The 46,081-nt window shown below is 71.4% G+C and carries 43 protein-coding genes and 3 pseudogenes (1 of these 46 only partly in view); 32 read left to right on the top strand and 14 right to left on the bottom strand.

Annotation, left to right across the window (positions count from 1 at the left end; all coding sequences use genetic code 11):
- Positions 1-16: 16 nt before the first annotated feature.
- A complete protein-coding gene (locus FVS66_RS12205; protein WP_149181103.1) occupies positions 17-1,240 on the bottom strand; it encodes an ISAs1 family transposase in 1,224 nt (407 codons plus the stop codon).
- A gap of 134 nt (positions 1,241-1,374) precedes the next feature.
- Here FVS66_RS12205 and FVS66_RS12200 point away from each other — a divergent pair, with 134 nt between their 5' ends.
- Entirely contained in the window at positions 1,375-1,542 is a 168-nt protein-coding gene (locus FVS66_RS12200; RefSeq protein WP_262386941.1) for a hypothetical protein, read from the top strand.
- A 9-nt stretch (positions 1,543-1,551) separates the two neighbouring features.
- Here FVS66_RS12200 and FVS66_RS12195 read toward each other — a convergent pair.
- A pseudogene (locus FVS66_RS12195) lies at positions 1,552-2,082 on the bottom strand (transposase).
- A 14-nt stretch (positions 2,083-2,096) separates the two neighbouring features.
- A complete protein-coding gene (locus FVS66_RS12190) occupies positions 2,097-2,948 on the bottom strand; it encodes a methyltransferase domain-containing protein (RefSeq protein ID WP_187645492.1) in 852 nt (283 codons plus the stop codon).
- 1,179 nt (positions 2,949-4,127) lie between these two features.
- Between FVS66_RS12190 and FVS66_RS35865 the strand changes: the two genes are divergently transcribed.
- Both FVS66_RS35865 and FVS66_RS12180 read left to right on the top strand, forming a co-directional pair.
- Positions 4,128-4,256 carry a hypothetical protein gene (locus FVS66_RS35865; protein ID WP_262386940.1) on the top strand — a complete coding sequence of 43 codons (129 nt, stop codon included), beginning with the start codon at positions 4,128-4,130 and terminating at the stop codon, positions 4,254-4,256.
- Positions 4,257-4,266: 10 nt separating this feature from the next.
- Positions 4,267-5,448 (top strand): methyltransferase domain-containing protein, encoded by a 1,182-nt coding sequence (locus tag FVS66_RS12180; RefSeq protein WP_149181101.1) that lies wholly within the window; start codon positions 4,267-4,269, stop codon positions 5,446-5,448.
- 514 nt (positions 5,449-5,962) lie between these two features.
- Here FVS66_RS12180 and FVS66_RS12175 read toward each other — a convergent pair.
- From FVS66_RS12175 to FVS66_RS12160, 4 genes and pseudogenes are all read right to left on the bottom strand, one after another.
- A pseudogene (locus FVS66_RS12175) lies at positions 5,963-6,280 on the bottom strand (IS3 family transposase); the annotation flags it as partial.
- A 175-nt stretch (positions 6,281-6,455) separates the two neighbouring features.
- Complete coding sequence (locus FVS66_RS12170; RefSeq protein ID WP_149181099.1) at positions 6,456-7,406, bottom strand: Yip1 family protein; 951 nt, start codon at positions 7,404-7,406, stop codon at positions 6,456-6,458.
- Between the two features lie 172 nt (positions 7,407-7,578).
- Positions 7,579-9,894 carry a (Fe-S)-binding protein gene (locus FVS66_RS12165; RefSeq protein ID WP_149181098.1) on the bottom strand — a complete coding sequence of 772 codons (2,316 nt, stop codon included), beginning with the start codon at positions 9,892-9,894 and terminating at the stop codon, positions 7,579-7,581.
- A 95-nt stretch (positions 9,895-9,989) separates the two neighbouring features.
- Complete coding sequence (locus FVS66_RS12160; protein ID WP_149181097.1) at positions 9,990-10,538, bottom strand: sugar transferase; 549 nt, start codon at positions 10,536-10,538, stop codon at positions 9,990-9,992.
- 323 nt (positions 10,539-10,861) lie between these two features.
- Here FVS66_RS12160 and dnaK point away from each other — a divergent pair, with 323 nt between their 5' ends.
- The 5 genes from dnaK (at position 10,862) to FVS66_RS12135 (ending at position 15,869) form a co-directional block, all read left to right on the top strand.
- Positions 10,862-12,727 (top strand): molecular chaperone DnaK, encoded by a 1,866-nt coding sequence (gene dnaK / locus FVS66_RS12155; protein ID WP_149181095.1) that lies wholly within the window; start codon positions 10,862-10,864, stop codon positions 12,725-12,727.
- Positions 12,724-13,374 (top strand): nucleotide exchange factor GrpE, encoded by a 651-nt coding sequence (gene grpE, locus FVS66_RS12150; RefSeq protein WP_149181093.1) that lies wholly within the window; start codon positions 12,724-12,726, stop codon positions 13,372-13,374. The genes dnaK and grpE overlap by 4 nt, the downstream gene beginning before the upstream one ends.
- 75 nt (positions 13,375-13,449) lie before the next feature.
- The gene (dnaJ, locus tag FVS66_RS12145; protein ID WP_149181091.1) at positions 13,450-14,643 is read left to right on the top strand and encodes a molecular chaperone DnaJ; all 1,194 of its coding nucleotides are present in this window, start codon (positions 13,450-13,452) and stop codon (positions 14,641-14,643) included.
- 4 nt (positions 14,644-14,647) lie between these two features.
- The gene (locus FVS66_RS12140) at positions 14,648-15,103 is read left to right on the top strand and encodes a heat shock protein transcriptional repressor HspR (protein WP_149181089.1); all 456 of its coding nucleotides are present in this window, start codon (positions 14,648-14,650) and stop codon (positions 15,101-15,103) included.
- A 262-nt stretch (positions 15,104-15,365) separates the two neighbouring features.
- Positions 15,366-15,869 carry a DUF4232 domain-containing protein gene (locus FVS66_RS12135; protein WP_187645490.1) on the top strand — a complete coding sequence of 168 codons (504 nt, stop codon included), beginning with the start codon at positions 15,366-15,368 and terminating at the stop codon, positions 15,867-15,869.
- Between the two features lie 25 nt (positions 15,870-15,894).
- Here the strand turns inward: FVS66_RS12135 and FVS66_RS12130 are convergent, their stop codons facing one another.
- The gene (locus FVS66_RS12130) at positions 15,895-16,941 is read right to left on the bottom strand and encodes a helix-turn-helix transcriptional regulator (protein ID WP_149181085.1); all 1,047 of its coding nucleotides are present in this window, start codon (positions 16,939-16,941) and stop codon (positions 15,895-15,897) included.
- A 367-nt stretch (positions 16,942-17,308) separates the two neighbouring features.
- On the opposite strand from FVS66_RS12130, the gene FVS66_RS12125 reads away from it, so the two are divergent.
- Positions 17,309-17,656, top strand: a complete 348-nt coding sequence (locus FVS66_RS12125; protein WP_399225380.1) for a (2Fe-2S)-binding protein — start codon at positions 17,309-17,311, stop codon at positions 17,654-17,656.
- A 110-nt stretch (positions 17,657-17,766) separates the two neighbouring features.
- Here FVS66_RS12125 and FVS66_RS12120 read toward each other — a convergent pair whose 3' ends face one another.
- Positions 17,767-18,180 carry a TIGR03618 family F420-dependent PPOX class oxidoreductase gene (locus tag FVS66_RS12120; RefSeq protein ID WP_149181080.1) on the bottom strand — a complete coding sequence of 138 codons (414 nt, stop codon included), beginning with the start codon at positions 18,178-18,180 and terminating at the stop codon, positions 17,767-17,769.
- 172 nt (positions 18,181-18,352) lie between these two features.
- Here FVS66_RS12120 and clpB point away from each other — a divergent pair, with 172 nt between their 5' ends.
- The gene (gene clpB, locus FVS66_RS12115) at positions 18,353-20,938 is read left to right on the top strand and encodes an ATP-dependent chaperone ClpB (protein WP_149181078.1); all 2,586 of its coding nucleotides are present in this window, start codon (positions 18,353-18,355) and stop codon (positions 20,936-20,938) included.
- Between the two features lie 255 nt (positions 20,939-21,193).
- Entirely contained in the window at positions 21,194-21,739 is a 546-nt protein-coding gene (locus FVS66_RS12110) for a YbjN domain-containing protein (protein ID WP_149181076.1), read from the top strand.
- 74 nt (positions 21,740-21,813) lie between these two features.
- Here FVS66_RS12110 and FVS66_RS12105 read toward each other — a convergent pair whose 3' ends face one another.
- Positions 21,814-22,989: a pyridoxal phosphate-dependent aminotransferase gene (locus tag FVS66_RS12105; RefSeq protein ID WP_149181074.1), complete on the bottom strand. Its 1,176-nt coding sequence runs from the start codon at positions 22,987-22,989 to the stop codon at positions 21,814-21,816.
- A 159-nt stretch (positions 22,990-23,148) separates the two neighbouring features.
- Between FVS66_RS12105 and FVS66_RS12100 the strand changes: the two genes are divergently transcribed.
- From FVS66_RS12100 to FVS66_RS12020, 18 genes and pseudogenes are all read left to right on the top strand, one after another.
- Positions 23,149-23,412: a hypothetical protein gene (locus tag FVS66_RS12100; RefSeq protein WP_149181072.1), complete on the top strand. Its 264-nt coding sequence runs from the start codon at positions 23,149-23,151 to the stop codon at positions 23,410-23,412.
- Positions 23,396-23,518, top strand: coding sequence for a hypothetical protein (locus FVS66_RS35860; protein WP_262386939.1), 123 nt, complete (start codon positions 23,396-23,398; stop codon positions 23,516-23,518). Before FVS66_RS12100 ends, FVS66_RS35860 begins: the two co-directional genes overlap by 17 nt.
- Before the next feature lie 108 nt (positions 23,519-23,626).
- Positions 23,627-23,845 (top strand): hypothetical protein, encoded by a 219-nt coding sequence (locus FVS66_RS12095; protein ID WP_187645489.1) that lies wholly within the window; start codon positions 23,627-23,629, stop codon positions 23,843-23,845.
- A gap of 322 nt (positions 23,846-24,167) precedes the next feature.
- Positions 24,168-24,737: a DUF2617 family protein gene (locus tag FVS66_RS12090; protein ID WP_149181070.1), complete on the top strand. Its 570-nt coding sequence runs from the start codon at positions 24,168-24,170 to the stop codon at positions 24,735-24,737.
- A gap of 50 nt (positions 24,738-24,787) precedes the next feature.
- Positions 24,788-26,432 (top strand): annotated as a pseudogene (locus tag FVS66_RS12085) (polyamine aminopropyltransferase).
- Positions 26,433-26,537: 105 nt separating this feature from the next.
- Entirely contained in the window at positions 26,538-27,491 is a 954-nt protein-coding gene (locus FVS66_RS12080) for an SRPBCC domain-containing protein (protein ID WP_149181068.1), read from the top strand.
- Between the two features lie 32 nt (positions 27,492-27,523).
- Positions 27,524-28,363: an aldose 1-epimerase gene (locus FVS66_RS12075; RefSeq protein ID WP_149181152.1), complete on the top strand. Its 840-nt coding sequence runs from the start codon at positions 27,524-27,526 to the stop codon at positions 28,361-28,363.
- A gap of 36 nt (positions 28,364-28,399) precedes the next feature.
- Positions 28,400-28,948 carry an orotate phosphoribosyltransferase gene (gene pyrE / locus FVS66_RS12070; RefSeq protein WP_149181066.1) on the top strand — a complete coding sequence of 183 codons (549 nt, stop codon included), beginning with the start codon at positions 28,400-28,402 and terminating at the stop codon, positions 28,946-28,948.
- Positions 28,949-29,169: 221 nt separating this feature from the next.
- Positions 29,170-30,210, top strand: coding sequence for a class II fructose-bisphosphate aldolase (gene fbaA, locus FVS66_RS12065; RefSeq protein WP_262386950.1), 1,041 nt, complete (start codon positions 29,170-29,172; stop codon positions 30,208-30,210).
- A 72-nt stretch (positions 30,211-30,282) separates the two neighbouring features.
- Positions 30,283-31,440: a MalY/PatB family protein gene (locus FVS66_RS12060; protein ID WP_149181062.1), complete on the top strand. Its 1,158-nt coding sequence runs from the start codon at positions 30,283-30,285 to the stop codon at positions 31,438-31,440.
- Positions 31,441-31,466: 26 nt separating this feature from the next.
- Entirely contained in the window at positions 31,467-31,880 is a 414-nt protein-coding gene (locus tag FVS66_RS12055) for a DUF3151 domain-containing protein (RefSeq protein ID WP_149181060.1), read from the top strand.
- Between the two features lie 266 nt (positions 31,881-32,146).
- Positions 32,147-32,935, top strand: coding sequence for a DUF3152 domain-containing protein (locus FVS66_RS12050; RefSeq protein ID WP_149181058.1), 789 nt, complete (start codon positions 32,147-32,149; stop codon positions 32,933-32,935).
- A gap of 115 nt (positions 32,936-33,050) precedes the next feature.
- Positions 33,051-33,902 (top strand): tryptophan 2,3-dioxygenase family protein, encoded by an 852-nt coding sequence (locus FVS66_RS12045; protein WP_149181056.1) that lies wholly within the window; start codon positions 33,051-33,053, stop codon positions 33,900-33,902.
- Positions 33,895-35,118, top strand: a complete 1,224-nt coding sequence (kynU, locus tag FVS66_RS12040) for a kynureninase (RefSeq protein WP_149181054.1) — start codon at positions 33,895-33,897, stop codon at positions 35,116-35,118. The genes FVS66_RS12045 and kynU overlap by 8 nt, the downstream gene beginning before the upstream one ends.
- Positions 35,119-35,213: 95 nt before the next feature.
- Complete coding sequence (locus tag FVS66_RS12035) at positions 35,214-36,083, top strand: alpha/beta hydrolase (protein WP_149181052.1); 870 nt, start codon at positions 35,214-35,216, stop codon at positions 36,081-36,083.
- A 254-nt stretch (positions 36,084-36,337) separates the two neighbouring features.
- Positions 36,338-37,651, top strand: a complete 1,314-nt coding sequence (locus FVS66_RS12030) for a histidine kinase (protein WP_262386938.1) — start codon at positions 36,338-36,340, stop codon at positions 37,649-37,651.
- Positions 37,648-38,307: a response regulator transcription factor gene (locus FVS66_RS12025; protein WP_149181050.1), complete on the top strand. Its 660-nt coding sequence runs from the start codon at positions 37,648-37,650 to the stop codon at positions 38,305-38,307. Before FVS66_RS12030 ends, FVS66_RS12025 begins: the two co-directional genes overlap by 4 nt.
- A 122-nt stretch (positions 38,308-38,429) precedes the next feature.
- The gene (locus tag FVS66_RS12020; protein WP_149181048.1) at positions 38,430-39,635 is read left to right on the top strand and encodes a cytochrome P450; all 1,206 of its coding nucleotides are present in this window, start codon (positions 38,430-38,432) and stop codon (positions 39,633-39,635) included.
- 31 nt (positions 39,636-39,666) lie between these two features.
- On the opposite strand, the gene FVS66_RS12015 is transcribed toward FVS66_RS12020, so the two are convergent.
- Positions 39,667-41,178, bottom strand: a complete 1,512-nt coding sequence (locus tag FVS66_RS12015; protein ID WP_262386949.1) for an ABC transporter permease — start codon at positions 41,176-41,178, stop codon at positions 39,667-39,669.
- A 101-nt stretch (positions 41,179-41,279) separates the two neighbouring features.
- Complete coding sequence (locus FVS66_RS12010; RefSeq protein ID WP_149181044.1) at positions 41,280-42,221, bottom strand: ABC transporter ATP-binding protein; 942 nt, start codon at positions 42,219-42,221, stop codon at positions 41,280-41,282.
- 92 nt (positions 42,222-42,313) lie between these two features.
- Here FVS66_RS12010 and FVS66_RS12005 point away from each other — a divergent pair, with 92 nt between their 5' ends.
- Together FVS66_RS12005 and FVS66_RS12000 are read left to right on the top strand one after the other, a co-directional pair.
- Positions 42,314-42,808 carry a MarR family transcriptional regulator gene (locus tag FVS66_RS12005; RefSeq protein ID WP_149181042.1) on the top strand — a complete coding sequence of 165 codons (495 nt, stop codon included), beginning with the start codon at positions 42,314-42,316 and terminating at the stop codon, positions 42,806-42,808.
- Between the two features lie 43 nt (positions 42,809-42,851).
- A complete protein-coding gene (locus FVS66_RS12000; protein WP_149181040.1) occupies positions 42,852-43,076 on the top strand; it encodes a hypothetical protein in 225 nt (74 codons plus the stop codon).
- 45 nt (positions 43,077-43,121) lie between these two features.
- Here the strand turns inward: FVS66_RS12000 and FVS66_RS11995 are convergent, their stop codons facing one another.
- Complete coding sequence (locus FVS66_RS11995) at positions 43,122-43,976, bottom strand: diacylglycerol kinase (RefSeq protein WP_149181039.1); 855 nt, start codon at positions 43,974-43,976, stop codon at positions 43,122-43,124.
- Between the two features lie 173 nt (positions 43,977-44,149).
- Between FVS66_RS11995 and FVS66_RS11990 the strand changes: the two genes are divergently transcribed.
- Positions 44,150-45,433: an adenylosuccinate synthase gene (locus FVS66_RS11990; RefSeq protein WP_149181038.1), complete on the top strand. Its 1,284-nt coding sequence runs from the start codon at positions 44,150-44,152 to the stop codon at positions 45,431-45,433.
- A gap of 48 nt (positions 45,434-45,481) precedes the next feature.
- Here the strand turns inward: FVS66_RS11990 and FVS66_RS11985 are convergent, their stop codons facing one another.
- A protein-coding gene (locus FVS66_RS11985) for a helix-turn-helix domain-containing protein (protein ID WP_262386937.1) crosses the window boundary here: on the bottom strand, positions 45,482-46,081 show its 3' portion. Its footprint extends 291 nt past the window's final position; the window shows 600 of its 891 coding nt (coding positions 292-891); its start codon lies beyond the right edge, outside the window; the stop codon is at positions 45,482-45,484.

Here is a 46,081-nt window from a genome sequence, read left to right as displayed (position 1 = left end):
CAGGTGTGATGCGTGCTCAGCCCGTGAGACCGAGTTCGCGTAGAGCGTCGGCCGGGTGGTTGCGGTAGTGGTCGTGTGCGGCGGCGTTGTTCTTCCATCCGGCGAGGTGGGCGAGGCTGATCGCCAGGCTGCGGAAGGTGGCGAGGGCTCGGGGCAGACTGCCGGTGCGGGCCCGACAGGCGTCCTCTCCGAAGGTCACGTCTCTGATGAAGTGCTGGGATTCGATGGCCCATTGGTCTCTCACGCAGCGGGCGAGGATGGCCGCGTCGGCGGTCTGGACAGGTGCGGTGGTGATGCCGAGTTCGGCGTCCGCGTGGGTCTTTCCGTCGCCCCGGCCGGTGGTGTACCGCTCCACCAGCAGGGCATGGGTGGCGTGCGGGAAGTTGACCTGGCCGTCTTCCAGTGCCTGGACGCGGACGATGCGGGTCTCGTGGCGGCCGCTGTTGGTCTCCTCGGTACGGACCATGCTGATCTGCGGGTTCGTGGTCTCGTCCCAGTCGAGCGCGTCGAGCCGGGCGAACAGGGCGGCGCGGTTCTCCTTGACCGGGAAGAGTCCGAAGGCGCCGCGTCGGTGCAGGTAGCGGGCGTGATCGGCCACCGTGTGCAGGGCGTCGGCGGTCACGATCGCCCCGGTGATGTCGGCGATCAGGTCGAGGGCGGCGGTGAAGTGCACGGTCTCGTGGGGCTTGTGGCGCATCTCGCGCTGGGCGAGCATCACGCCGGGATCGACCTGGTAGACGCCGAGCAGGTGAAGCTGCAGGCCGTCGGCGTCGCGGGCGCCGCGAACCGTCTTGCCGTCCGCGGCCAGCTGCAGCAGGGGCGGATCTCCCGCGATTCCGGCCAGCGGGTCGGCGGCGTGGGTCTGTACGAAGGTGCCGACGGCCGCATCGAGTGCGTCGGCGTCGATCCGGGCAAGGGTGCGGGTGAGCGTGGTGGCCACCGGCAACTGCGCCGGATCACCGTCGGGGACTTCGAGTGCGGCCAGGATGCCGGCGCCCTGACCGTTCGCCCAGCGGATCACACCGCGCACCGAGCGCGCCCCGCACAGCAGGGCGCAGGCCACCAGGCCGAGCAGCATCGGGAGGGGGTGCGTGACCAGGTGCACAGAACGCGGGTCGGGCACGGCGTCGACCGCCTCCAGGAGCGAGGGGAGTTTCGCGGGCGTGCACAACTCCCCGACCCCGACGCCGAGTTGATCGGCGAGTTGACGAGAGGTGGGCAGGGTCGGGCAGGATGGCATACGGGCGCGGCCTTCACGATCTTGCGAGTGGAATCACATGATCATGACGGGCCGCGCCCTTCGACGTTCCCCTGCCCCCGTCCAAGATCCGAGCACGCATCACGCCTGTGGACGTAGCACGGGCGTATAGAGAGGTGGGTAGGACTGATGATGCCGCCGACCACCTGAAACGCGCCTACCAAAGAGCTCCTGAGCAGATCCGGGCGCACGAGTTCGCCCGGGACCTGGCGCGTCGTCTCCACAAGAGGAGCAAGCGGCGCGACGTCCGCGAACTGGCCCTGAACCTGGGCGCTCTGAGTTAGTCGTATCTCTCAACTCCGTAACCAGGCGATGACCGCCGCCAGCACGGCTGCGGAGCGGTAGACGATCGCGAGTTTGTCGTAACGGGTGGCCCAGGCCCCGCCACTGCTTGAGCAGGCTGAACGACCGTTCCACGACGTTCCTGCGCTTGTAGGTCTCGGTGTCCAGAGTTCGGGGCCGTCCTCCGCTGCGGCCCCTCCTCTTGCGGTTGGCCTGTTGATCGGCGCGCTCGGGGATCACTGTGCGGATGCCACGAACCATGAGGTCTGTCCGGACCTGCTTGGAGGAGTACGCCTTGTCTGCGAGCAGCGCGTCCGGTGTGGTGCATGGCCTGCCACGGCCGAGTCGCGGGACTCGGATACCGTCTGCCAAGGACCGAATGTTTCGCGGGGCAGATCTCTCCATGGGATGCCGGTGCGGTACCGGTAGATGATCCCTTCGATGATGCGACGGTGGTCGGCGAACGGACGCCCTGCCCTCCCCGCGCTGCGGGGAAGGCAGGGTGCCAGGCGTGCCCACTGCTCGTCGGTCAGCAGGCGCATGCGCCCGCTCGTGGTCACCGAGGCCGGTAGGCGGTGGCCAGCACGGAGACGGTGACCTGATCGGGCAGGAGGCCGTCGTCGTTCAGGTCTGAACGGCTCACGTGGCGTGCGCTCGGCGTCATCGCCACCAAGTCCAGGACATCCAGCCTGGTCAGGGACGCGGAGTACTCCGCCTGTTCAGTAACGACGGGCTCGAAGAAGGGGTTGAGCGCCTGGTGCAGGCGCTGTTCCTTGGCCGGGTCGATCGTGACCATCGCAGGCACCTGGCCGCGCAGCTCGGACAAGTGCCGCCCGGTGGGACGGACCACGATCAGCTGGCCGGCCGGGCGCAGTACGCGGTGGAACTCGGCCGGGTTGCGTGGGGCGAACACGTCCAGCACGACATCGACCATCCCGTCGGCCAGCGGGAAGGGGCGGAAGACGTCCCAGGCGACCGCGGCGGCTCGGTCGTGGGCACGGGCTGCCGAGCGGAGCGCGCGCACCGATGTGTCCAGTCCCAGACCACGGGCGCCGGGCAACTGGTCGAGTACGCCGGCCAGGTAGTAGCCCGTGCCGCATCCCACGTCCACAACCGTGGCCCGCTCGGACGCGGCGTCGGCCGCCAGGCGTGCCCCGACTTCCCGGATGGGCGCGTAGGCGCCGGTGGACAGGAACCGGTCCCGGGCCTGGACCATGGCTGCGTCGTCGCCGCTGGTGGCGCGGGTGCCCGTGAGCAGGCCGGCGTAGCCGTGGCGGGCGATGTCGAAGGTGTGGCCCACCGGGCAACGTAGCGCGCCGAGGCCGGGGCCCAGGCGGCGCGTGCGGCACGTCGGACAGCGCAGCAAGTCGAGAGACGATTCGAGGGCAGGGGGAAACGACACGGGCACGAAGCACTCCTGGAGTGAAGGGAAGAGACCCGTGCCTGCACGCGCGCTCAGAACCTCGCTGCCTCAGGAAGGAACGGGCAGCGTCGGGAACGTGATTCACGCAGCAGGCACACCAAGGAGGGCGACGCCGTCCGGCATCGCCCTCAGCGCCTTCCGATCACAGGAAGCAACAGTGCGGGGTGCTCATGAACGCCACGTCACGAGTCTACGAGCATCGGCGAAGCTTCATGCCTCCGTGCCCCACAAGAGTTGGGAGACACGACCTAGACAGCCAGATCGACAGCGTGAAGTCGGACCCGGAAATTTCTTCCGGGTCCGACCCATGTCCGGCCTTTACGGTCTTCCTCCCAAGCCCGCGCACCTTTGGGAGGAAGGTCGACTCGTGGACGCACACAAGCAGGCGGCTGCAACAGCCTGGACCCTGGACAACTCGTCGGGGTGTACCCGATGAAGACGGGTGTCCTCGGCGCTGAACAGCGCACGCTGATGACGATTCGCGTATCTCGGGACTCGGGCCGGACGTGGGAGCAGACGACGGCGGTTCGTGAGGGTGACCCGGTATCGATTCTGGCCGACCCGATGCGCTTCCCGGCCTGTGGCTGCCCTCGCTGTGACGGTCGGTCGTCGGTAGCGGCGGGGGCCTTGCGGCCGGTTGCGAGGACGGGGCGGCTGTTGTGAAGCGTCCGTGGGTTCTGCCGCCGGCGCCGAAATCGGCAGTTGCGGTCCGGCTGCCGGTGATCGCTGATGCGGTACCGCGCCCTCCGGTGAACTCGGTGCCCTTGGACGTGCTGCCGGGTGAGCTGCGGGTGGGGGACTGGGTGCCGTTCAGCGATCGTGTGGGGCGCCCTGTGATTGATCTACGGGCCGTGGGCCCCGGGCAACGTCACCGCCGGGTGGCGTTCGCCGACCTGCCGCCCCTGACAGTCAGGGAACGGATCCGGGTCTACCGCGACTGGGAGCGCGCTGCCGCTGTGTGGGGGCAGACGTGAGGGGCGTCTGCTGCTTGGTCGGCCGGTTCGCCGGGCCTGTGTCCGTGATCGTGAACGCTGCCGGGATCGGGTTGGTCCTGGCTTGGGTGTTCACGCGTTGAGACTCCCGGCCTGGTCCTCACGAGCAGGGGAGGCCGGGGCGGGGTGCCTTACCACCAATTCACACGCACCACGACACGAGGGAGTAGTCATGGGTTGGGGAACCGGCAAGGGTGGCGGTGGAGGCGACGGCAAGCACTCGGGGGGCAAGGACCCCGGTACGTCGAAGCCGTCACCGGACACCTCGACGCCCAAGGCGCCGCCGAAGCACGGGAAGTAGAGCGGCCTCGATGACCAAAGACCTTGGAGCTGCTGAGCAGATCGCCCTGCGCGGTCTGCTCGGCACCCTCAACGACACGTTGCCCCACCCGGTGGGCTCGCTCTGGGAGAGGGCCTTGTGGGCCGTGCCCCGGCATGCCTTCCTGCCGGAGCGGATCTACGTCGGTGACACCCTGGAGCCGTGCCTTCGCACGACCGCGCCCGAGACCTGGCTTAGTGCCGCGTATGCGGACGGACCGGTGGTGACGCAGGTCAACGACGGCGCCGACCCGGGCGACGAGGAGCGGTGGCCTTCCTCGTCGGCCTCGGACCCGTCGATCGTGCTGCGCATGCTCCAGATGCTGGAACTGTCGAGCGGCCACAAGGTCCTGGAGATCGGCACCGGAACCGGGTGGAACGCGGGTCTGCTGGCTCACCGGCTCGGCTCGGACAACGTCTCCACGATCGAGCTGGACCCGGCCCTTTCGGCGCAGGCCGCCCTGAACCTGAAGGGCGTGGGGCTGGAGCCGGAGGTGATCCGCGGTGACGGTGCTGCCGACCATGCTGCCAGGGCACCGTACGACCGTATCGTGGCCACCTGCTCCGTGCGGCACGTACCGCAGCCGTGGCTGCGTCAGGTACGGCCCGGCGGCATGATCCTCACCCCGTGGGAGTCGCCCTGGCTGTGCTACGGGCTGCTGCGCCTGGTCGTGGACGATGACGGTGGCGCCTCGGGCCGCTTCCACCCGTACTCGGCGTTCATGCTGATGAGGACTCAGCGCACCGACCTGCGAATCTTCCGCGATGTCGTCCGTGACGAACACGTCCCGGACGAGGCGGAAACCACCTTGTCGCCGTGGGCGGTTATGGGTGACGACTGGGCCGCCCAGTTCGCCATCGGCCTCCAACTCCGCGACGTGTGGCACACCTGGCACGAGAACCCCGATGTCAAGGGGGTCGCCTCCCGCCTCTGGCTGGCCACCACGGACGCCACTTCATGGGCCGCCGTCGACTGGGACGGCAGGAACAACGAGCGGTTCACCGTGTGGGAGTACGGCCCCCGGCGGTTGTGGAGTGAGGTGGAGGCCGCCCACCTGTGGTGGCGCATGGCGAACGAGCCCGCGCCTGGGTGCTTCGGCCTGACGGTTGCCCCGGACGGCACGCATCGACCGTGGCTCGATCACCCGGACCGGAGGGTGCCAATGCTCGGCTGATCAGTGACGCAACAACAAAGACCGGACGCCCCCTGAGCCTGGCAGCACGCGGGGCGGTCCGGTCCTTCAGGGATCGTGCAGACCGGTGCCGATGTACCGGGGCTGTCGTCGTGCCTGTGTTCGACGAACCTCAACGACTCCGATAGCCATTGCGAGTTGTGGTCGGGAAGGAGCCTGTGGCGGAGGCCGGACGGTGGCGGGTGCTGGCCGTGGGTGTGGGTGGCGCGCGGGGGCACGTGGTCGGCTGGAGCGGCTTTGGCCGGTGTCCTGCCCGGTTTGGGGTCGGGCATGGTCAGGGGGCCGTACGCTGGCCCGGCAACTTGGGCAGGTCTGTGAGCCTGCCCGGAATTTGCACGAGTGGCCCCCTAGCCTTGCCCGACGCGGGACCCGAACCGGGGAGGTGGGTGAAGCCGTGGAAGCCGGCCACCCCCAGCCACAGGGCGCCTTCCGAGTGCCGGGCCGCACGTAGACGATTACCGGTTCGGGACTGCTGCGTGATCGGGTGACAGCGGGGTTATGCAGCCAGGGCTGCGGGTGGGGTCATGATGGTCTCGTACTCGACGGGGGTCAATCGGGCCAGGCGTCTCTGGCGTCGGCGCCGGTGGTAGGTGCGCTCGATCCAGGTCACGATCGCGATCCGCAACTCCTGGCGGGCGGCCCAGGTGCGGCGGTCGAGGACGTTCTTCTGCAGCAGCGCGAAGAAGCTCTCCATCGCGGTGTTGTCACCCGCCGCACCGACCCGGCCCATCGAGCCGACCATGCCGTGACGCACGAGGGCGGAGACGAACTTCCGTGACCGAAACTGCGAGCCGCGGTCCGAATGCACCACGCATCCGGCCACCTGGCGCGGCGGGCGGCAGCGTCCGCGAGCTGGCCGCCGCCGACGCCCCTTTGAGTGTCGAGAAGCCCGTCGTCCGGCGCTCCGGGCAGGTTCTCGACGCCTGACCGCGCGTAGGGAAAGGGAAAGGGCCCCGTCTTCTCGGGGGCCCTTTCCCTTTTTCCGCGTACTACAGCGTGCCCAGCTTGATCAGCGACAGCAGCGCCACCAGCTGGATCGCCGACGCACCCAGCGCCTTCGGCCACGGCAGGTCGTGCGACTTGCTCACCATCGACGTGAAGAGCGCTCCCGCCGCCGCCCACGTCAGCCAGCCGATGACCTGGACCAGGCCGTTCTCGCCGCCCAGGAACAGGGCGAACAGCAGGCGGGGGGCGTCCGTCATCGACATGATCAGCATCGACAGGCCCACCGTCGGCTGCCACGCCCCCGTGCCGCCCAGCTGGCGCGCCAGTGTGTGGGTCACCGCGCCCAGGATCAGCCCACCCACGACGAACATGACCGCGGTCACCAGGACGTACGGGACAGCCGTGGAGAGCGTCGCGTTGATCGTCTCCTCGCGGGCCTTGTCGAAGCCGAAGAGGGCCAGCAGGCCGTACACGAACGTCACAACCAGCGCCGGCATCCACACCGCGTGGTCGCGCATCTGGAAGAACGTCGGGCCCGGGCGCATCACGATGCCGCTCAGCAACTGCTTCCAGGGCAGCCGCGGGCCCGCGGGCGCCGCCGGGGCGCCGTCACCCGCCTGGTAGCCGTCCGGCGCGCCGTAGGGGTCATCACCGACGCTGAAGACCTGGGTGTGACCCGGGTTGTTCGCCGCGTGGCCCTGGCCGGGGCCCTGCCGAGGGCCATGGCCATGGCCCTGGCCCTGCCCCGGGGAGCCGTACGGCTGCTGGGGGCGGTGCGGCGCGGGCTGCTGCTGGTGCGGGTCGCCGAAGTACTCCGGCTCGCCGTACGTCTGGCCGCTCTGCGGCCACTGCTGCTGCGGCGACGCGTACGACGGCGGCGCCGGCGTCACATTGCCGTACGGCGGCGCCTGCTGCTGCGTCTGCTGCCGCGTCTGCTGCGCTTGTTGGCGCGGGGTGCGGTTGTCCCGGCCGCGTCCGATCCTGAATCCAGCCACATCAACGAACGTACCTGGTCCGGCGCGTGGGGGCGCACGCGGCCGGGTGACGCCCCTTCATTTGCTGCTGAGCTGTGACATCCCCTAGGGGAGCCGACCTGGTGCCCCGGACAGGCGAACGGCCGGGCCCGCCCCCGGGGCAGGTCCGGCCGTTCGTCGTGCGACGCGTGTGTTACTTCGCGGGCTCGGGCTCCGGTTCGGCGTCCGCCGTGCCCTCCTCCGGGGCTTCCGGGGACACCGGCTTCTTCACCGACTCCAGCAGCAGCTGCGCCACGTCCACGACCGTGAGCGACTCCTTCGCCGCGCCTTCGTTCTTCTTGCCGTTCACCGAGTCCGACAGCATGACGAGGCAGAACGGGCAGGCGGTCGAGACGATGTCCGGGTTCAGCGACAGCGCCTCGTCCACGCGCTCGGTGTTGATGCGCTTGCCGATGCGCTCCTCCATCCACATACGCGCGCCGCCGGCGCCGCAGCAGAAGCCGCGCTCCTTGTGGCGGTGCATCTCCTGCTGGCGCAGGCCGGGGACGGCGGACATGATCTCGCGCGGCGGCGTGTAGACCTTGTTGTGACGGCCCAGGTAGCACGGGTCGTGGTACGTGATCAGGCCGTCGACCGGGGTCACCGGGGTCAGCCGGCCCTCGTCGATCAGGTGCTGGAGCAGCTGCGTGTGGTGGATGACCTCGAACTCGCCTCCCAGCTGCGGGTACTCGTTCGCGATCGTGTTGAAGCAGTGCGGGCAGGTCGCGACGATTTTCTTCTTCGACTTCGGCCTACGAGTCGACTCGTCCGAGCCCGCGGCGGAGCCGCTGTCGTCGTCAGTCTCACCGAAGGCCATGTTCAGCATCGCGACGTTCTCCTGGCCGAGCTGCTGGAACAGCGGCTCGTTGCCCAGGCGGCGGGCGGAGTCACCGGTGCACTTCTCGTCGCCGCCCATGATGGCGAACTTGACGCCCGCCATGTGGAGCAGCTCCGCGAAGGCCTTCGTGGTCTTCTTGGCCCGGTCCTCCAGGGCGCCGGCGCAGCCGACCCAGTACAGGTAGTCGATCTCCGACAGGTCCTCGATGTCCTTGCCGACGATCGGGACCTCGAAGTCGACCTCCTTGGTCCACTCCACGCGCTGCTTCTTGGCCAGGCCCCAGGGGTTGCCCTTCTTCTCCAGGTTCTTGAGCATCGTGCCCGCCTCGGACGGGAACGACGACTCGATCATCACCTGGTAGCGGCGCATGTCGACGATGTGGTCGACGTGCTCGATGTCGACCGGGCACTGCTCCACGCACGCACCGCAGGTGGTGCAGGACCACAGCACGTCCGGGTCGATGACGCCGTTCTCCTCGGCGGTGCCGATGAGCGGGCGCTCGGCCTCGGCCAGGGCCGACGCGGGGACGTCCTTCAGCTGCTCCTCGGAGCCCTTCTCCTCGCCCTCCATCGTCTTGCCGCCGCCCGCGAGCAGGTAAGGCGCCTTCGCGTGCGCGTGGTCGCGCAGCGACATGATCAGGAGCTTCGGGGAGAGCGGCTTGCCCGTGTTCCAGGCGGGGCACTGCGACTGGCAGCGGCCGCACTCGGTGCAGGTGGCGAAGTCGAGGATGCCCTTCCAGGAGAAGTGCTCGACCTGGGAGACACCGAAGACGGTCTCCTCGGCGCCCTCCTCGTCGTCGAAGACCGTCTCGAAGTCGATCTCCTTGCCGCCGGAGGTCATCGGCTGGAGGGCGCCCAGGGCCGTCTCGCCGTCCGCGTTCCGCTTGAAGAAGATGTTCGGGAAGCCGAGGAAGCGGTGCCAGGCCACACCCATGTTGGTGTTGAGCGAGACCGTGATCATCCAGATCAGGGAGACGCTGATCTTCACCATCGCCGTGAAGTAGATCGCGGTCTGCAGCGTGCCGACGCTCAGGCCCTTCAGGGCGAGGACGAGCGGGTACGAGACGAAGTACGCCGCCTCGTACGAGCCCACGTGGTGGATCGCGCCTTCGAGGCCGCGCAGGGCGAGGATCGCGAGGCCGATCGTGAGGATGACGTACTCGACGAAGTACGCCTGCCAGGCCTTCGAGCCCGCGAAGCGCGACTTGCGGCCCGCCCGCGAGGGCAGGCTCAGCAGCCGGATCACCATGAGCGTGGCGATGCCGACCACCGTCATCAGGCCGATGAACTCGATGTACATCTCGAACGGCAGGAAGCCGCCGATGACCGGCAGCGTCCAGTCGGCCTGGAAGAGCTGGCCGTACGCCTGGGCCAGGGTCGGCGGCAGCGTCAGGAAGCCGACCGCGACGAACCAGTGTGCGAAGCCGACGATTCCCCAGCGGTTCATCCGGGTGTGGCCCAGGAACTCCCGGACCACCGTGACGGTGCGCGCCTTCCAGTCGTCGGTACGGCTACCGGCCGGGACCGGCTGGCCCAGCTTCACGAACCGGTAGATATTCGCGATCGCTCGGGCAAAGAGCGCAACGCCGACCACGGTCAGGGTCAGCGACACAATGATCGCGGCGAGTTGCATGAGGGCTCCTCGGGCCTGCGAGGCGGGGATCCCGGACCGCTGGATCCGGGACTACTAAGCGGTAACTTATTGGGTTCGGTGCTGAGCGTACCCAGTTATTCCGCCGCACTGTAGCCGCGCACGCGGTGATCTGTGTCGCTCAGGTGAGCCTGACCGGCGCCGGGCTGACCGGCGGCTTCACGGCGAGCCGTGCGCAGCGCCCCCGGGGTGCGGAGGAGCAGGTGGACGTCCAGCCCCAACCAATGGTGCTCCACATAGTGCTGGTCCAGCATCAACGGCTCCTCCCACGGCAGCCCCGAACCGCGCCGCACCTGAGCCAGGCCGGTGAGTCCGGGCCGTACGCGGCGCCGCCAGGGCGCGTCCTCGCCGGGGGCGCCCGGCGGGAGCGGTGCCGGGCCGACGAGCGACATCTCGCCCCGTACGACATGGGGCAGCCGGGAGAGTGTGTCGAGCCGGAGGCGGCGGACGGGCAGGGTGCGCAGGAGGAAGGGGCGGCCGTCCAGGCCGGCCCTCGGCTCCCGTACGAGCACGCCGCCGGGCGGACGCCGTAGTGCGGTGACGGCGGCGGCCGCCGCCAGGGCCGGGGCGGCCAGGAGCAGCAGTGTCGAGCCGAGGGTCAGATCCAGGACGCGCTTGGGGTGCATGGGCAGACACCTGACCGTTCCGAGGTGGTCGCTAGAGGTCGCTAGAGGTCGCAAGGAGTCACTAGGGGTCGCAAGAAGTCGCCAGGGGTCGCAAGAAGTCGCCAGGGGTCGCCAGGGGTCGCAGGAAGTCGCTACGGTCGCTTGAAGTGTGTCTTTTGTCCGGAACGATAGGGGTATGTTGCAGGTCATGCCCGGCGCGTCGCGTCGCGTTGCGCATAAGACCGAGATAAAAGTTGAGTGTGGTCCGCTCAGGTCTGTTGACCGAAGCGGGTGGGTCGTGCATCCTTGAGCCTGTTCCACTCAAGTCAGCTGGAGGAATTGAAATGGCACGTGCGGTCGGCATCGACCTGGGCACGACTAACTCCGTCGTCAGCGTTCTGGAAGGCGGCGAGCCCACCGTCATCACCAACGCCGAGGGCGCCAGGACCACGCCGTCCGTCGTCGCCTTCGCCAAGAACGGCGAAGTCCTGGTGGGTGAGGTCGCCAAGCGGCAGGCAGTCACCAACGTCGACCGGACGATCCGCTCGGTGAAGCGCCACATGGGCACCGACTGGAAGATCGAGCTCGACGGCAAGAACTTCAACCCGCAGCAGATCTCCGCGTTCATCCTGCAGAAGCTGAAGCGGGACGCCGAGGCCTACCTGGGCGAGAAGGTCACCGACGCGGTCATCACCGTCCCGGCGTACTTCAACGACTCCGAGCGCCAGGCCACCAAGGAGGCCGGCGAGATCGCGGGTCTCAACGTCCTGCGTATCGTCAACGAGCCGACGGCCGCCGCTCTCGCGTACGGCCTCGACAAGGACGACCAGACGATCCTCGTCTTCGACCTCGGTGGCGGCACCTTCGACGTCTCGCTGCTGGAGATCGGCGACGGCGTCGTCGAGGTGAAGGCCACCAACGGTGACAACCACCTGGGTGGTGACGACTGGGACCAGCGCATCGTCGACTACCTGGTCAAGCAGTTCGCCAGCGGCCACGGCGTGGACCTCTCCAAGGACAAGATGGCGCTCCAGCGCCTCCGCGAGGCCGCCGAGAAGGCGAAGATCGAGCTGTCCTCGTCCACCGAGACCTCGATCAACCTGCCCTACATCACGGCCTCCGCCGAGGGCCCGCTGCACCTGGACGAGAAGCTCACCCGCGCCCAGTTCCAGCAGCTGACGTCCGACCTGCTCGAGCGCTGCAAGATCCCGTTCCACAACGTGATCAAGGACGCGGGTATCCAGCTCTCCGAGATCGACCACGTCGTCCTCGTGGGTGGCTCGACCCGTATGCCCGCCGTCGCCGAGCTCGTCAAGGAGCTGACAGGCGGCCAGGAGGCCAACAAGGGCGTGAACCCGGACGAGGTCGTCGCCATCGGCGCCGCCCTCCAGGCCGGTGTCCTCAAGGGTGAGGTCAAGGACGTCCTGCTCCTCGACGTGACCCCGCTGTCCCTCGGTATCGAGACCAAGGGCGGCATCATGACCAAGCTGATCGAGCGCAACACCACGATCCCGACGAAGCGCTCCGAGATCTTCACGACGGCCGAGGACAACCAGCCGTCGGTGCAGATCCAGGTGTACCAGGGTGAGCGCGAGATCGCCGCGTACAACAAGAAGCTCGGCATGTTCGAGCTGACCGGCCTCCCGCCGGCCCCGCGCGGTGTCCCGCAGATCGAGGTCGCCTTCGACATCGACGCCAACGGCATCATGCACGTGACCGCGAAGGACCTGGGCACGGGCAAGGAGCAGAAGATGACCGTCACCGGCGGCTCCTCGCTGCCGCAGGACGAGGTCAACCGGATGCGTGAGGAGGCCGAGCGGTACGCGGAGGAGGACCACAAGCGTCGCGAGGCCGCCGAGAGCCGCAACCAGGGCGAGCAGCTCGTCTACCAGACCGAGAAGTTCCTCGCCGACAACGCCGACAAGGTGCCCGGCGAGGTCAAGACCGAGGTCGAGACGGCGGTGGACGAGCTCAAGGAGAAGCTGAAGGGCGAGGACACCGCGGAGATCCGCACCGCCACCGAGAAGGTCGCGGCCGTCTCCCAGAAGCTCGGCCAGGCCATGTACGCCGACGCGCAGGCCGCCCAGGGCGCGGCCGGCGGTGCCGAGGCCGGTGCGGGCGCGGGTGCGGGCGCGGGCGCCAAGGCCGACGACGACGTGATCGACGCCGAGATCGTCGACGACGAGAAGCCGAAGGGTGGGGCCGCATGACGGAGGAGACACCGGGTTTCGAGGAGAAGCCCGACGTCCCCTCCGGCGCCGCCGCTGACGACGCCGCCGAGGCCGCCGAGGCCTCTCCCGCCGAGGAGAGCACGGCGGCCCCGGCCGGGGACGCGAACCAGACGGCCGGTCTGACGGCCCAGCTGGACCAGACCCGCACCGCGCTCTCCGAGCGCACCGCGGACCTCCAGCGGCTCCAGGCCGAGTACCAGAACTACCGTCGCCGGGTCGAGCGCGACCGGGTCGCGGTCAAGGAGGTCGCCGTCGCGAACCTCCTGACCGAGCTCCTGCCCGTGCTCGACGACATCGGCCGCGCGCGTGAGCACGGCGAGCTGGTGGGCGGCTTCAAGTCGGTCGCCGAGTCGCTGGAGACCACCGTCGCCAAGATGGGCCTCCAGCAGTTCGGCAAGGAGGGCGAGCCCTTCGACCCGACCGTGCACGAGGCGCTGATGCACTCGTACGCGCCGGACGTCACCGAGACGACCTGCGTGGCGATCCTCCAGCCGGGGTACCGGATCGGCGAGCGGACCATTCGTCCCGCGCGTGTCGCCGTCGCCGAGCCCCAGCCGGGCGCCGCGCCGGCCGCGAAGGAAGAGAAGTCGGCCGACGAGGAGAACGGTGGGCCCGAGGAGGGCTGACAGCCGGAGGGTCGGCGGTCCGTGGACCGCCGGCCCCGGCGCTGACGCAGTGATCGTCCGGGAGGAGGGACGTCGATGAGTACGAAGGACTTCGTCGAGAAGGACTACTACAAGGTCCTCGGCGTCCCCAAGGACGCCACCGAGGCCGAGATCAAGAAGGCGTACCGGAAGCTCGCCCGCGAGTACCATCCGGACGCCAACAAGGGCGACGCCAAGGCGGAGGCGCGCTTCAAGGAGATCTCCGAGGCGAACGACGTCCTCGGCGACCCCAAGAAGCGCAAGGAGTACGACGAGGCGCGCGCCCTCTTCGGCAACGGCGGCTTCCGCCCCGGCCCCGGAGGCGCGGGCGGCACGTTCAACTTCGACCTGGGCGACCTCTTCGGCGGCCAGGGCGCGCCGGGTGGCGCGGGTGGCGCGGGCGGCGGCCCGGGCGGCTTCGGCGGCGGGCTCGGCGATGTGTTCGGCGGGCTGTTCAACCGCGGTGGCGCGGGTGCCCGTACGCAGCCGCGCCGGGGCCAGGACATCGAGTCCGAGGTGACGCTCAGCTTCACCGAGGCGGTGGACGGGGCCACGGTCCCGCTGCGCATGTCCAGCCAGCAGCCCTGCCAGGCATGTTCGGGCACCGGCGACAAGCACGGCACGCCGCGCGTCTGCCCGACGTGCGTCGGCACGGGCCAGGTGTCGCGCGGCTCGGGCGGCGGCTTCTCGCTGACCGACCCGTGCGTGGACTGCAAGGGCCGGGGCCTGATCGCCCAGGACCCGTGCGAGGTCTGCCATGGCAGCGGTCGCGCCAAGTCGTCGCGCACCATGCAGGTCCGCATTCCGGCGGGCGTCTCCGACGGGCAGCGGATCAGGCTGCGCGGCAAGGGCGCGCCCGGCGAGCGGGGCGGCCCGGCCGGTGACCTGTACGTGGTCGTCCATGTCGACGCCCACCCCGTGTTCGGCCGCAAGGGCGACAACCTCACCGTCACGGTGCCCGTCTCGTTCGCCGAGGCGGCCCTGGGCGGCGAGATCAAGGTGCCGACCCTCGGCGGACCCCCGGTCACGCTGAAGATCCCGGCCGGCACGCCCAACGGCCGCACGATGCGCGCCCGTGGCAAGGGCGCCACCCGCAACGACGGTACGCGCGGCGACCTGCTGGTCACTGTCGAGGTCGCCGTACCGAAGGACCTGGGCGACAAGGCGCGCGAGGCCCTGGAGACGTACCGCCAGGCGACCGTGGGTGAGGACCCGCGGGCGGAGCTCTTCCAGGCCGCGAAGGGGGCTTGACGCAATGGACGGACGCCGACGCAACCCGTACGAACTGACCGACGAGACACCCGTGTACGTGATCTCGGTGGCGGCTCAGCTCAGCGGACTGCACCCGCAGACGCTGCGGCAGTACGACCGGCTGGGTCTGGTCTCCCCGGACCGCACGGCCGGGCGGGGCCGGCGCTACTCGGCCCGCGACATCGAACTGCTCCGGCAGGTGCAGCAGCTGTCGCAGGACGAGGGCATCAACCTGGCCGGAATCAAGCGCATCATCGAGCTGGAGAACCAGGTCGCCGCGCTCCAGGCCCGGGTGGCCGAGCTGTCGGCGGCGGTCGAGGGCGCGGCGGCGGCGATGCGTCAGCGCGAGGCCCAGGTACACGCCTCGTACCGGCGGGACCTGGTGCCCTATCAGGATGTGCAGCAGACCGGCGCGTTGGTTGTGTGGCGCCCCGGCAGGAAGCGTGGCGTCGGCGAGTAGACGCGGGACGGTGCACGCAGGACGGTGCACGCGGGCCCTGTGAAGGCCCCCTCCTCGGAGGGGGCCTTCCGCGTGCCTTCCGCCTGCGATGATCCGGGCATGCGTACGAAGGGGAGTCCGGCCGCCGTGGCGGCCGCGGTGGCGTCGGCGGCGGTGCTCATGGCGGGGGTCACGGGGTGCGGGGCCGAGAGGGCCCCGGCCGGGAGCGTGGAGGCCGCCCCGGCGCCGCCCACGCCCCTGCCGCGGCCCGAGGTACTCCCCGGTGCCGGTGCCCTCGTACGCGCCGCCCTCGGCCCTCCCGTCCCCGCACCCGACCGAGGCGCCGGAGCCGGCCGGACCCTGCCCCGAGTCCGGTGTGCGGGTGACGCTCGGGCCGACGAACGCCGCCATGGGCCTGCGCGCGCTGACCGTGTTCCTGGAGAACTGCGGGACGCGGCCGTTCGAGGTGAGCGGCTACCCGGACGTCGCCGTGCTCGACGGGCGGCACGAGGAGCTGGACGTGACCGTACGGCGCGGCACGGGCGCGGCGGGCGGGACCGCACGCCCCTCCACGGCCGCGGTGCGGCCGGGCGAGCGGGCCCGGGCCTCGGTGCTGTGGCGCAACACCGTGACCCGCGTGGACGTCCCGCCGACCAGCGGCGCCTATCTGAGGGTCGCCCCCGGCCCTGGCACCCCCGCGCAGCCGGTCGCCCCGCACGACGGCCCCATCGACCTGGGCGACACCGGCGAGGTCGAGGTCGCCCCGTGGGTGCCCGACGCGCCGTAGCCGGGACGCGCGCGCCGGCGGGCCGTCAGTCGTGGCCGCGCAGCTGCTCCTGGTCGGCGCCCGGCTGCGGCTGTGGCTGCGGGATGTCCTGCTCCTGGTCGAGAATCCCGGAGCGGGCGATGAGGTAGCCGAGCTGGGCACGGCTGCCGCTGCCGAGCGTGGAGGCCAGCTTCGCGATGTGGGCCCGGCAGGTGCGGACGTTCATGCCGAGGCGGCGGGCGATGGCCTCGTCCACATGGCCCTCGACGAGGAGCTTGGCGATGGAGCGCTGGATGCCGCTTATGCCGTTGTGGGCGGGGGCGTATGTGACGATCTCCTCGTCCCACGGGATGCCGTGCAGCCAGAACTGCTCGAAGACCCCCACCAGGTACTGCACGAGCCCCTCGTGGCGCAGCTCCAGGGCCACCTGACGGTCACTCCGCGCCGGGATGAAGGCGACCTTCCGGTCGACGATGATCAGCCGGTCGATGATCTCCTCGAGGGTGCGGACCTCCAGCCCGTACGGTGAGATCCGCTCGACGTAGCCCATAGTCGCCGAGTGGTGCCGGGCCGTGTGCTGGTACAGGGTCCGCATTTGGACACCGCGGCCCAGCAGAGGCTCCACACGGCGGAGCCCGGCCTTGACAGTCTCGGGGCGGCGCCCACTGCCCGGCTGGACGGTGAGCAGCTCCACCGAGCACTCGTCCATCACCCGGTCCAGTTCGGCGTTGATGACCGCGAGACCCTCCAGGACGTTGATCGCCTGGGTGGCAGGAGGGGCCGCTGTGGTGATGGTCATGAACGGCTCGAATGCATCGGCCAACGACAGTGCGCGCTGTCTGCGCTGCTGGATCTCCCGCTCGATGGGGTGTATCAGCTGGTTGAGGGCGATGGACGGCGGGACGGGCCGCAGCCACTGCGGATCGTCCGGATCCGGATGCAGCAGGGCGAGGTCGATCAAGCATGGCGCCGCGTCGATCTCGCAGCGGGCTATCCGGCCGGCGCGCAGGGCGGCCGCGTACAGGTGCTTTCCGGCTTCGCACAGCTCGTCATGACTGTGCCCGGTTTCCGGATTGTCCACCTTTGGCCGCATTTGCACCCCCCTCAGGGTCCTGCATTTCAGGAACATGATGCCTGTACTGGCTGGTGGAAGCGTTCGGAGTGAGCCATCGTCATAAGCGCGGGGGAGGAGGTAAGGACAAAAAGAGGTGGAGATCGTCCATGACCAGGATGGTTCGTGCACTTAGCGCCATAGCTGTCGCTGCGGCGGCCACGCTGGGTGTCGTCGCAGCCAGCGGGGAGCCGACGTGGGAGATTGCCGCCGCCGGCAGTGTCGTCGCAGGCGAGCCCACGTGGGAGGCCGCGCCCGCGAGCCCGCGCGAACCCACTTGGGAGGCCGCGCCCGCGAGCGTGGGAGAGCCCACCTGGGAGATCGCTCCGGGAACCTTCGGTGAGCCGACATGGGAGACCGCGCCCGCGGGTGGCGCCGCGTGAACGTTCCCGACGACTCCCGATTCCGCCGTGAGATGGCGTCCGCCTACCGCTCCGGGTGGCACTTCATCGACCTCGTCACCGCGGTGCCCCAGGGTGGCGATTCGTTGATGGTCACCCTCTTCGGTGAGCCGATCGTCATCACCCGCGGTGACGACGAGGACATCCGCGCCTACCGGTGCCTCCGCAGGCCCCGCGGCGCGCCGCAGCCCGTCCGCTGCGCCATTCGCTACGGAATGATTTTCGTCAACCTGGACCAGCGCGACCACCAGTTGGTCGATGCCGAGACCACCACCGCCACCCCCCGCAGCGCCTGAGCGATTCCCCCGTCGTTGTAGATCGCTCGGACGCTTCCCCCACACAGCGGCGTCATCGTGGACCTGAAACACGATGGCGCCGCTGTGCTGCGCGTGCGGCCGACAGCCCGTCAGGCCCGGCCCATCGCGCGCGTGAGGGCGATCTCGATGACCACCCGGTCCGGGTTCGGCGACGGCGTGCGCCCGTACCGCTCCGCGTAGCGCGCGACGGCGTCCGCGACGGCCTCCGCCTCCGTGCGGACCACCGCGCGCCCCTCCAGCGTCGCCCAGCGCCCCACGTCCACCTGGCACACCGCGACACGCGCGCCGTCGGGGCCGGCGGCGAGGACGTTGGCCACCTTCCTGCTGTGCTTGTTGGTGATCACCCGGGCGATGCCCTTCTCGCCGCCCTCCGGGTCGTACGTCACGCCCACCGCCACGACATGCGGGGTGCCGTCCGGGCGGAGCGTCGTCAGGGTGCACATGTGCCGCTCGCGCCAGAAGCTGACATAGGAGGCGTCGGGGTTGCCCAGGTCGATAGCCATGAGCCGGAACCTACCGGCGACTGCTGGCCCTCAGCACATTGAGTGGAATAGACTCAACTTTGTGGACGTTCACTGAGTCATAGCGGGTGGATGTCGCCCCTGGACGTCGTACATGGACGTCACACATGGACGTCGCCAGCAGTCAGCAGCAGCCGAGGAGGACCCAGCAAAAGTGGACGCCGAGCTGACCAACAAGAGCCGGGACGCGCTCAACGCCGCCACCAGCCGCGCCGTGTCCGACGGACACCCGGACCTCACCCCGGCGCACCTGCTGCTGGCGCTGCTCTCCGGCCAGGACAACGAGAACCTCACCGACCTGCTCGCCGCCGTCGACGCCGACCAGGCCGCCGTACGCTCCGGTGCCGAGCGGCTGCTCGCGGCCCTGCCCAGCGTCACCGGCTCCACCGTCGCCCCGCCGCAGCCCAACCGCGACCTGCTCGCCGTCATCGCCGACGCCCGGGCCCACGCCCGCGACCTCGGCGACGAGTACCTGTCGACCGAGCATCTGCTCATCGGCGTCGCCGCCAAGGGCGGCCCCGCGGGCGAGCTGCTCACCCGGGAGGGCGCCGACGCCAAGAAGCTGCTGGACGCCTTCACCAGGACGCGCGGCGCCCGCCGCGTCACCACGCCCGACCCCGAGGGCCAGTACAAGGCGCTGGAGAAGTTCGGTACGGACCTGACGGCCGCCGCCCGCGAGGGCAAGCTCGACCCGGTCATCGGCCGCGACCAGGAGATCCGCCGCGTCGTCCAGGTCCTCTCCCGCCGCACCAAGAACAACCCCGTCCTCATCGGCGAGCCCGGCGTCGGCAAGACCGCCGTCGTCGAGGGCCTCGCCCAGCGCATCGTCAAGGGCGACGTCCCCGAGTCGCTCCGCGACAAGCGCCTCGTCGCCCTCGACCTCGGTGCGATGGTCGCCGGCGCCAAGTACCGCGGTGAGTTCGAGGAGCGCCTGAAGACCGTCCTGTCCGAGATCAAGGAGAGCGACGGCCAGATCATCACCTTCATCGACGAGCTGCACACCGTCGTCGGGGCGGGAGCGGGCGGCGACTCCGCCATGGACGCGGGCAACATGCTGAAGCCCATGCTGGCCCGCGGCGAGCTGCGCATGGTCGGCGCGACGACCCTCGACGAGTACCGCGAGCGCATCGAGAAGGACCCCGCCCTGGAGCGCCGCTTCCAGCAGGTCCTCGTCGCCGAGCCGACCGTCGAGGACACCATCGCCATCCTCCGCGGCCTCAAGGGCCGGTACGAGGCCCACCACAAGGTCCAGATCGCCGACTCGGCGCTCGTCGCCGCCGCGGCGCTCTCCGACCGGTACATCACCTCCCGCTTCCTCCCCGACAAGGCCATCGACCTGGTGGACGAGGCCGCGTCCCGCCTCCGCATGGAGATCGACTCGTCCCCGGTCGAGATCGACGAGCTCCAGCGCGCCGTCGACCGCCTCCGCATGGAGGAGCTGGCGCTGAAGAACGAGACCGACCCCGCGTCGCTGCAGCGCCTGGAGAAGCTCCGCCGCGACCTCGCCGACAAGGAGGAGGAGCTGCGCGGCCTCACCGCCCGCTGGGAGAAGGAGAAGCAGGGCCTGAACCGCGTCGGTGAGCTGAAGGAGACCCTGGACGACCTGCGAGGCCAGGCCGAACGCGCCCAGCGCGACGGCGACTTCGACACCGCGTCCAAGCTGCTGTACGGCGAGATCCCGGCCGTCGAGCGCGAGCTGGCCGCGGCGTCGGAGGCCGAGCAGGAGGCCGCCAGGGACACCATGGTCAAGGAGGAGGTCGGCCCCGACGACATCGCCGACGTGGTGGGCTCCTGGACGGGCATCCCCGCCGGGCGCCTCCTCGAGGGCGAGACGCAGAAGCTGCTCCGCATGGAGGACGAGCTGGGCAAGCGGCTGATCGGCCAGAGGGAGGCCGTCCAGGCGGTCAGCGACGCGGTCCGCCGCACCCGTGCGGGCATCGCCGACCCGGACCGCCCCACGGGTTCGTTCCTCTTCCTCGGCCCGACCGGCGTCGGCAAGACCGAGCTGGCCAAGGCCCTCGCGGACTTCCTCTTCGACGACGAGCGGGCGATGGTCCGTATCGACATGTCGGAGTACGGCGAGAAGCACAGCGTCGCGCGCCTGGTCGGCGCGCCCCCCGGCTACGTCGGCTACGAGGAGGGCGGCCAGCTGACCGAGGCGGTGCGCCGCCGCCCGTACAGCGTGGTCCTCCTCGACGAGGTGGAGAAGGCCCACCCGGAGGTCTTCGACATCCTGCTCCAGGTCCTGGACGACGGGCGCCTGACGGACGGCCAGGGCCGGACGGTCGACTTCCGCAACGCCATCCTGGTGCTCACCTCGAACCTGGGCAGCCAGTACCTGGTGGATCCCACGCCGACCGAGGCGGAGAAGCGCGAACAGGTCCTGGAGGTGGTCCGGGCCTCCTTCAAGCCGGAGTTCCTGAACCGCCTCGACGACATCGTGGTCTTCTCCGCCCTGACCCGCGACGAGCTGACGCACATCGCCGAACTCCAGATCGGCCGCCTCGCCCGCCGCCTCGCCGAGCGCCGGCTCACCCTGGACGTCACCCCGGCCGCCCTGGAGTGGCTCGCCGACGAGGGCAACGACCCCGCGTACGGCGCCCGCCCCCTCCGCCGCCTGGTCCAGACGGCGATCGGCGACCGCCTCGCCAAGGAGATCCTCTCGGGCGAGGTCGAGGACGGTGACACGGTCCGGGTGGACCGGGTGGACGGCGGGCTGACGGTGGGCGCCGCCCGGTAGCGGACGCCCGGCGGAGGCCGCGCCTCACACCGTGAGCGCGACGACCCGTACGAGGGGGTGTCCCCGCCCTCGTACGGGTCCTCCACGTCCGCCGCGCCGGGCATCGTCCGGCTCTCCGCGGGGAACGCGAGCAGGGTCTTCTCCGCCACGGGCGGGTGATCATGTCAGCCGGCAGCGGATCGCCGCCCGGCGGGCTTGCCACGCACCGCCCGGGATGGGAGAGGATGGCCGTATCCGTATGAAGGGAATTACCCGGTGAGCATCGACCCGTCCTCGATTCCGAACTTCGGGGGCCAGCCCAAGCAACAGGCCGCAGGACCGGCGGGCCCCGTCGTCCCCGATCAGGACCTTGTGAAGCAGCTCCTCGAGCAGATGGAGCTCAAGTACGTCGTCGACGACGAGGGTGACCTCGCCGCGCCGTGGGAGGACTTCCGCACCTACTTCATGTTCCGCGGGGAGGCGGAGCAGCAGGTCTTCTCGGTCCGCACGTTCTACGACCGCCCGCACCCGGTCGAGGACCGTACGAAGATCCTGGAGACCATCGACGACTGGAACCGCCGCACGCTGTGGCCGAAGGTCTACAGCCACCTCCACGAGGACGAGCAGGGCGGTGCCACCGTCCGCCTCATCGGCGAGGCCCAGATGCTGATCGGCACGGGCGTCAGCCTGGAGCACTTCGTGTCGTCCACGGTGAGCTGGGTCCGCGCGTCGATCGAGTTCGACAAGTGGCTGGCCGAGCAGTTCGGCCTGGAGACCGGTGACGGCTCCGAGGGCGACGAGAAGCCCGGCGACGAGGTCTGAGCGCCCGTACCGCACGACCGTGACCCGGCCGGGGCGGTGACCTCCCAGAGGGTCACCGCCCCGGCCGGGTCGCGTCACAGACGGGCCAGGCGGGCGGCCGCCTCGCGCAGTACCGGCTCCTGCTTGCAGAACGCGAAGCGGATCATGGTGCGGCCCGCGTCGGCGTGGTCGTAGAAGACCTGGTTCGGGATGGCGACGACCCCGCACCGCTCGGGCAGTGCCCGGCAGAAGGCGACGCCGTCCTTCTCGCCGAGCGCGGCGACGTCCGTGGTGATGAAGTACGTGCCGCGTGGCAGGAACACGTCGAACCCGGCCGTGCGCAGCCCCTCCGCGAGGATGTCCCGCTTGGCCCGCAGATCGGCGCGGAGCCCGTCGAAGTACGACCCCGGCAGCCGCAGCGCCTCCGCGATCGCGTACTGGAAGGGGCCCGCGCTGACATAGGTCAGGTATTGCTTGGCCGTTCGGACGGCGGTCACGAGCTCCCGGGCACCGGTCGCCCAGCCGACCTTCCAGCCCGTGAAGGAGAACGTCTTCCCTCCGGACGAGATCGTCACCGTACGCTCCCGCATCCCGGGGAAGGTGGCGATCGGCACATGCTCGGCGCCGCCGTCGAAGACCAGGTGCTCGTACACCTCGTCGGTGACGACGAGCAGGTCCCGCTCGACGGCGAGCGCGGCGATGGCGGCCAGCTCGTCGCGGGTCAGGACGGTGCCGGTGGGGTTGTGCGGGGTGTTGAGGAGGATGAGGCGGGTGCGGTCGGTGACGGCCGCCCGCAGCTCGTCCAGGTCGAGGACGAAGCGGGCCTCGGCCGGGTCCGGGCGCAGCGTGACGGGGACGCGGGTGCCGCCCGCCATGGCGATGCACGCGGCGTACGAGTCGTAGTACGGCTCCAGGGCGACGACCTCGTCGCCAGGCTCGACCAGCGCCAGCAGGGACGCCGCGATCGCCTCGGTCGCCCCGGCGGTGACCAGGACCTCCGTGTCGGGGTCGTACGCCAGGCCGTACCGCTGCCGCTGGTGGTCGGCGATCGCGGTGCGCAGCTCGGGGACGCCGGGGCCGGGCGGGTACTGGTTGCCGCGCCCGGCGCGCAGGGCGCGGACGGCGGCCTCGCGGATCTCGTCCGGGCCGTCGGTGTCGGGGAAGCCCTGGCCCAGGTTGATCGCGCCGGTGGTGACCGCGAGGGCGGACATCTCGGCGAAGATCGTGGTGCCGAAGCCGGCGAGGCGGCGGTTGAGCGGTGCTCTGGTCATGGCGCCATCCTGCGGCGAAGCAGGGTGCGGCTCAAGGGAGCGCGCGCGTGCGTGGCGTTCCGTCGCCGGGAAACCTCTGGAGTTCCTCAAGTCGGATTTGGGCGGCGCGGGGGGCGGGCATCCCCCTGACACACATGACACGGGGGAGGGTGATCGGACATGGAATTCGTGGTGATCTTCGGGGTGCTCGCCGTTGCGGGGCTGCTCGCCGTTGCGGGGCTGCTCGTCGCCGGGATCCTCAGGGCCGGCTCCGGCGGGGGACGGCGGCGCAACGGGCGGCGGCGCTACTCGTCGTACGGCGGTGGGGGCGGCAGCGGGAGCGGCGGCCACTGGTCCGACGGCGGGGGGCACTCCTGCGGCGGGGGTTCCTCGTGCGGCGGGGGTGGGGGCGGCGGTGGCGGCGGCTGTGGCGGGGGCTCCTGACACGGAGGAGGCGGACGGCATGACCGGACTGATCGTGGTGTTCGGTGCGCCGGCGCTGGTACTGGTGGGGCTCATGGCCCTCACCGGGGGCGGCGGCGGGAGCTGAGCCGAACCCCGCGCCGGGAAACCTCTGAAGTTCCTCAATTCGGCTTTGGACGGCCGCAGAACGGGGATGCGCCTCTCACACACACGGCGAGGGGGATGGTGAACGCGCATGTTGCCTCTGCTGATCGTCGCGGCAATGGCCGTGCTGGTGATCATCGCGTTCGCCACCCTCATGGGGTCCGGCGGCGGAAGCGGCTCGTCCGGCCGCTCGTCCGGCCGCTCGTCCGGCCGCTCGTCCGGCGGCTGGTGGGGCGACGGGGACGGAGGCGGCGGCTCCTCCTGCGGTGGGGGCGGCTGCGGAGGGGGCGGAGGCGGCGGAGGCGGCTGACACGGGGCAGCCGGTCCGTCTCCACGACAGGCGCCCGGCGGTGGTGAACTCCCGCCGGGCGCGCCCCCGATGACCACTTGTGCGCCCCAATATGCGCGTACTGGTGAGAAGTTGAACCGTCGAGCCCCTACAGGGATGGAAACGGCGCAAAGTTGGGTAAAGACGCTGTGAGCCCGCGTGGTTCATGATTCCCTCGCTGTCGAGTACAACGAGCCCTCGGACCTCGTGTGGACCCCGAGCCGGTACCCCCAGTCCCCTGAACATCTTTCCGGGACGACGCCCCGGTCCACCCGTCACGTCACCGTGCTTGCGGAGCTGACTCATGCTCACGACCCTTCAGACTGCGTACACCGACACGCGCGCAGCCGACCTGGCCTGGGCGCTGGGGCGGGAGGCGCTGCCCGCCCTCGCCGTGCTCGACCTCGAACTGTCCGGTGCGACCCTGCAACTGAGACTGCTCGGCGCGTCCCACCAGGTCCTGCTGGCGGAGGAGCGCGGCAGCTGCTCCGAGACGGTCGCCTGTATGCCCGGCAGCAGCACAGCGCTGCCGCTCGGCGTGGCGAAGCGGATCGGCGGCTGGGAGTACGAGTTCGCCGCGCGCGTGGAGACGCTGTCGCGCGGCTCGTTCGCGGCCCGGGCGCAGGAACTGCTGGCGCTCGTCGCGGACCATCCCAACGGCCTCGCCGGTACGTTCCCGGGCTCGCCGCACGCGTTCACGGCCATGCTGGCGCAGCGCCACGAGGGCCGGGTGCAGTGGCGCACCTGGCACGCGTACCCGCAGGAGGGCCAACTCGTCGTGACCCGGACCAGCGTGGGCTTCCAGCCCCAGCCCCGGCCCCAGTCCCGGCACGGCCAGGCCGGAGGCGTCACCATGCCTTCAACGCGCCAGTAGCACTCGTGTGGGTGACAAGCAGCGAGTAGGGCCCGACGTAGCGTTAACGCATGCTCGATGCGCCCGCCTCCGCGTCCGCGGACCCGGCGCCGACCGCCCAGAAGGCGGCGGCGCCAGGACCGCCGGGGCCGCGGGCGGGCCGGTTCCTGGTGCTGGCGGCCGTGTTCGTGTGCCGCCTGCGGGCTGGTCTACGAGCTGGAGCTGGTCGCCCTCGCCGCGTATCTGATCGGCGACTCCGTCACACAGGCGTCCGTGGTGCTCTCCGTGATGGTCTTCGCGATGGGCGTCGGCTCGCTGCTCGCCAAACGTCTGCGCTGCCGCGCCGCCGTCGGATTCGGGCTCCTTGAGGCGCTGCTCGCGCTGATCGGCGGCTGCTCGGCGCTCGCGCTGTACGCGTCGTTCGCCTGGCTCGGCGGCTCCCGGTACGTGCTGGTCGCTTTCTCACTCGCCATCGGGGTGCTCATCGGCGCCGAGATACCGCTGCTGATGACACTGATCCAGCGCATCTCGCGCCGGGACGACCAGGACGCGGGCGGCACGGTCGCGGACCTCTTCGCCGCCGACTACGTCGGGGCGCTGGTCGGCGGTCTCGCCTTTCCCTTTCTGCTGCTGCCGTGGCTGGGGCAGCTCACCAGCGCGCTGCTCACCGGCGCGGTGAACACGGTGGTGGGCGGGGTGCTCGTGCTGTGGCTCTTCGGCCGCGATCTGACGTGCCGTGAGCGGCTCCTGCTGATCTCCGCCAACGCCGCCGTACTGTGCGTGCTGGCCACGGCCACGGCTCTGGTCGACGACTTCGAAAGGTTCGCCCGCCACGCCGTCTACGGCGACCGGGTACGCGTCGCCGTCCAGACGTCCGTGCAGGAAGTGGTGCTGACCGGCCGCCGGGACGAGCCGCCCGACCTGTTTCTGGACGGGCGGCTGCGGATCAGCGGGCGCGACGAGTGCCGCTACCACCAGGCCCTGGTCCACCCGGCCATGCGCGGGCCCCACGCGCGTGTGCTCATCCTCGGCGGAGGCGACGGGCTCGCGGCCCGGGAGGTCCTGCGGTACGACGACGTGGAGTCCGTGACCGTCGTCGAGGTCGACCCCGGTGTCGTACGTCTCGCCCGCACCGACCCGGCCCTGACCCGGCTCAACGGGCACGCGTACGGCGACCGCCGGGTCCGCGTCGTGCACGCCGACGCCTTCCACTGGCTCAGGACCGCGCCGCACACCTCGCCGTACGACGTGATCATCTCCGATCTGCCGCACCCGGGCATCACGGCCGGCACCAAGCTGTACTCGGAGGAGTTCTACGGCCTCACCGCGCGCGTCCTCGCCGACCGCGGCCGCCTGGCCGTCCACGCCGGTCCCATGCGGGCCCGGCCGCACACGTACTGGACGGTGGACGCCACCCTGCGGGCCGCAGGGTTCACCACCCGCCCCTACGGCGTCACCGGTCGGCCGGCCGGCTTCGCGGGCGGCCCCGACCGGTCGGCGGGCGAGCCCCCGCGCGCCCCGCACGACTGGGGACTCGTCCTGGCCGCGCCGGCCGCCGCCCGCTCCCCGGAGCCCCTCCCGCTTGGTCTCTCGCCCGCCGCGCCGCCCCGGGACGTGCCGACCGTGGCCGCCCTGGAGGCGGGGGCGCGCCGCGCCGAGCGGTCCCGGCTGCCCGGGCTGCCGCCTTCGACGCTGATGCACCCGCGCTACGGCTGACCGGCGCGCCGGGCGGGGCCGAGAGGGGGCCGGTTCCTGGCCGGACGGCATCGGTGTCGCGAGGAACGGGGACGGGACGGCCGGGCGTGGGTAGGCTCGACTTCCATGGAGCATGAGGTGTTCGTTCCGGTTGCCGTACAGACCCTCCGTGACGTGCTGGCGGACTCCGCCCGAGTCGCCCGCTGCGTCCCAGGGCTCCAACAGGACGCGGACGCGTCGGCCGGCCCGCTGTCGGGCCGCCTCAAGCTGCGCGTCGGCGGGCACACCATCACCTACCGGGGCGCGCTGCGCGTCGTCGTCCGGGACGACGGCGCGTACGACGTCGAGGGCGAGGGCACCGAGGTGCGTGGCGGCGGCGGTGTGAAGGTCGCACTGACGGCCCGGCTCGACCCGGCCGAGGACGGCACGACCCTGGCGTTCACCGGGACCGCGAGCGCGGAGGGCCGCCTGGCCGACCTCCCGGACGACGCCGTGACGTCGGCGGCGCACCGCCTGCTGGACCGATTCGCCGAGTCGCTCGCCGAGACGGCGGGGGAGGGTGACCAGGGCGCCGCTGATACCGGCCCTGCCGACAGGAGCACCGAGAAGGCGGCCGGTGGGGCGGCCGAGGCGGACCGCGCGGACGACGTGGCCGAGGCGGACGTCGAGGAGGTGGACGAGGGCGTGGACGACGAGGACGTGGACGACGAGGACGTGGACGACGACGGCGTCGACGACGGCGTCGACGAGGACCTCGCCGACGACTCCGACGCGCGGCGCCCGACCGTGTTCGACGCCCCCGTACCGCCGTCCTCCCTCGACCCGTTCGCCGTCGACGACTTCCCGCTCGACGAGACCGCCCCCGACGAGCCACCGGCCGAGGCCGCGCACGCCCGGCGGACCATGATCGGGCGCAGTGCCGAGGAGGTCGACCACGCCCCTCCGCGCGGCCGCTACGCGCCGGTGCCGGGTCCGGACACCACGTCCGCCTCCAGCGCGCTGCGCTGGCTCGCCCCCGCCGCCGCGCTCGCTCTCGCCTCGGCGGTGGTCGTGGGCCGTGCGCTGCGCCGCCGCCGGTAGCCGCGGGCGCACGTAGGGTCGGCGGTGTGAGCATGAGTGAAGAGGACATCCGGCTGGCCGCCGGAGACGTCGAGTTGACCATCACGCCGGCGAACGGCTGCCGCATCAGCGGACTCCGGATCGGCGGCGGCGAACTGCTGCGCCAGGGCGAGCGGTACGGCTGCTTTCCCATGGTGCCGTGGTGCGGCCGCACCGCGCACGGCCGCTTTCTGAACGGCGCGACCGAGCACCGGCTGCCGCTCGACGCGCCGCCCCACGCGATGCACGGCACCGGCCGTGACACCGCCTGGCGCACGGCTCGCGCCGACAAGACGGAGGCGGTGTTCACATACGACCTGGCCGACCCGTGGCCGTATTCCGGGCGGGTCACCCAGATGTTCGAGCTGACCGACTCCTCGCTCACCCTCCGGCTGGGCGTCGAGACATACGGCGACTCCTTCCCGGCGCAGGCCGGCTGGCACCCGTGGTTCAACCGCAGGCTCGGCGGCGGGAGCGGCGACAGCGGCAGCGGCAGCGGCAGCGGCACCGGCAGCGGCAGTGAGGACGTGACGCTGGACTTCACGCCCGCGTGGCAGGAGGAGCGCGGTGAGGACCACCTCCCCACCGGCCGCCGCATCCCGCCCGAGCCCGGCCCGTGGGACGACTGCTTCGGCATGCCCGACGGCGTCGACGTCACCCTCACCTGGCCCGGGCGGCTGGAGCTGAAGGTCACCAGCCGCACCCCGTGGGTCGTCGTGTACGACGAGCAGGAGGCCGCCGTCTGCGTCGAGCCGCAGTCGGGGCCGCCGAACGGGCTGAACACCGCGCCGCGCCTGGTGACGCCCATCGACCCGCTGGAGATCGAGACGACCTGGACCTGGCGCCGCCTCTGAGCGGCGTCGTGCCGGGCTCGGCTTAAGCTCGTGGGCATGACTGACGTACGAGCCGATCTGCTCCAGCAGATCAAGGACAAGGCCGTGGTGCACGGCAAGGTGACCCTCTCCTCGGGTCTGGAGGCCGACTACTACGTCGACCTGCGCCGGATCACGCTGGACGGCGCCGCGTCGCCGCTCGTCGGTCAGGTCATGCTCGATCTGACCGCCGACCTCGAGTTCGACGCGGTGGGCGGTCTGACCCTGGGCGCCGACCCGGTCGCCACGTCGATGCTGCACGCGGCCGCCGCGCGCGGCCGAACCCTGGACGCGTTCGTCGTCCGCAAGGCCGCCAAGGCCCACGGCATGCAGCGCCGCGTCGAGGGCCCGGACATCAAGGGCCGCCGCGTCCTGGTCGTCGAGGACACCTCCACCACGGGCGGCTCTCCGCTCACCGCCGTCGAGGCGGTCCGCGAGGCCGGTGCCGAGGTCGTCGCGGTCGCGACGATCGTGGACCGGGCGACCGGCGCGGCCGAGAAGATCAGCGAGACGGCGGGGGTGCCGTACCGGTACGCGTACGCCCTGGACGAGCTGGGTCTCGCCTGAGCCGGGCGCCCGCCCGGCCCCGCCCCACCTCCGACCGGCTTATGCCTGACCTACGCCTGACCTGCGCCTTCTCCGACGGGTGGGTCGTTTCACGTGAAACGACCCACCCGTCACGCATGCCTCGGCAGTCCAGGGGGAGGACACTGCGGGGCGGTCTGGAAAGATAGATGCGACGATGACGTCGCCCCCAGGTCAGGGATCAGCCACGCACGCAACCGCAGATCACAAGGAGCGGACAGATGCCCATCGCAACCCCCGAGGTCTACAACGAGATGCTCGACCGGGCGAAGGCAGGCAAGTTCGCCTACCCGGCCATCAACGTGACGTCGTCGCAGACTCTGCACGCCGCCCTGCGCGGCTTCGCGGAGGCCGAGAGCGACGGCATCATCCAGATCTCGACCGGTGGCGCGGAGTTCCTGGGCGGCCAGTACAGCAAGGACATGGTGACGGGCGCGGTGGCCCTGGCCGAGTTCGCGCACATCGTCGCCGCGAAGTACGACATCACGGTGGCGCTCCACACCGACCACTGCCCGAAGGACAAGCTGGACGGCTACGTCCGCCCGCTGCTGGCCGTCTCCGCCGAGCGTGTGGCCAAGGGTGAGAACCCGCTCTTCCAGTCGCACATGTGGGACGGCTCGGCCGAGACCCTCGCCGACAACCTGGCCATCGGCCAGGAGCTGCTCGCGCAGGCCGCCGCCGCGAAGATCATCCTTGAGGTCGAGATCACCCCGACCGGTGGCGAGGAGGACGGCGTCACCCACGAGATCAACGACGAGCTGTACACCACGGTCGACGACGCGATCCGCACCGCCGAGGCGCTCGGCCTGGGCGAGAAGGGCCGCTACCTGCTGGCCGCCTCCTTCGGCAACGTCCACGGCGTCTACAAGCCGGGCAACGTCGTGCTCCGCCCCGAGCTGCTGAAGGACCTCCAGCAGGGTGTGTCCGAGCGCTTCGGCAAGACCGACCCGTTCGACTTCGTCTTCCACGGCGGCTCCGGCTCCACGGCGGAGGAGATCGCCACCGCCCTGGAGAACGGCGTTGTCAAGATGAACCTCGACACCGACACGCAGTACGCCTTCACCCGTCCGGTCGCGGACCACATGTTCAAGAACTACGACGGCGTCCTGAAGGTCGACGGCGAGGTCGGCTCGAAGAAGACCTACGACCCGCGCACCTGGGGCAAGGTGGCCGAGGCGAGCATGGCCAAGCGCGTCACCGAGGCGTGCCAGTCGCTGCGCTCGGCGGGCACGAAGCTGAAGTAGGCGTCGGCAGTCACCGGCCGGGCCCGGCACCGCACAGCGCGGTGCCGGGCCCGCTTCATGAGGAGGGGAACGATGACGTACGACTTCGACACACCGGTGGACATCCGGGGTACCGGATCGTTCCAGTGGGACGTCCTTCCGGCGGCGTACGGGGTGCCGGACCTGATTCCGTTCACCATCTCCGACATGGACTTCCGGTCGCCGCCCGAGGTGCTGGAGGCACTCCAGCGGCGCATCGCGCGCGGCGTCTTCGGCTACACCGACTGGCGGTACACCGGCTTCCCGGAGGCCGTGCGCGACTGGTACGGCGCGCGGCACGGCGTGGCGGTCGACCCCGAGGCGCTCGTGTACGGCCCGTCCGTGGTGAACGAGCTGGCGCAGCTGCTGCGCATATGGACCCGGCCGGGGGACGGCGTGGTGGTCCACACCCCGACGTACGACGGGTTCATCAAGGCGCTGACCGGGCTCGGCCGGGAGCTGCGGGGCGTCCCGGTCGGTGACGCCGAGGCCCTGGAGCGGGAGCTGGCGCGGCCCGACAGCCGGGTGCTGCTGCTCTGCTCGCCGCACAACCCGACCGGCCGGGTGTGGACGGAGACGGAGCTGAAGGGGTTCGCGGCGCTGGCGGAGGCGCACGGTGCCGCCGTCATCAGCGACGAGATCCACGCGGACCTCGCCCACGACGGCCACCGCCATGTGCCGTGGCTGTCCGTGGCCCGGCCGGGCGGCCGCTGGGCGCTCATCACGTCGGCCTCGAAGGCGTTCAACTTCCCGGCGCTGACCGGCGCGTACGGGGTGATCGGCGACCCGGACGACCGGGCCGCCTTCGTCGGCAGGATGGAGCGGGGCGAGGGCCTCGGGTCGCCCGCCGCGCTCGCTCTGACCGCGCACGTCGCCGCGTACCGGCACGGTGCCGCGTGGCTGGATCAGCTGCGCGGCTACGTCGTGGGCAATCTGCGGCTGCTCGCCGACCGGCTGGAGGACGCCTTCCCGGGCCGGGCCCTGTACGCGCCGCCGCAGGCCGGCTACCTGGCGTGGCTGGACCTGCGGCCGCTGGGCGTGGACGACGAGGCGCTGAACGACGCGCTGATCGCGGACGAGAGGGTGGCCGTCAGGCCGGGCGCGGTGTACGGCGCGAAGGGACATGTGCGGGTCAACCTCGGCTGCCCCCGTGCCAAGGCCGAGCGGGGCATCGACGCGCTGACCCGCACACTGACCCGTCTGGCGTCGTAGCGGGCCCGTCGTAGGAGACTGGGGCCATGACCATTCACGAGAACCTTCTGGGGGGACCGCCCCCCACCCACCTGCCCGACGACCCGGAGCCGCGCGAACTGCTGGCGTCCGGGGCCGCGCCCGAGGAGGTCGCCGCGAAGTACCCGTCGTCCTCGCTCGCCTGGGCGCAGCTCGCCGACGTGGCGTACGAGGGCGGCCGTGTCGTCGAGTCGTACGCCTACGCCCGCACCGGCTACCACCGGGGCCTGGACGCCCTGCGCCGCAGCGGCTGGAAGGGCCACGGCCCGGTGCCGTGGGAGCACGAGCCGAACCGGGGCTTCCTGCGCGCCCTGCACGCGCTCGCGCGCGCCGCGCAGGCGATCGGTGAGCAGGAGGAGTACGAGCGCTGCTCGACGTTCCTGCGCGACTCGTCGCCGCTGGCCGCCGACACGCTCGGCTGACGGCTCCGGCGCCGACACGCGCGGCTGACGGCTCCGGCGCCCGCCAGGCTGACGCGCCCTTGACATGACCGGCCGGTACGATCGCACAGATCATCGATTCACGGCCGGGCCTCCCCCGCACCCGGCCGCGCCAGGGGGAGAGGTCTGTCTTGGGGAAGCGTGGAGCCGCCGCGCCGCGTACACGTCGTCGCCGCGGTGGCGGCCGGGGCCGTAACCGACGTCGGCCGCTCGGCCGCATACTGCTGGGCGGTGTCGCTCTCGGGGTCATGGCCCTGGGCGGCGGCGCCGCCCTCGCCCACTGGCAGAGCGGCGGGCCCGAGGGCGACCGCCCGCTCGCCGTGTCGTCGGCCGGGCCGGACGCGCGGGCGCAGGAGTCGCCGGACGCCTCACCCTCCCCGAAGGCCGGGGGCAGGGCGTCCGCGTCGCCGTCCCCGTCGGTGTCCCCCAGCCCGGCCCCGAGCCGCAGCCCCGGCCCGTCGGTGTCCTCCGTGCCGTCCTCCGGGCCCGGGACCTTCACCACCGCGAAGGCGTCCGGTGAGCAGGCCGGCACCGGCACGCCCCGCCGCTACCGCGTCCAGGTCGAGGACGGCATCGGCCTCTCCGCCACCGACGCCGCCCACCAGATCGAGGAGATCCTCGCCCACCCGCAGGGCTGGGCCGCGCACGGCCGCGGCGCCTTCCAGCTCGTCTCCGAGAACGCCGACTTCGTCATCCGGATCGCCACCCCGAAGACCGCCGACAGGCTCTGCCTCGCGCAGGGCCTCGACACCAGGGGCGAGTACAACTGCGAGACCACCGAGGGTGTCGTCGTCAACCTCAAGCGGTGGATGCTCGGCTCGCCGACCTTCTCCGGTACCCCCGCCGAGTACCGGCATCTGATCATCAACCATGAGATCGGTCACGAGATCGGCATCCGCACGCATATGGCCTGCCCGGGCCCGGGCAGGCTCGCGCCTGTGATGATGCAGCAGATCAAGGGCCTGAAGGGGTGCGTCTCCAACGCCTGGCCGTACGACAAGGACGGCCGTTACATCACCGGGCCGATCGTGCCATGATGCGACCGGGACCGCGTGTGCCGTCTGCGCCGCCCGGTCCCGAGGGGACCGGAGCTCCACCCCCGTACGGAAGGAGCGGACCGCTACCCGGTAGAACGCATTGACGGAGACAGCGATGTCTACTTCGCCTACCGGCGCTGCCCCCGAGACCGGTTCGGACATGCCGAACCTGGACTTCGCGGGCACCACACCCTACGAGGACTACGTCCAGGCGGACGTCCTCACCCATCTCCAGCACCTGCGCTCCGACGACCCCGGGGAGATGGTCTTCCTGGTGACCACCCAGGTCATGGAGCTGTGGTTCACCGTCGTCGTCCACGAGTGGGAGACCGCGAGCCGCGCCCTGCGCGAGGACCGCGTCCCCGACGCGATGGCCGCCCTTCGGCGCTCGGCGCACGAGCTGGAGGCCCTCAACGCCTCCTGGAACCCGATCGCCCGCCTCACGCCCGCCCAGTTCAACGCCTACCGCAGCGCGCTGGGCGAGGGCTCCGGCTTCCAGTCCGCCATGTACCGCCGGATGGAGTTCCTGCTGGGCGACAAGTCCGCGTCGATGCTGGTCCCGCACCGCGGTGCGCCCCGCGTCCACGCCGAGCTGGAGAAGGCGCTCGCCGAGCCCAGCCTGTACGACGAGGTGCTGCGGCTCCTCGCCCGGCGCGGGCTGCCCGTGCCGGCGGAGGTCCTGGAGCGGGACCTGACCCAGCGGTACGAGCCGTCGCCCCAGGTCGAGGACGTCTGGGTCGGCCTCTATGCCGCCCCCGAGGAGCACGACGAGCTCGTCCAGCTCGGCGAGGCCCTCACCGATGTCGCCGAGCTGGTGTGGCGCTGGCGCAACGACCACCTGGTCGCCACCCGGCGCGCGATGGGCTCCAAGACCGGCACGGGCGGCTCCGCCGGGGTCGCCTGGCTGGAGAAGCGCGCCCGCAAGAACGTCTTCCCCGAGCTGTGGACGGCGCGCAGCCATGTCTGAGCCCCTGCGCACGCGCGCCGCGGCGCTCGACGCCGCCGACCCGCTGGCCAAGCGCCGTGAGCTGTTCGCCCTCGACGACGGCGTCGTCTACCTGGACGGCAACTCGCTCGGCGCGCTGCCCCGCCACGTACCCGGCCGTATGGCCGACGTCATCACCCGCGAGTGGGGCGAGCTGCGCATCCGCTCCTGGGACGAGAGCGGCTGGTGGACCGCGCCCGAGCGGATCGGGGACCGTGTCGCCCCGCTCGTCGGCGCCGCGCCGGGACAGGTCGTCGTCGGCGACTCGACCAGCGTCAACGTCTTCAAGGCGCTGGTCGGAGCCGTACGGCTGGTGGACGACGAGAGCCGCGACGAGATCGTGGTCGACGCGACGACGTTCCCCACCGACGGGTACATCGCCGAGTCCGCCGCCCGGCTGACGGGCCGGCGCCTCGTCCCCGTCGCCCCCGGCGAGGTCGCCGAGGCCGTCGGGCCGCGTACGGCCGCCGCGCTGGTCAACCACGTCGACTACCGCACCGGCCGCCTCCACGACCTGCCCGGCATCACCGCCGCCGTGCGGGCCGCGGGCGCCCTCGCGGTGTGGGACCTGTGCCACAGCGCGGGCGCCCTCCCGGTCGGCCTGGACGCGCACGGCGTGGACCTGGCCGTCGGCTGCACATACAAGTACCTCAACGGCGGGCCCGGCTCGCCCGCGTATCTGTACGTCGCCGCCCGCCACCAGCCGCGCTTCGACTCCCCGCTGCCCGGCTGGAACTCGCACGCCGACCCCTTCGCGATGACCCCCGGGTACGCGGCGGCGGACGGCGCCCTGCGCGGCCGGGTCGGTACGCCCGACATCCTGTCGATGCTGGCGCTGGAGGCGGCGCTGGACGTGTGGGACGGCGTGGCGATCGAGGAGGTGCGGGCCAAGAGCCTCGCCCTGACGGACTTCTTCCTGGAGTGCGTAAGGGCGTATGTCCCCGACGGCCGGCTCACCTCCCTCACACCGGCCGCACACGAGGAGCGCGGCAGCCAGGTCGCGCTGGCCTGCGCCGACGCCCCGGCCGTGATGAAGGTGCTGATCGAACGCGGCATCGTCGGCGATCTGCGCCGCCCTGACGTGCTGCGTTTCGGCTTCACACCGCTGTACGTCGGGTTCGCCGACACCGAGCGCGCGGCGCGCGTGCTCGCGGAGGTGTGCGCCGAGGCGGATACGGGAGCGCGTTCGCCGCGATAGCGCCGGTGTTCGAGCCGACCTGCGGGGGCGTCAGTCCTGATACGGTCCCCGCAGGTCAGGCCAATTCGGCCCCGTCACCGAAAGGTTGAGCACCCATGCCCGACCCCGCCGCGCGCGACGCCGCCGAGGAGGCGTCGGCCCTGTCGCATCCGGCCGTCGCCCCCGACTCCACCGCCCCGTACGGTGAACACCCCGACCAGATCGTCGACTTCTACGCGCCCCGGGACCGGCGCGACCGGGTGCCGCTCGTGGTCGTCCTGCACGGCGGGGCCTGGCGGGCGCCGTACGACCGGCGGCACATCTCCCCTTTCGCGGACTACCTCGCCCGGCGCGGGTTCGCCGTCGCCAGCGTCGAGTACCGGCGCGGCGGCGAGGTCCCGGTGCCCCGGGGTGCCGACCCCGTGGCCGGGCGCTGGCCCGAGACGTTCGACGACGTGGCGGCGGCACTGGACGCGCTGCCCGCGCTGGCCGCGGCGCACCTGCCGCAGGCCGACCCGCGCCGTACGGTCGTCACCGGCCACTCCGCGGGCGGCCACCTCGCCCTGTGGGCCGCCGCCCGGCATGTCCTGCCCGCGGGCACCCCCTGGCGGCTGCCCGCCCCGCCCGAGCTGCGCGGCGTCGTCGCCCTCGCCCCGATCGCCCACTTCGAGCGGGCCGTGGAGCTGGGCGTGTGTGGCGGGGCGGTCACCCAACTGCTGGGCGGAGAGCCCGACTTCAAGGCCCGGGCCGCCGCGACGGACCCGTCCGCGCTGCTTCCCACGGGCATCGCCACAGCCGTGGTCCAGGGTCGCGAGGACACCGTCGTACCGCTGCCGGTCGCCGAGGCGTACGCCGACGCGGCGGCGAGGGCGGGCGAGATGGTCGGGCTGACACTGCTGGACGACGTGGGCCACTTCCCGCTGATCGACCCGGCGGCGGACGCGTGCGCGGTGGTGGCGGAGGAGATCGCGCAGCTGGCGTGGTAGCCGGCAGCGGCCCCCGAGCCCCCGAGCCCCCGAGCCCCGGCTCCGAGCCCTGGGAAGCGCCGCATCCCCGGAAGCGCCGCGTCCCCGGAAGCCGCGCAGTCGCAGTCCGGAAGCCGCGCAGTCCGGAGCCCGCGGACCTCTGCCCCCGCGGCCGGCGTAGCCGCAGGTCGTCGCACGTAGTCCTCAGGACGGACGTCCCAGAACCCCTCTCCAAGCCGACGCCGTGGGCAGGTGGTCCCCGTACCGTGGCCGACGTGACCGAGACGACGCAGCGCTTCTCCGCCCCCGACGGCAGCAGCAGCCGCAGCCCCGAGTTCCACCACGCCATGGGTGTGCTCCAGGGCCTGCGCCAGGAGCTGTTCCACGACGCCCTCGCCTACCGGCCCCTGCCGCCGATGGCCACGGACGGCCCCGTGACGCGGCGGCTACCGGGGCGGATACGCCAGTACGCGGCGTGGACCCCGCACGCCCTCGTGGTGGGGGCGGCTCTGGTGCTCCTCGCCATCGAGTACGACTCCGGGGGAGTCTTCTTCCCGGCCGGGCTCGTCCCCGCGGCGGCCGTCGTCCTGACGCTGGTGCGGCCGGTCGCCGCGTTCTGGGCGTCCCTCGCGGCCACGCCCGTGTACGGCTTCTTCGCAGGCGAGTGGGCGGGCTGGCCGTGGTCGCCCACCACCTTCTTCTCACACCTCGTCGTGCTGACCGTCGTCGCCGCCCGGACCCGGCCGCGTACCGCCGCGTGGATGTGGGCGCTCACCGGGCTGTACGGCATGTTCGCCGGGTCGCTCTTCGGCAGCGACTACGGCAGCAACACCGCCCCGCTGCTCTTCGCCTCCGCGCTCGCGCTGCTCGGCGTCACCGTCCTGCATGTGCGCCGCGAGGCGCGGCAGGAGGTCACCGCGGAACGCACCGTCACCGCGCAGGAACGCTCCATGCGCACCCTCCTGGAGGAGCGCACCACCATCGCCCGTGAGCTGCACGACGTGGTCGCCCACCACATGTCGGTCGTCGCCATCCAGGCGGAGGCCGCCCCGTACCGCGTGGAGAACCCGCCGCCCGAGCTGGAGCAGGCGTTCGTGACGATCCGCGAGAACGCGGTGGCAGCCCTCACCGAGCTGCGGCGCGTCCTCGGTGTCGTACGCGCCGAGGACTACGAGGCCCCCGACGCCCCGCAGCCCACCCTCGCCGACCTCGACGGGCTCCTGGCCAACGTCCGGGACGCCGGGCTGACCGTGGACAAGGCGGTGACCGGCGCGGTACGGGACCTGCCGCAGGGCGTGGAGCTGTCGGCGTACCGCATCGTGCAGGAGGCGCTCAGCAACGTACTGCGGCACGCGCCTGGCGCGGCGGCGAGCGTGGAGATCGGCTACGTCCTGGGCGGGCTCGGCCTGCGCGTCGTGAACGGCCCCGCGCGCGGCCTCGTCAAGCCCTCGCCCGGCGCCGGCCACGGCATCACCGGCATGCGTGAACGCGTGGCCATGCTGAACGGCGAACTGACGGCCGGCCCGACGGAGGACGGCGGGTACGAGGTGGCGGCGTTCGTCCCCGTCGCGAAGGAGGAGGCGCCGTGACGATCGGAGTCCTGGTCGTGGACGACCAGATGATGGTGCGGGAAGGCTTCTCCGTCCTGCTGAACGCGATGCCGGACATGGAGGTGATCGGCGAGGCCGTCAACGGGCGGGAGGCGGTCCGGCAGGTCGCGGAACTGCGTCCGGACGTCGTCCTGATGGACATCCGCATGCCGGAGATGAACGGCATCGACGCGACACGGGAGATCGTCGCGGCGGACGGCGACGCGAAGGTACTCGTCCTGACCACCTTCGACCTGGACGAGTACGTCTACCAGGCGCTGCGCGCCGGCGCGTCGGGCTTCCTGCTGAAGGACGCGTCGGCGAGGCAGCTGGCGGACGGGGTACGGGTGGTGGCGGCGGGCGAGGCGTTGCTGGCGCCGACGGTGACGAGGCGCCTGATCACCGAGTTCGCCAAGCGCGCGGAGTCGCCGCGGCCGGCGGCGCTCTCCCAGGTCGGTGACCTCACGGAACGCGAGACCGAGGTCCTGGTCCTGATCGCCCAGGGCCTGTCCAACGCCGAGATCGCGTCCCACCTGGTGGTGGCGGAGTCCACCATCAAGACCCATGTGAGCCGCATCCTGGTGAAGCTGGGCCTCCGGGACCGCACGCAGGCGGCGGTGTTCGCGTACGAGGCGCGACTGGTCACCCCGGGCTAGCCAGGTCGTGTCCGGCGGATCATGCCTGGGCCGCGGGGTCAAGGGCACCCGGCTCGGATGTCGGCATGATCCGCCGGACACTCCTGGGTCCGCTCCCGTCGCCGCTGGGGTAGCGTCCGCGCATGGACACGACGTTCGACCCCTGGGCGGCCGGGTTCGTCGCCGACCCGTACCCGGCGTACGCGGCGCTCCGGGACAAGGGCCGGGTGCACTGGTTCGAGGGCAGCCGGCAGCACCTCGTGCCCCACTTCGCGGACGTCTCCGCGCTTCTGCGCGACCGGAGGCTGGGGCGGACGTATCTGCACCGTTTCACGCACGAGGAGTTCGGGCGGACCGCGCCGCCGCACGAGCACGAGCCGTTCCATGTGCTGAACGGGAACGGGCTGCTGGACCTGGAGGCCCCGGACCACACCAGGATCCGCCGCCTGGTGTCCAAGGCGTTCACCCCGCGCACCGTCGACCGGCTCCGCCCCACCGTCGCGCGGCTGGCGGCCGAGCTCGTGGACGACCTGCTCGCGGACGGCGGTGGCGACCTCCTGGCCCGGGTGGCCGAGCCCCTCCCCGTCGCCGTCATCGCCGAGATGCTGGGCATCCCCGCCCCCGACCGTCACCTCCTGCGCCCCTGGTCCGCCGCCATCTGCGGGATGTTCGAGCTCAATCCGGACGACGAGACCGCGCGCCGGGCCGTCACGGCCTCCGTGGAGTTCTCCGCCTACCTGCGCGGTCTCATCGCCGAGCGCCGCCGGCACCCCGGCGACGACCTGGTCTCCGCGCTCATCGCCGCCCACGACGAGGGCGAGAGACTCAGCGAGCAGGAGATGATCTCCACCTGTGTGCTGCTCCTCAACGCCGGACACGAAGCCACGGTGAACACCACCGTCAACGGCTGGTGTACCCTCTTCCGGCACCCCGAGCAGCTCGCCGCCCTCCGCGCCGGAGACATCTCGCTGTCCACAGCTGTGGAAGAACTGCTCCGCTACGACACCCCGCTCCAGATGTTCGAGCGCTGGGTGCTCGACGACATCCGGATAGGTGATGTCACCGTGCCTCGCGGGTCCGAAGTCGCCCTGCTCTTCGGTTCGGCCAACCGCGACCCCGCCCGGTTCGCCAAACCCGACCGCCTCGACCTCACCCGCGCCGACAACCCGCACATCACCTTCGGCGCCGGCATCCACTACTGCCTGGGCGCGCCCCTGGCCCGGCTGGAGCTCACCGCCTCGTTCGGTGAGCTCCTGCGCCGGGCCCCGGGGATGAATCTCGTCAGGGAGCCGGAGTGGCAGCCGGGTTATGTGATCCGGGGGCTCAAGGAACTGCTGGTCACGGTGTGACTCTCACGAGGTGACACTCACGGTGTGACCCTCATGAGGTGATGATGTCGCGCCGTCGCAGCCCCACCAGCCCCGCCGCGACCAGCACCACCGCGCCCGCCAGCAGCACCAGCACCGGCGCCCAGGCCATCTCGGCGCCCGGCAGCTTCGGCAGGTGTCCGAAGGGCGACAGGTTCAGGACGGACTGCGGCAGGTTCAGCGCCGGGCCGATCCAGCCGATGGCCAGCGACAGGCCCGCCACGCCCCACGCCGCGACCGCCGCCTTCGGGAACGCGCCGTGCAGCAGCACCGCAAGCCCGCCCAGCAGCCACACCGCCGGCAACTGCACCGCCGCCGCGCCCAGGACCGGGCCGAGGTCCTTCCCGTACGAGACGTACATGCCGACCCCAGCCGCGAGCATGATCAGCACCGCCCCGGCGAACGCGATCACCAGGTGCCCGGCCGCCCAGCGCAGCCGACCGACCGCGTTGGCCAGCACCGGCTCCGCGCGCTGCGAGGTCTCCTCGCTGTGCAGCCGCAGCACCGACCCGACCGTGTACAGCGACGCGACCATCCCGAACATGCCGAGCAGCGCCGCCAGGAACGCATCCGTCAGCGCGCGTCCGCCGCCCATCCGCTCGAAGATCTCGCGGGCCTGTTCGTTGTCCCCGACCAGGTCCGCCGCGCCCTCGACGATGCCGCCGAAGACGATGCCCGCCACCAGGAAGCCGAGCGTCCAGCCGAGCAGCCCGCCGCGCTGGAGGCGCCACGCCAGTCCGCCCGCCGTCGCCAGCCGTCCCGCGGCGGGGCCGGGACGTGCGGGCAGGAAGCTCATGCCGACGTCGCGGCGGCTCGTCAGCTCGTACGCCACGAGGCCCTGCACCAGGACGGCCGCCGTGAGCAGCAGCAGCACCCACCAGTGGTCGCCCGCGAACGCCCGGACGTTCTCAGCCCAGCCGACCGGCGACAGCCAGGTCAGTACCGACCCGCCGTCGGCCCGCCCCGCGTCGCCCGCGGCGCGCAGGATGAAAGCGAAGCCCAGCACCGCCGACGTCAGGCCCTTCGCCAGCCGGGCGCTCTCCGTGAGCTGCGCGACGATCGCCGCCATCGTGGCGAAGACCATGCCGGTCAGCCCGACCGCGAGGCCCAGCGCGAGCGCGCTGCCCGCGCCACGGCCCGCCAGACCGGCCGTGATGATCAACGTCAGGGCCGTATTGCCGACGAGTGCGGTCAGGAGGGCGGCGGTGAGGGGTGCCCGTCGGCCGACCATCGCGGACGACAGCAGCTCCTGGCGGCCGGTCTCCTCTTCCTCGCGGGTGTGCCGTACGACGACGATCAGGCTCATGACCGCCGCGAGGACCGCCGCGAACACCCCGAACCGCCAGGCCACCAGCGCGCCCGTCGAGTCGCCGAACACCGGCCCGTACAGGGACCGCAGCGAGCTGTTGGCGCTCATGGTCGCGGCGACCTGGGCGCGCTTGGCGGGCGTGTCGTACAGGGCCTCGATGGACGAGCCGCCGCTGACGACCATGGTGCCGAGGACCAGCACCCAGAGGGGCAGCATGATCCGGTCGCGGCGGAGGGCGAGCCGCAGCAGGGCGCCGGTGCCGGCGAGGTGGCGGGCGCCGCCGCCGGTGCGCCGGGCGGCGGTGACGGTGAGCGTGCTCACTGCTCCACCGCCTCGTCCGTCTCGTGGGCCGTGCCCGTCTCGTCCGTCTCGTCCGTCTCGTTCTCGTAGTGCCGCATGAACAGCTCCTCCAGGGTGGGCGGTGCGCTGGTCAGCGACCGCACCCCGGACTCGGTGAGCGAGCGAAGGACCGCGTCCAGCCGGTCGGTGTCCACCTGGAGCCTCACCCGGTGGCCCGCGACCTCCAGGTCGTGGACGCCGGGCAGCTGCGTGAGCCCGTTGGGCGGCGCGGCCAGCTCGGCCTCGACGCTCGTACGGGTCAGGTGGCGCAGCTCGGCGAGGGAGCCGGACTCGACGGTGCGGCCCCTGCGGATGATGCTGACCCGGTCGCAGAGGCTCTCCACCTCGCTGAGCAGGTGCGACGACAGCAGCACGGTCCGCCCGCGCTCGCGCTCCTCGCGTACGCAGCTCTGGAAGACGCCCTCCATCAGCGGGTCGAGGCCGCTCGTCGGCTCGTCCAGGATCAGTACGTCGACGTCGGAGGCCAGCGCGGCGACCAGGGCGACCTTCTGGCGGTTGCCCTTGGAGTACGTACGGCCCTTCTTCGTCGGGTCCAGCTCGAACCGCTCGATCAGCTGGGCGCGCCGCGCATTGTCCAGGCCGCCGCGGAGCCTGCCGTACAGGTCGATCACCTCACCGCCGGAGAGGTTCCGCCACAGCGTCACGTCACCGGGGACGTAGGCGACGCGGCGGTGCAGCTCGACCGCGTCCTGCCAGGGGTCCTTGCCGAGGAGCCGGGCGGTGCCGGAGTCGGCGCGCAACAGGCCGAGCAGGACCCGGATGGTGGTCGACTTCCCGGAGCCGTTGGGGCCGAGGAAGCCGTGGACCTCGCCGGTCGCGACGGTCAGGTCGAGGCCGGCCAGCGCGTGGGTGCGCCCGAAGGACTTGTGCAGTCCGGCGACGGTGATGGCGTTCGTCATGCTTCGACGCTACGACTGGTTTCACGAATTTGTGAAGTTAAGGAAGCGTATAAAATCGTCCGGTGCGGCGGACGACGGGAGACGATGGGCGCATGGGGAAGGACGACCAGGCCATAGGGGTGCGGGAAAGCGACGAGGAAGCGGTGAGCCGCTTCGTGGAGCGCTTCGCGGGCGAGCTGACGCAGGCCGGGATGCAGCGCATGGCGTCCAGGGTCTTCGCCGCCCTGCTGGTCTCCGAGCAGGCGTCGATGACCGCCGCCGAGCTGGGCGAGCGGCTGAGGGTCAGCCCGGCCGCCGTGTCGGGCGCCGTGCGCTATCTGTCGCAGGTGAACATGATCGGCCGCGAGCGCGACCCGGGCTCCCGCCGCGAGCGGTACGTCCTCCACGACGAGATGTGGTACGAGATCTTCACCCGCCGCGACCAGGTCCTCGCCCGCTGGGAGAAGACTCTCCGCGAGGGCGCCGAAACGCTGGGCCCGGACACGGCGGCGGGCGCGCGGGTCGCGGAGACTGCGGAGTTCTTCGAGTTCCTCCACAAGGAGATGCTCCAGATCATGATCCGCTGGCGGGAGCACAAGTCCGGCTGATCTCTCACTGGATCATGGACGAGCCGTACGAGATGATGGCCCGATGCCTTACGTTTTACGACGCGTCGCGGGCGTCGCCGTGGTTCTTGCCGGCATCGTCCTCGCCCTCTGGATGACCTTCGGTGCACCCCAGTCATGGACGGAACCCACCAGGCTGTGGCGTATCCCGCTCGGGCTCTCCGCGCTCGGGATGATCAGCGGCGGGACCTGGCTGATGGTTCCCGACCGCGACGACGAGCCTGCCCGGCCGCCGGGGGACACGGCGTAGGTCGTGTCCGGTCGAGCCCGTCCGGCGACTGAGGACGGGCGCGACCTACGCGCCGTCCGTGGACAGCGCCGGGGCCGGTACCAGCAGTGACCAGGACGACGGGCGGACCGTCCATGTGCGCGTGCGGACCGGGCCGCTGATCCGGGTGTCCGCGCAGTAGCGGAAGCCCGTGCCCGACGGGCCGGACACCGTGACCGTGCGCGCCGCCGAGCGCAGCGGTCCCGCCGCCCTGGGGTGCACCACGACCTCCGCGGCGCCGTCCCGGGAGGCGACCGTGACGCCCTCCACCGGGTCGTCCACATCGCTCAGTAGCCGCCCGTCGACCTCCACCCGCAGCCGGTGACCCCGCATGTGCGGCACCCGCACATGCGGCACCGCCGGACCCACCAGGGTGCGCACCAGCGACCGGCACGTGCCCCAAACCGAGGGCGCCGGGGCCATCGGCGGCGACGCCGGCGGCGGGCGCGGGCCGTCCGGGATGCTCAGGCCGCCCACGACGACCCCGCCCCCGTCGTCCACCAGCAGGTCGAGCCGCCGCTCCACCCCGTCCAGCACCACCCGCGCCGCGGTCACCGTGGCCAGCGGAGCCCCCAGCGACGCGGCCAGGGCCACCGTCCCGCGCGGCCCGACCGGCACCAGCGACAGGGCGCCGTCCCCCAGCCGGCCGCCCCGGTGCAGCAGCTCCACGGCACGCACCAGCGCCCGGTCGTCACCGATCACGACGGGCCGCCGGGCGCCCCGCCGCGCCAGAGCCCGTTCGAACTCCTCCGGGGTGTCGGGCAGACACACTTTCGCCGCTGCCCCGCCGCACAGCACGTCCTTCGCGATCCGTACGGATTCGCCGTCGCTGCGGCGCGCGACCGGGTCGATGACCACCAGGAGCTGGTCGGGAGCCGACACCTCGGTCCTTCCTCGGGTAGCATCTTTGTGCAAGAGCCCCTTGCGCTATTGCGCCAGGGGCTTCGTCTATACCGGGGCACCGGTCCAAAGGCTCAGGCTGCTGTCGTACACCGCCGTACGACATTTTCCGCCCCTGGCCTTGGACATGCCCCGCCCGGAAGGGGTGTACGCCTGTGCCCGCACTTGTGCTGCTCGGTGCTCAGTGGGGTGACGAGGGCAAAGGGAAGGCCACCGACCTGCTCGGTGGGTCCGTCGATTATGTGGTGCGCTACCAGGGTGGCAACAACGCCGGTCACACGGTCGTCGTAGGCGACCAGAAGTACGCACTGCACCTCCTCCCCTCCGGGATCCTCTCCCCGGGGTGTACCCCGGTGATCGGGAACGGTGTCGTCGTCGACCCGGCGGTCCTGCTCTCCGAGCTGAGCGGGCTGAACGAGCGAGGCGTCGACACGTCGAAGCTCCTGATCAGCGGTAACGCCCACCTCATCACTCCGTACAACGTCACCCTCGACAAGGTGACGGAACGGTTCCTCGGCAAGCGGAAGATCGGTACGACCGGTCGCGGTATCGGCCCGACGTACGCCGACAAGATCAACCGCGTCGGTATCCGCGTCCAGGACCTCTACGACGAGTCGATCCTCGCCCAGAAGGTCGAGGCGGCCCTCGAGGTCAAGAACCAGCTGCTCGCCAAGCTCTACAACCGGCGCGCCATCGATTCCGCCAAGATCGTGGAGGAGATGCTCCAGTACGCGGAGCAGATCAAGCCGTACGTCGCGGACACCACGCTCATCCTGAACGACGCCATCGACGAGGGCAAGGTCGTCCTCTTCGAGGGCGGCCAGGGCACGCTCCTCGACGTCGACCACGGCACGTACCCCTTCGTTACCTCCTCCAACCCGACCTCCGGCGGTGCCTGCACCGGCGCCGGTGTCGGCCCGACGAAGATCAGCCGGGTCATCGGCATCCTCAAGGCGTACACGACCCGCGTCGGCGCCGGCCCGTTCCCGACGGAGCTGTTCGACGAGGACGGCGAGGCGCTGCGGCGCATCGGCGGCGAGCGCGGTGTCACCACCGGCCGTGACCGCCGCTGCGGCTGGTTCGACGCGGTCATCGCCCGCTACGCCACCCGCGTGAACGGCCTGACGGACTTCTTCCTCACCAAGCTGGACGTCCTGACCGGCTGGGAGCAGATCCCCGTCTGCGTCGCGTACGAGATCGACGGCAAGCGCGTCGAGGAGCTGCCGTACTCGCAGACCGACTTCCACCACGCGAAGCCCGTCTACGAGTACCTGCCGGGCTGGTCCGAGGACATCTCCAAGGCCAAGACCTTCTCCGACCTGCCGAAGAACGCGCAGGCGTATGTGAAGGCCCTGGAGGACATGTCGGGAGCCCCGATCTCCGCCATCGGCGTCGGCCCCGGCCGCACCGAGACGATCGAGATCAACTCGTTCCTGTAGGAGGGCGACGGCTCTCCCTTCGCTTCCCGTACCGCTCGGCCGGCCTCCTCACGGCTGGACCGCGCGGTGCGGGGAGCACTCCAGCTGCTGCTGGCTCGGGATCGCCCCGCAGACCGTGACCGTGCGGGGCGGGGCGTCCGCGCTCACTGCGAGCATCCTGGTGTACGTGTCCCGGTCGATCCGGATGCGCGCCTCCAGCTCCAGGCCCGTCCGCCCCTTGATGCGTACGGTGTCGCCGACCGTGCCGTTCTCGATACGGCCCCACACCGCCTGGCAGGCCGCGCTGTAGCGGAGCTGGATGTGCATCCCGCGCAGCCAGGTGTCGTGCGCGGTGACCGCGTCCCACTGGCAGTCCATGGCCTGCGGGTCGCGTCGCAGGCAGGTGTCCCCACGGCAGCCCACGTCCACCTTCACCGTGGGTGACGAGGCCGGGGCGCCGTGGTCAGCGCCCTGGCCGGCGGCGGTCCGGATGCCGGGCGCGGCGGTGGTGTCGGCGGACATGGTGAGCACCAGACCGGTGGCGACCGAGCCCAGGAGCGCGCCCGCGGCGACATAGCCGAGTACGGCCAGCCGCCGCAGCCGGCGGTGGGGCTCGATCGGGGGCGGCTCCGCACACGGGTCCGCGGGCGGTCGGGCCGCGCCGCGTGG

This window comes from Streptomyces sp. TRM49041, from assembly GCF_008271805.1.
Taxonomy (GTDB): domain Bacteria; phylum Actinomycetota; class Actinomycetes; order Streptomycetales; family Streptomycetaceae; genus Streptomyces.
This window is presented reverse-complemented; position numbering and strand designations above follow the sequence as displayed.

Bases quoted from the DNA above. Each gene is read 5' to 3' on its own strand.
- FVS66_RS12205 (WP_149181103.1), bottom strand. From the start codon at position 1,240: ATGCCATCCTGCCCGACCCTGCCCACCTCTCGTCAACTCGCCGATCAA.
- FVS66_RS35865 (WP_262386940.1), top strand. From the start codon at position 4,128: ATGGGTTGGGGAACCGGCAAGGGTGGCGGTGGAGGCGACGGCAAGCAC.
- FVS66_RS12180 (WP_149181101.1), top strand. From the start codon at position 4,267: ATGACCAAAGACCTTGGAGCTGCTGAGCAGATCGCCCTGCGCGGTCTG.
- FVS66_RS12165 (WP_149181098.1), bottom strand. From the start codon at position 9,894: ATGCAACTCGCCGCGATCATTGTGTCGCTGACCCTGACCGTGGTCGGC.
- FVS66_RS12160 (WP_149181097.1), bottom strand. From the start codon at position 10,538: ATGCACCCCAAGCGCGTCCTGGATCTGACCCTCGGCTCGACACTGCTG.
- dnaK (WP_149181095.1), top strand. From the start codon at position 10,862: ATGGCACGTGCGGTCGGCATCGACCTGGGCACGACTAACTCCGTCGTC.
- grpE (WP_149181093.1), top strand. From the start codon at position 12,724: ATGACGGAGGAGACACCGGGTTTCGAGGAGAAGCCCGACGTCCCCTCC.
- dnaJ (WP_149181091.1), top strand. From the start codon at position 13,450: ATGAGTACGAAGGACTTCGTCGAGAAGGACTACTACAAGGTCCTCGGC.
- FVS66_RS12140 (WP_149181089.1), top strand. From the start codon at position 14,648: ATGGACGGACGCCGACGCAACCCGTACGAACTGACCGACGAGACACCC.
- FVS66_RS12130 (WP_149181085.1), bottom strand. From the start codon at position 16,941: ATGCGGCCAAAGGTGGACAATCCGGAAACCGGGCACAGTCATGACGAG.
- FVS66_RS12125 (WP_399225380.1), top strand. From the start codon at position 17,309: ATGGGAGACCGCGCCCGCGGGTGGCGCCGCGTGAACGTTCCCGACGAC.
- FVS66_RS12120 (WP_149181080.1), bottom strand. From the start codon at position 18,180: ATGGCTATCGACCTGGGCAACCCCGACGCCTCCTATGTCAGCTTCTGG.
- FVS66_RS12105 (WP_149181074.1), bottom strand. From the start codon at position 22,989: ATGACCAGAGCACCGCTCAACCGCCGCCTCGCCGGCTTCGGCACCACG.
- FVS66_RS12100 (WP_149181072.1), top strand. From the start codon at position 23,149: ATGGAATTCGTGGTGATCTTCGGGGTGCTCGCCGTTGCGGGGCTGCTC.
- FVS66_RS12095 (WP_187645489.1), top strand. From the start codon at position 23,627: ATGTTGCCTCTGCTGATCGTCGCGGCAATGGCCGTGCTGGTGATCATC.
- FVS66_RS12090 (WP_149181070.1), top strand. From the start codon at position 24,168: ATGCTCACGACCCTTCAGACTGCGTACACCGACACGCGCGCAGCCGAC.
- FVS66_RS12080 (WP_149181068.1), top strand. From the start codon at position 26,538: ATGGAGCATGAGGTGTTCGTTCCGGTTGCCGTACAGACCCTCCGTGAC.
- FVS66_RS12075 (WP_149181152.1), top strand. From the start codon at position 27,524: ATGAGTGAAGAGGACATCCGGCTGGCCGCCGGAGACGTCGAGTTGACC.
- pyrE (WP_149181066.1), top strand. From the start codon at position 28,400: ATGACTGACGTACGAGCCGATCTGCTCCAGCAGATCAAGGACAAGGCC.
- FVS66_RS12060 (WP_149181062.1), top strand. From the start codon at position 30,283: ATGACGTACGACTTCGACACACCGGTGGACATCCGGGGTACCGGATCG.
- FVS66_RS12055 (WP_149181060.1), top strand. From the start codon at position 31,467: ATGACCATTCACGAGAACCTTCTGGGGGGACCGCCCCCCACCCACCTG.
- FVS66_RS12050 (WP_149181058.1), top strand. From the start codon at position 32,147: ATGGCCCTGGGCGGCGGCGCCGCCCTCGCCCACTGGCAGAGCGGCGGG.
- FVS66_RS12045 (WP_149181056.1), top strand. From the start codon at position 33,051: ATGTCTACTTCGCCTACCGGCGCTGCCCCCGAGACCGGTTCGGACATG.
- kynU (WP_149181054.1), top strand. From the start codon at position 33,895: ATGTCTGAGCCCCTGCGCACGCGCGCCGCGGCGCTCGACGCCGCCGAC.
- FVS66_RS12035 (WP_149181052.1), top strand. From the start codon at position 35,214: ATGCCCGACCCCGCCGCGCGCGACGCCGCCGAGGAGGCGTCGGCCCTG.
- FVS66_RS12020 (WP_149181048.1), top strand. From the start codon at position 38,430: ATGGACACGACGTTCGACCCCTGGGCGGCCGGGTTCGTCGCCGACCCG.
- FVS66_RS12015 (WP_262386949.1), bottom strand. From the start codon at position 41,178: ATGCTGCCCCTCTGGGTGCTGGTCCTCGGCACCATGGTCGTCAGCGGC.
- FVS66_RS12010 (WP_149181044.1), bottom strand. From the start codon at position 42,221: ATGACGAACGCCATCACCGTCGCCGGACTGCACAAGTCCTTCGGGCGC.
- FVS66_RS12005 (WP_149181042.1), top strand. From the start codon at position 42,314: ATGGGGAAGGACGACCAGGCCATAGGGGTGCGGGAAAGCGACGAGGAA.
- FVS66_RS12000 (WP_149181040.1), top strand. From the start codon at position 42,852: ATGCCTTACGTTTTACGACGCGTCGCGGGCGTCGCCGTGGTTCTTGCC.